The following is a 44,620-nucleotide window of genomic DNA, read 5'->3' as shown; positions in this document are numbered from 1 at the left end:
CTTTGAAGCGAACTATTGTCGTCTCCCCATTGTCCGTTTAGCGGATTTAGGTGTATGATTTGAGTTTGTTCGGTTCCGTCGGAGCCGCTTTGCCATGGAAACATAGCACCTTTGTAGCCGTGTTGTTTGGCGTACTTGCGAGCAGCGTCTAATCTTCTGTACCTGTACAACAGCATAGCTTTTGAGATTTCGGGCAACTTGAGTGTATAGAACGGCAAGATGAAAATTTCGTCCCAAAAAATATGACCTCTGTATGCTTCGCCGTGTAATCCTCTGGCTGTAATGCTAGCATCAAAGTTTACATTGTGTGGCGACATTGATGATAACAAGTGATAGATATGCAAACGTAGCAGTTTTTGAGTGAATCTGTTGTAAACGACTTTTACGTCAAGTTTTTGCCATAATTTTTCCCATTGGTTAACCGATTGTTGCAGAAGTTCATTGAATGATACAGTATCAATCAGATTGTTGACAAATTGCATAGGCTCTTTTTGGTCGTCGTGCTTTGACGTTGCAACAGCCATTATTTTTTGAATAGTAATCTGCGAGTTTTGCTCAACCTTAACAGTGTATTCTGCAATTATTTCGCCATCTTTCTTCAAAATTTTCGGTTGAATATTTATTGGCTTACCGTCGAGTAAAAAGTTGTGTTTAACGGTTTGTGCTATACTTATTCCCGATTGTGTGGTTTTGGTTTGAATAGAAATAGTGTTTTTTCCTTCGTTACTATCGACAAATTCAGCTTTAAGATGCTTTTGGTTCAAGGATTTATATCTTTCAACTCCGGCATTGATAATATTTCCGTCAAGTTTTGAAATAAATGTAATTGTGTTTTTGGAATTTGTAGGAGTAATAGTGTAGCTTATCGCAGCAAGGTGTGGATTGTCCATTGAAGCAAACTTCTTAGACGAAATATCCAAAACTGAATTTTCGGGAGTTTCGACGAGCATTTTTTTGTAAAGCACGCCTTCTTTAAACTTCAAAGTCCTATCGATTTCCAATATTTTTGAGTCGTGCAAGTTGAAAACCGGATTGTCATTTATTTTGAAAAAAACATTCAATCCGTCGGGAATTCTTACAAAATCTTCGTTATAAATATCTCTATCGGCTATGCGAGTTGGGAGTGTATTGTACAAACCAGCGATATACGTTGCCGGATAATTAAATTTATCTTCAGCTTGTTCAACCATACATCCTCTAATGCCCATGTAGCCGTTTCCGACTGTCAGCATGGCTTCTCTCGATTTTTCATTGCTCGTATTATAGTCGTGATACGATATTTGCCATTTGTCTTTTTCTGCTCCTGTTTCAAACCATTGGTTAATACGTTCATCGGAAATTTCTGCCATGTCGCCGGCAACCATATCGGCTCCGTGCTGCCAAAGCTGACTATGATTATTTTCTCTGGCAAGTCCTATAACCAAGCCGAAGCCACCGTTTCTGCCGGCTTCAACGCCTGACGATGCATCTTCTACAACAATTGTATCTTTAGGATTAACATTCAAATTTTCGGCTGCCTTTAAAAAGATATCGGGTTCAGGTTTTCCATTCAAGCCAATTTCAGCAGAAACAACACCATCGACTCTTGTTAGAACATAATGAGTGAGGTTTGCAGCTTTTAATACGGCTTTACAATTTTTACTCGACGATGCAACTCCAATAGGGATACCGCTTTGAGTTAATCTTTTCATAAAATCAACAGTGCTTTCATAGGTTTTAACACCTTCTTGTTCCAACACCTGATTGAACATTTCGTTCTTTTTGTTGCCTAAACCGCAAATGCTAATAATTTCCGGCGAGTCGTCAGGTGTTCCCATTTCCAAATCAATATTTCTAGATTTCAAAAACGACTTAACTCCTTCGTATCTGGGCTTTCCATCAACATATTTCAGATAATCCTGATTGGAAAACTCGACAAATTCGGTATTTGTATTTTTTGCGTGTTCTTTCAAAAAAGAGTCGAACATTTTTTTCCATGCAGAGTTGTGTACTTGCGCAGTTTGGGTGATAACACCGTCTAAATCGAATATTACAGCTTTAAATTTGTAGTTGTTCATATAAATTATTTATTAATAATTTGTGGTCGGTGGTCAGTGGTGGGTGGTGGGTGTTTTTCGGTTTAAGATAGCGGTCTTTGCACCATTCACCCGTCACTCATCACTCATCACTCATCACCGTTCACCAATTGCATTTTCTTTTCATATCAATTTCTAACACAATATCCACAAAAAACCGTACGGAGCTAATTTATCGCTTATTTTGTTTCCCAACAAGTCGGATTGTGAGTTGTGTTTTGCGGTAAAGTCGCTTATATCTTTGGTTTGTTCGCTTAAATTGTGAATTATTTGTATTGAAATATTTTCGTATTTACGTTTGTAAATCAGAAGGTTTTTATCTTTATTATTTTCGTCAAAATGTAAGGTTCCCCTGCCAAAAACATTGTATTTATTTCTGACGTTTATTATGTTTTTTAAAGGATAAAACACCTTTGAAGGCAGCGAGTTCTTGTTTTTTAAATCATTTTCAACATCATTCCAATTTATATAGTTCCTTACTAGAAATCTTGTGTCGTCTTTTCCTGTTTTTTCAATTGTTGAGTAATACAGGTCTTCGTCATTCACAGTAGCAAATTCATCTCCATAATAAATAATAGGAGAGCCCGTAAGTGTTAGCATAATTGAATATGCCAAGAGTATTTTATCGGCATTGTATTGCATAAGGTCGGCAAGTCTGGCAGAAATTCCTTCGCCGTTTCTGAAATCCCACAATTCCTTGTGGCAATAGTGCTCGTGAATAAACTTGCGTTCTTCTTCGGTAACATAAACCAATTCTAAGCTCAACTCGTCGTGGCATCTCAAAAAAGTAAACCACTGTGCTTCGGGACTTATAATAGGTGTAAATTTTTCGTCTAATGTATCTATAATCGGATTGCCGTCTTGTTGTGCTATAGCCTTAAACATACGTGGCATAAGCGGGAAGTGGTATGCAGCATGGCATTCATCTCCATCGCCAAAATATTCAACAACTTTGTTAGGCTGTTGGCAAGCTTCAGCTAGTAGTAGAGTTCCGGGCGAAACAAAATCTAATACAGCTCTGAAAAATTTTACTACTTTATGTGTTTGTGGCAGATTTTCGCAATCTGTGCCTTCTTCTTTCCATAAGTAGGGGATAGCATCGGCTCTAAAACCGTCGATGCCAATATTTTGCCAATAAAGCATGGCTCTGCACATGGAAAAGAGAACTTCGGGATTTTTGTAGTTTAGATCGGGCTGAAAATTAAAAAAACGATGAAAATAATATTGGTCGTCGCATTTTTGCCAATTTGAGTCTTCAATACCTTTAAAAATAATACGAGCATCAGCATAGCCTTTATCATCGTCAGCCCAAATATAATAATTCCTATAAGGATTGTTTTTACATTTCTTAGCTTCTAAAAACCATGGATGTTGGTCGGAAGTATGGTTGATTGCAAAATCGAAAATAATATTTATTCCTCTCTTGTGAGCCTGATTTACAAATTGTTTAAATTGTATGTTGGTCTCAGTATTTTTGTTTGCAAACAAGCTGTCTCTGACAGAGTAATGGTCGGAAATATCAAATCCGGCATCTCTCATAGGAGATTCTAAAATCGGCAAAAGCCATAAGCAGTTTACTCCTAAATCTTGCAGATAATCCAATTTGTTTTCCAAACCGGAAAAATCATTGTTAAACCTATCTACATACAACGAGTAAATTACTGCATCTTTATACCAATCTGCCTTATTACTTTTAACGCTTTTGTTGTTTTTATATATCTCTATAGATTTTAAAAAGTTGTGTAACAGTGTAATATCGCTATTGGGATAAATGTTTTTCCATAAAAACTCTAATCTTGATGTGTAATCCATGTCTCATTTGAATTTAAAAACATTATAAAAGTACTCTTTTTTTATAAACGTGATATTAATAATTCAAAAAACCGATATCTCAAAGTTAAGCAAATTTTTGCAGAGCAGTTATTGCGTTTAACAAACGAGCTTAAAAAAGAGATAAAAAAATGGGCTGTCTTTAGTTATCAGACAGCCCATAAGATTGGTTTTTAAATTACGGTCTTAGTTTTTAGTAGCTTTAACTGTGAATGTTTCAGTAGCTGCGTCAATAACAAGAACTAAAGTGTAATTTCCTTCTACATCAATTTTAATGTTACCACCGTTGTCTGAGAAGTCGCCAGCTGCTGGACCTTCCCATGTAAGGTCGTTGTAGCCTAAGCTCATAGCCGACCAGTCATTTCCTTGACGGAATTTGAATTCACCCGGAATAATTGGAATATTATATGTCCATGTGTAAACATTTCCATCAACTACAGGTAGGTGAGTTCCGAAGTTTTCGTCCCAAGCTGCTTGAGTTCCGTCTGCTTTGTTGTAGCAACTGCCAATAATACCTATTTCATAATTTGAGTAATCAACCATAGGAATATCACCGGTTTTTGTTAAAGTAGCAATGTACTTTTCTCCAAGTTTCCATTCCAAGGTTGCGGTATATACACCTGAAACTTCATTGTTAATGTTAGGACCACCAGGAATTAAAGCATCAACAGCACCACCAAAGTTGGTATTAACGCTAACTCCTTTTATGCCTTCACCAATTTCTAATTCCGTATCTAAGAATATTTTCCAACCATCTGAGTAACGATATTTAAACTCAGATTTTGAAAGGTTAAGATCGGTAGCTTCAAAAACTATGTTGTTAAGGTCAAATGCTTTCATAGGCATTGGAGTACTTCCATTCCATCCGTTAGGAGTTGCAGCACCAATAACGCCCCATTCAACTTTACACATAACAACTTTGTTCAATTCAGTGTCAATAACAACATGGTATAAACCATCGGTGTTTACGGTAAATTTGTTGTCGTTTTCAACAAGATTTCCTTTCCAAAGATCAACGTTTTTAGGTTCGTCGCCATGACGATCGGCATCGGGTACAATTACAAAGTCGGAAGCAGGTCCGTAGGTTTTTCTAACATCACCTTTTACTTCAACGATATTAAAGCCTGCGTCTCCAGCTTTAACGGCAACGTATATTTCTAATAGAGTTGCTCTGTCTTCTTGGTTTACTTCGTTGCGAGTTACTTTAAGCATTCCTTTGGCGTCAAAATCTTCAAGAGCTGTTGCTCCACCTTTGATATAAACACCGTCGAGTACTATGTTGTTGTCCTCATCTTCTTTGTCTTTTTTACAAGATGTAAAAGCAAACGATAAGCCCAATACGGCAATCACCAAATAACTAGCTAATTTTTTTAAATTTAAATGTCTCATTTTTTTAATTTTAGTTAATAATAATTTTTTAATATTTAATTTATAAAGTCTTAATACTTCGCACAAAAATAGTGCCAAATATAAGTTCTTTTCAAGATTTACAATAAGTTAGGATTTGAGTCGGTAGCCCACTTAGGAATTGGGAACGTTCTTCTTTCGGGAGTTGTAGCTGGTTTTTCCCACCAAGCATTTTCCCATTTTCCAAATCTGATTTGGTCTTGTCTTCTGTGTCCTTCAACCCAGAGCTCTCTGCCTCTTTCGTCAAGTAGTTGTTGCAATGTGGCACCATTCCATTCAGCAACGCCTGCGCGTCTGCGAATTGGGTTTATCCATTGGTCGCCAGACCTGCCAAGTCTGATTTCAGTTTCGGCTTTCATTAGATATATGTCAGAAAGTCTGAAAAGTGGGAAGTCGTTGCTTAGGTTTTCTTTGGCCCCTAACTTAATTTCATACTTGAGGACACGTGCACCTGTTGTCCTGATTTGTTTTGGAGTAAAGTTACCTTCTTGCATATTTATTGCCGGAACAAAAGGATCTATAACTAAAGGTTCGTTGGTAATACTCTCAATAATAATCCTTCCATCGTGAGTATATTGCTGTCCTGTCATAAAGTAGCCGCTTTTACGAGCATCATTGTCTTCGTAAGTCTGATAGAAATCATATACGGCACATAAGCCGTTCCATGGTCCAACAGGCATATCAAATGTTAAGTTGCTTTGATAGTGTAATGAACGCATGTGAAGACGGAAGCCGTGTGCAGTATTTTCATCAAATGGTATTGAGAAAATAATTTCCGAAGAATTTTGATTGTTTGTTTTAAAAGGTGCTAAAAAGTCAGCTTCTAACGAATAAGGTCCTGCCATAACGCTATCGCAATATAGTCCTGCTTTTTCCCATTGCGGTACGCCTGTGTACACTTCTGCGTTGAGGTACAATTTAGCCAACAAAGCATAAGCCATGTATCTGGTTGCCATATATTTGTTGTCAATATCTTTAAGATATTTCACATTATTGGCTACGGTTGTAGTTATGCTATCGAAAATAGCCTTACGACTTATTTTAGTTGGTAAGAAATCGCTGGGTAAATTGGCAGTTGTCAGATAAGGAGCGTCGCCGTAGTTGTCTAATAGCAGGTAATAGTAAAATGACCTTACAACTTCAACTTCAGCTTTTTTCCTATGTATTGCTTCGCTGTCTTCAAGTGTATTGAGCATATCAATAATTTGGTTACACGATGTAATACCTTCCCAGAAAGCGCTCCACATGGTATTAACTGCGTCGATGTCGTTTGTCCACTGGTGAGTGTGAAGATATAACCATTTTCCGCCGTCGAACCAGTCGGAACCCCTAACGGGACAACAAAATTCGTCGGAGGTCATTTCTTGAGCCAAGAACCACCAGCCGTTGTCGTCAATAAGTATTTGAAGTCGTTTGTAGGCATCAACACTTAAATTGGCAATTTGAGCATCATTTTCGGGGTACAAATGACCCGGAATTTTATCGTAATAGATTTCATCTAATTTGGTACAAGAGTAAAATGTAGTACCAACGATAGCTAATATTAATATTATTATTATTTTTTTCATCTTAAATAGTTTTTAAATGTTGATTAAAATTTAGCGTTCAAGCCTATTGAAACTGTTCTCGTTTTGGGATACACGTTGTATTGGTCAACACCGTATGATAAACCGTCTACAAAAGTTTCGGGGTCTATGCCTGAGTATCCTGTAATAGTAAACAGGTTGTTAGCCATAATACTAACGTTTAGACCTTTTAGCCAATGTATTTTATCAACGTTGAAGTTGTATCCGATAGCTAAGTAATCTAAACGTAAGAAAGAAGCGTCTTCTAGGTAGTAATCCGAGAAAATTACGCTTTGGTCGGTTCTGCCTTTTTCGTACCAGTCAATAGCGTCGGGTGTTCCGTTGATTGAAGGCATATTGCCGGGTACGTCGAAGAACATTTTTGTAGCGTTAAAGACTTTGTTTCCAATCATAGAGCGGAAAGCCAAGTCAACTGTCCAATTGTTAAACAATACAAACGAGTTAGACCATCCAATTTCTAAAACAGGAGTTGCCGAGCCAACAAATGATCTTTTTGCTTCGACCAAATTCGTTGTGTAACCACCTGAAAGCGAACGATAAACTGGCTTGCCATCTAATATAGATACAAATTCGGGTAGATAAAATTCGCCAAATCCGTGTCCGACAGCAATACCTGTAACGTAATATTGAGCTCCAATCATACCTCTACCGGTAAGCCATCCTTCGTGTCTAACACCCGATGAGTCGGTTGCAAATTCTCCCAAATCGGTGAATTTCGATTTGTTGTGAGATGCCGTTAAACTTGTTTTCCACGAGAAATTTTTATTGTCGATAACAAAAGCTTGAACAAATAGTTCGATACCTTTATTGGTTACTGCTCCTGAGTTGGCAAAAGTTGTAGAAGCCAAGTTTGGTGGTACTGGAACGCTATATCTACCAAGTAAGTCGGTAGTGTTTTTCGAGTACAATTCTATACTACCGCTAATTCTGCTATTGAAAATAGCGAAGTCAATACCCAAGTTGACTTCTGCTGTTCTTTCCCATTTCAAATTTGGGTTAGAGTTCCAAGCAGGTTGGTAAGAAATAACTTGTTCGCCTGTTTCGGGATTGATAGCTAAGCCGCTAGGAGTCCACGATAGTCTGCTTCTGTATTCTCCAATAGCTTGGTTTCCGGAAACACCGTAGCTAGCACGTAATTTAAGTTGGTCTAACCACGAAACATCTTTAAGGAAGTTTTCGTTTTGCATGTTCCAGCCCAATGCGAATGTTGGGAAAAGCCCCCATTTGTTGTTTTCGCCGAATTTGGTTGAACCGTCTCTACGTAGTGATGCCGAAGCATAATATGTTGAGTTAAAGTTATATTGTGCTCTGACAAACATACCGATTAAGCGCGACATTCCGCGATAGGAGCCTATATCGCCGTATTTAACATCGGCTAAAGATGATAAATTTTCGGCACCAATGAAAGGCGACTGCGAATTTGAACCTTGTGCCCAAAATCCGTTGTAGTTGTTTTCTTGCCACGAATGTCCGCCGATAAGGTCAAGATTGTGTTTATCTACGTTTTTAACGTAGGTTAAGGTTGTTTCAATTGTTTTTTGTTCGTTGTTGGAGTACCCGTGACGACCATAACCATTGTCGGCAGAAGCGTAAACGCCTTTGGGACGGAAATATTTTGAATGGCTGTCGTTACGTAAATACGATGCATTAACCGATAAAGTTAGGTCGGAGATGATTTCGTAATCGGCTCTGATATTACCCAAATAGCTTTTCAGGTCTCTAACGTTGGTAATCATGTCTATAACAGCAAGCGGATTTTCGTAGTTAAACTCTCTTTGAGTTTTGTTGTAAGTGCCGTCGGGGTTATAAACGGGGTCGGTTGGGTTGTGCGAAATAGCCTGATAAATAATATCGTCTTTATCGTATCCGTCGTAATTTTCGTAGTCGTTATTCTCGAACGATGTCATTATATTACCCGACAAATTAAGCCTATCGTTAAGTGCTTTATGATTAATGTTTAGTTTGGCTGTTGTTCTTTCTTTTTCGGTTCCTTTCATAACACCTTGCCAATTGGCGTGTGTAACCGATGCATAGTAAGAACTATTTTCGCTACCACCGCTAAAATTAAGGTTGTTGTTTGTTGTAATACCTATTCGGTATATTTCGTCCTGCCAATCGGTGTTAGCACCGCCGTCGGTGAATATGCTGTCAACAGTCCAGTTTGGGTGTTCAGCAAGGCTGTTTTGTAATTTTTGGTTTGCAAAATCTCTGATTTCGGAAGCTGAGAGTACGTCTAATTTTTTAGCGACTTTGTCGAATGACAATTGCGAACTAAAACCTGTAACTGTAGCGCCTTTTTTTGCCGAACCTTTTTTGGTTGTGATAATAATAACTCCGTTTGCTCCTTGCGAACCGTAGATAGCTGTAGAAGCAGCATCTTTCAGTACGTTATAAGTTTCAATATCGCCCGGGGCTATGGCTGTAGGGTCGGCATTGGGAACTCCGTCTATTACGTACAGTGGAGACGTGTTGGAGTCGAATCCGGCAGAGCCCCTAATTTTTACAGCAAATCCGGCATTGGGGTCGCCACCTTTTTTGGTAATTAAAACTCCGGCTGCCTTACCTTGCATTGCTTGAATAGGATCGGTAAGAAGACCTTTGTTTAGTTCTTCCGATGTGATGTGTGTAATAGCACCGGTCTTATCTGTCTTCTTTTGAGTTCCGTAGCCTATAACCAAGACCTCGTCAAGGTCGGTAACAGCAGTTATTAAAGCAACGTTGATAATGTTGTTTGTTACAACAATTTCTTGATTTTCGTAACCAATGAACGAAAATACTAAGGTTTCACCCTTGTTGACGCTTATGCTGTAATTTCCGTCAATGTCGGTTAATGTACCCAAAAAAGTATCTTTAACCTGAATGGCTACTCCCGGTATTGTTGAACCGTCTTTTGCGTCGGTTACAACTCCTTTAACATCTATTTGTTGGGAAAAGCTGTTAAAAACAAATCCTAACAGTAGAAATATCAGTAAGGATGTTTTAAAGAGTGTATATCTTTTCATAGATTAAATATTTAGTTAATTATTGTTTAATTATTTAATAATGGCAAATTTATATATAATTTTACAAAGTACAGTTAAATTAAGAAAATAAGTTGCCTTTTTGGGTAGAAGTGAAAAAAATTGCTTACAATCTGATTAATTTCGCCATTTTTTTGAAGTTCCCTATAGTTAATTCTACGATATACAATCCTTTTTTTGGAGCTTGCCATTTAATGTTGTTGTTGCCCGACATCACTCCGTTGAATATATCATGTACATTACTACCATCGACAGAAAAGGCTCTTAAACTGATTTTGCTGTTGTCTTTTACGTGTAATAATATGTTTGCATCGCCGTAGGTTGGGTTAGGATAGATGCTAAAATTTAAAAGCAAACTTTCAGGGCTTTTTTTTTGGTAAGGAAAATCGATTTTAATATCGGAGTATAGTTTATAATCACCGGCGTTGAGCCTTATGCTTTGATTTACATTGTCTATTATTATTGTATCGCCCGAAAACAGCTCGTACCAAGTGCCTGTGCGTTGAAATACGACGTTGGCTGTTTGCTGGGTAACGTCGAAGTTGCCGACAACTACAATGTTATTTGCCGTATCCGAAAGTTGTATAGTTTTTATTTTTCCCGAAAGATTTACATCGAAGTTTTTGGTTTGAAAAACAGGGTTGTTTTTCTTTAAATTTATTAGCAAGGAGTTTATTTCAAACAAATAGCGTCTGTCTTTATCGTCGAAATAATCCCATCGTACAGGTTTTGGGGTAAGTCTATCGTCTGATGTTCCTGACGGATAGTTTATAGAGAAATCGTATCCCAACTCACCGAATTGCCACAACATTTTAGGACCAGGAATAGTGTAGAAAAATGTAGATGCCAAAGCCGCACGTTTAAGAGCTGTAGCTGTATTTTTAATATCGTATCCTTGTTGCGAATTTCCCCATTTTTGGCAACGGTAAACCTGTCGTTCTTCGTCGTGGCTTTCCATGTAAGAAATAAGGTGTGGTTTTTGCCATCCCCTTTTTGTATAAACTCCCGATGATAAATCGCTGTTATTAACGTATCCCATCATGGCTTCGCCGTAGTTGTAGTTTATATTTCCCCACAATAACATTCCTTTGTCGGATAAAATTTTTTCTTCGGTATTGTCGGCAAAATGCTCTAAAATAACGTAGGCATTGGGATTGTGTGCTTTGATAGTATCGCAGTATTTTGAGAGAATATTCACACGCGATTGGTCGTATTGAGCCATAGCCGCAGAATTGCCGAGAGTGTTTTTTTGGGTAAATCCTTTGGATAAATCGAAGCGGAAGCCATCGAAATTAAACTCTTTTATGTAGTATTTCAAGGCATCGCTAACTAATTTGTTGGAGAAATCCGACTCGTGATTTATGTCGTAACCGACGTTAAAATCGTGTTTTGGTGTTTGGTTATAAACAGGATTGTTTCCTGCAGGTCTGTTGTTTTTTGCGTCCCAATACAATTGGACGTAAGGAGCTGTGCCAAACGAATGATTGAAAACTACATCTAAAATTACGGCTATGCCGTTATTGTGGCACGAATCTATAAGTTCTTTAAGTTTATTTTGATGTCCATAGTATTTATCAATTGCAAAATAGTAATTAGGGTTGTATCCCCAACTGTTGTTGCCTTCAAACTCAGTGACAGGCATAAGTTCTATTGCATTTACTCCTAATTTTTTTAGGTAAGGTGTTTTATCAATTACCGATTGGAAAGACCTTTGTTCGGAAAAATCTCTGATTAGCAATTCATAAATTATCAAATTTTGCACTTCGGGAGCTTCAAAACAGCAATTGCTCCAATTATACACATCGGGTTTGATTTTTAATGAAGATGCAATACCGTTGGTTTTGCCGTGTGGATACGGTTTTATGTTAGGGTAAATGCTATCGGGGATATACTTGTCGTTCCACGGGTCGGCAACTTTATTGCAGTACGGGTCGCCAATTCTGATGTTTTCATCAACCAAATATTGGTAATAATATTCCTTGTCGTACTGGAGATTGGAGACCTGTAGCCAATAATATTTCCCGTCAGGCGTTCTGTTCATTTTATAATCGATATCGGGCAACCAATTATTAAAATCTCCTATGATGTAAACACTACTTTTATAAGGAGCAAATAATGAAAATACAATGGTATTGGAATCAATAACATTAACTCCGTTTTTGATTCCAATAGGCATAGGAGCGATATTGGTCGGTGTGCTGACAACGTAGCAGAGTGTATCGAAAACAGTTTCGGTGGCTTTGACGCCCTTTGCAATTATTTTGTTCTGATTATTGTTTTGCGGAACAATATTGCATTCTATTTCATTGAGAGCACTAGCTTCAACAAGTTCGCCGTTATGATATATCAATATTGAATCGGTGTTGATGGAAGCAGCTTTAATATTGATAATTTCGCCGTCGGGCACAAAAACGAAGTTGCTGTTGGGCTTTATAATTTTGACATTGGTTGTATTCGGATAAACATCGTAAAAAATATCGCCATTATTTTCTGTTTTGCCTTCCAACCAAGCTCCCGAGACCATATTTGCACTTCTGAAAACAAAAGCCATTTGCAAAATTGTATCTGTCGTGGGTACAGAGTAGTACGAACGAATATCGGGTTGTATAGTTAATTTCCATAAGTTTTCGCCAATTTTTGTGAGTTTACAATCGGGAGTATTAGTGCCCCAACTTGCTTTAACGTATTTCCAATCGGAAGGGCTAGCACTTTTGTTTGTAATAACTCCGGTATGAGCGTATACGTCTCCATCGTAGTTTTCAAGTCCTTTATTTCCGAGTTTAGCATCAAAAATCACTTCAACACCTTGTTGCTGAGTTGGCAAAGGAGGTTGAACATAAATTTGGGAATTAAGTAAAAAATTACCAAATAAAAAAAATATGAAAACAAAAACTCTCTTTTTTATTGAAAACGTACGCATTTGATAAAAGTTTTAACAAAAACAAAGTTAATATTGTTTGCTAAATAAATAAAAATTTTCAGAAAAAAATTAATTTTGAAGCAAAATGATTCAATAATTAAATTGTAATATGAAACGTAAACCAAAATTGAGTTTTTGGCAAATTTGGAACATGAGTTTTGGCTTTTTAGGAATACAGTTCGGATTTGCCTTACAAAACGCTAATACAAGTCGTATTTTTGAGACCTTAGGAGCTCAAATAGACCAAATTCCTATTCTCTGGATAGCAGCGCCCATCACAGGATTGATAGTACAGCCAATAATAGGTCATTTAAGCGATAAAACTTGGAATCGCTTTGGCAGGAGACGACCCTACTTCATGATTGGAGCCATATTCACAACCATAGCGCTTATAATTATGCCCAATTCGCCTGCTTTGTGGGTAGCTGCAGGTATGTTATGGATAATGGATGCCAGTATAAACATTTCTATGGAGCCTTTCAGAGCTTTTGTGGGCGATATGTTGCCTTCGGAACAAAGGACTAAAGGCTTCGCTATGCAAAGCTTTTTTATAGGTGTTGGAGCCGTTGTTGCTTCGGCATTGCCGTACATTCTGACAAATTGGTTTGGGATTCCCAATACTGCACCCGAAGGAGTAGTGCCTATTTCGGTTAAGTATTCGTTTTACATTGGAGCCGTTGTTCTGTTCCTTTCGGTATCGTACACTGTTTTAAGAACTAAAGAGTACTCGCCCGAGGAGTTAAAAGAATTTGAATTAGCAGAAAAAGCCGATAAAGGTATTATTGATATTGACGAAAAAGACAACTATTACGAAGATGTGTTTTTGCCGCATAGGGTTTTCTTCAAAAACGCACTGCTATGGGGAGGTTTAGGGTTAATAATTACTTTTCTAATATCTTACTTTTCGCTTGCAGGCGAACTATTCATAATAGGTGGATTACTTATATTTTTCGGACTCGCGCTTTTGCTTTCAGGAAGTTTAATTAAAAGAGACAAAACCAACAATGGCTTAGTGGGCATAATGAACGACCTTTTGAATATGCCAAAAACAATGGGACAGTTAGCTATTGTTCAGTTTTTCACATGGTTAGCTTTTTATGCACTTTGGATATATACGACTCCGGCTGTAACACAACACATATACGGAACAACCGATAAAGCTTCGGCATTGTACAACGAAGGAGCCAATTGGGTGGGAATAATGTTTGCCGTGTATAATGGCGTTTCGGCTATCACGGCTTTTTTACTTCCGGTAATTGCAAAAGTAATCGGCAGAAAAGCTACACACACAATTGCTCTGATTATTGGAGGTTTGTCTTTCGTTTCAATGTATTTCATATCAACACCCGAAATGCTTATTTTATCAATGATAGGTATAGGTTTTGCATGGGGTAGTGTGCTATCAATGCCTTATGCAATACTTACAGGTTCGTTGCCGGCTCGAAAAATGGGAACCTACATGGGTATATTCAACTTTTTTATAGTCATACCGCAAATTTTAGCGGCAAGTATATTGGGTTTCATAACCAAAACGGTTTTCGACGAAAAAGTTATTCTGACCATAGTATTGGCTGGAGTTTCAATGGTTATTGCAGGACTTTGTGTCTTTATAGTTAATGATAAAGACGACGTTTACAAACTAAAAAGGAAATAAATCTTTTATTTGTGATTAACTAATTATTAAGTTCAACAAAGCGAACGTAAAATAATATATCTTTGCAGGCGCTAACTAATTAAGAAACAACTTTTAAAACATATATAAAAGATGAAAAGAGTAATGATTGTAACGGGCGGTGGAGATTGCCCGGGATTGAATGCAGTTATACGAGCAATTGTTAAACGTGCTTCAAAGGAAAAAGGCTGGGAGGTAGTAGGTAGTATAAAAGCATTTGACGGAGTTTTGGTCGAGCCGACAGAGATAGTTGTTTTAGACGAACGTAAGGTTGCCGGTATTCATTATCAAGGTGGAACAATATTGCAAACTACAAATAAAGGAGGTCCTTTTAATTGGCCCTACAAAAATAAAGAAGGCAAAATCGAATATGTTGACAGGTCTGAAGAGATGATTAGAAAGCTGAGTTACATGGGAATAGATGCTGTTATCAATATTGGAGGCGACGGTTCACAACGAATATCTCAAGCTTTATATGAAAGAGGACTTAACATAATTGGTGTTCCTAAAACTATTGATAACGACTTGTCGGCAACAGATTCTACTTTCGGTTTCCAAACGGCTATTGAAGTCGCTACCGATGCAGTAGATAAGTTGGTTACCACAGCTGCAAGCCACAACAGAGTTTTTATTCTTGAGGTTATGGGACGTAATGCTGGTTGGATAGCTTTAAATGCCGCAGTTGCCGGCGGAGCGGAAGTCTGTTTACTACCTGAAATTCCTTACGATTTAGTACATGTTTTAAGTAAACTTAACTCTCGTTTTGTAAAAGGCAAAGGCTTTGCTATTATTGTTGTTGCCGAAGGTGCTCACCCCAAGGGTGGAGATGTTGTGAAGCAAAGGATACAAGAGGCAGGTTATGAGAACGTTCATTTGGGAGGTATTGGATTTAAATTGCAAGAAGATTTGAAAGCTGCTGGTTTTGAACACGATATTCGTGTTACTGTTTTAGGACATCTTCAGCGTGGCGGAATACCTATTGCTTACGATAGAGTTTTAGCTTCGCAGTTTGGAGTAAAAGCTTTTGAAATGGTGCTAAATCAAGAATACGGGCGAATGGTCTCATATCGTCATCCATACATTACAAGTGTTCCGCTTATTGAAGCAATTAGAGAACCAAACCTAGTTACCCAAGACACAGCTCTTATGAAAACCGCAAGAGGCTTGAATATAGGTTTTGGCGATGATGAATCGGCATTGGAAGACTAAAAGTGTTGCGTGTTACGTGTTGCGCGGCAATTTTTAATTAATAATTATCTAAATAATTATCTAGATGTGCTCTTGCACTTCTGGGGATAATATAGCTTATACCAGCTTAACAAATTAGTTTCTGATATTCTTCAACAAATTGCTTTATAATATTTTCGCTTTCTCCTGAGTCAGCTACATTAATAGGGTTCTCAGCCGTAAGATTTACAAAATCCTTACTTATGTAGTCAATTATTAGCTTTTTTTCTTGCAAAAGAACAGATTTTCCAACTTCTGCAACAAGTTTGGATTCGTTTACAGAATATTTCCAACCTAAATTTTCTATAGCCTGCTTTGCTTTTTGAATAAATACTTCCCTTTCAACAGTGGGACTGAACGTGATAAATGCTTTCATATTAATTATTTATATTGATTAATTTAATGTCCAAAATTAAAAAAATATTTATTGAATGTTTTTTAACAATATAACATAAGTATAGAACAAAAAACTTACAAGCGCATAAGACTATATTTTTAGCAATAATTCTTCTAAATCTTTTTCAAGATTGTCATTATATCCATTTATTATTGATATTATTTTATTATCGCTTGCATTATACAACACAAAAATAGGATAGCCTTTGTCGCTTATATTTTTAAAAAAGCCTCTCTTTGAAGGAATAACAATAGGCATAGTTACATGCATTTTATCAGCAAATTTCTTTATTTTTTCTACATCATCATCAACTTCATTAATACTATAAAAAGCTATTCTATCTTTATATTTCTCATAAAGTTTTTCAACAATTGGAGCGGCTCGCATGCAAGGCATGCAACCGGCATACCAAACATCGACAAATACATAACCTTGTTTAGGTAACACAACTTTGTTCTTGTTTATATCCATAAAGGTAACATCTTTAAAATCAATAAACACATCTGAACTGATTTGAGTATTATCAGAAATAACAACAATTTCATCTTGTCTTTCTTCATAAATTATTTCGTATGGATAATAATAGTTTGTATTTATTGGTTCAAAGCTATAATTACTAAAGGTATAACCCTGAAATTGCATTCCAATGTTATTTATATATTTAATTTGAAGATAATACCGGTCAATAACATTATTTATTGTGTCAAGATATGTAACATAATCAATATCTTCAATCATTTCCGGAAATGATTGACTATTGTGTTTTAGTAGTACATTTCTGCCGTTACTTCCAATTTTTTTATAGGAATCTTGACCGTAATACTTTACAACTGTAGTATCAAAAAAAATACTTCCTATTGGAAAAAAATCAATTATTGCTCCATAACCTGCAACATCATTTCTCCCACCAATATATCTAATTTGTTTTTCTTTATGAACAATTTGCCATATTGAATCATTTTTAAGTATGTATTCTATATTATTACTAATATCATTTATCCTAAAGAAAGCCACCTTATTGCCATTTTTTACCAACTGAACTTTAGCACTTTTTGCGGTAGTGTCATTCTCTAATAAATTTAATTTCTTTACTGTAATATCGTATGAAAGAAATTCTTTTTCAATAATATTTTTCGAATACTCATAAATATAATTCTTATTTTGTCCTATTACTAATATTTGTGTCGCAAACAAATATGCTAGAATAATTATTTTTTTTCTCATCTGTATGTTTTTTATATTTTTGGTTTTTAACACAAAAAATATTTTGTATCAATTAAAGTCCAAAGTTAAAACAATATTTTTAATATAAAAAAAATTATTATTAAAAAATTGTCAACAATTTTAAATGCTTAGTAATTTGTATTTCAGGATTCCTTGACACGGCACATCTCCGTATCGGCACTTCAATGGCGTTGATTATCAATTATCAATTAACCCCGAAGGTTCGGGGCTCATTGCTCATTGCTCATTGATAATTGCTCCGCACTCATCACCCATTTTCAATAACATCAATGAGTTCGCCCAAAATCATCGCGGTAGCACCCCAAATAAAGTGTTCACCAATTTCAAAGCCCGGCACTTGCGATGTGCCCCTTATGGTTTCTATTTGTTTGCAAATGATTTTTTTGCTGTTAATTTCGTTCAGAAAATCGACTGTAATTACTTTTTGAACTTCTTTCGGGTCGGGTTTGAAGTCGGGTTTGCTTTTTGAAAAACTTACAAAAGGGTAGGTGATAAAATTGCTCGGAAGTACAAACAATGGAGTTAAAGCTCCTATGTATTCGTATTCGTTGCTGCTTACGTTAATTTCTTCAAGTGTTTCTCTTTTGGCGGTATCGTATCTGCTGAGGTCGCAGCTTTCGCATCTTCCGCCTGGCAATCCTATCTGTCCGGAATGAGCACCATTATACACATTTCGCAAAATTACAGGAAAATGAATACTGCCATTTTCAGGATAAAGCATTATCATAACTGCACTTGGTCTGGGATTTTCGAGGGCTTTTCCCGACAATAATTCTTTTTCCAAAGATTTTGGAGCCAATTTTATTTGAGCACTCATACCCGGCAAGGGCTGACTAAGTTTCTTTTTTAATTTTTGTATAATTTCCAAATTCATCAATCTTACACTTTATACATAATTTCTTGCATGCTATCGCAGGCGGTTTCAATTTCTTGAATAGAGATTGTCAAGGGCGGAGCGATACGAATTGCAGATTCGTTAAATAAGAAATTATCGACAATTATTCCGTGCTTTACGCAAGCATTGCAAGTTTTTATTGCCAACTCGGGGCTCCCCATTTGCAAAGCTATAAGAAGTCCGCTACGTCTGACTTCAGTTACAAGCGGATTATCGGCAAAAAATTCGTAGAAGAAATCACTTTTTTCTTTAACACCTTCTATAAGTTTTTCGTTTTCAATAACATCTATGGCAGCATTTGCGGCAGCACAACAAACAGGGTGTCCGCCAAAAGTTGTGATATGTCCCAAAACAGGTTCGTGGGTCAGCGAATCCATAATTTCTTGCGAGGAAATAAAAGCACCTAAGGGCATTCCACCGCCGAGAGCTTTGGCTGTTAACAGAATATCGGGGACTATACCACTGTGCTGAAAATAAAACCATTTGCCTGTTCGTCCCATTCCCGACTGTATTTCGTCGAATATGAGCAAAGCACCTTTTTGTGAGCATGTTTTACGAAGCTCATTCAGGTATTGGTTGTTGGCTTTTACAACGCCTGCTTCGCCTTGTACCGGCTCAATAATCACACATGCGGTTTCTTCATCAATATTTTTTAAATCGTCAATATTGTTAATCTCGATGAGTGTAATATTTGGGAGCAAGGGTGCAAATGCTTTTATGTGTTCGGCACTTGATGTTAAACTAAGTGCACCGTGAGTGCCGCCGTGGTAGGCGTTTTTCAGAGCTACTATTTTTCTTCTTCCGGTGTAGCGTTTGGCTAATTTTAAAGCACCTTCAACGGCTTCGCTTCCGGAATTAACGTAATATACCGAGTTTAGTTGCTCAGGTAATATAGCTACAAGTTTCTGCGTAAGAAGCACTTGTGCCGATTGTATCATTTCGCCGTAAACCGAAATGTGCATGTGCTTGTCTAATTGCTGTTTGACAGCGTTTATAACGTATCGGTTGTTGTGTCCTACGTTGCTTACCGAAGTGCCTGAAATTAAATCCAAGTATTTTTTGCCTTCGGGTGAATACAAATAGCAACCTTCGGCTCTCTCGATGGTCAGACCCATAGGGTTTTTGCTTGTTTGTGCAACGTGCTGATAAAATATTTCTCTTTGTGATAGCATCTTTTAAAAATTTCACCAAAGTTAATGGTTTTGCGAAAAAAAGAGGAATAAAATCTAATATTTCCTTGTTTGTGCTAATTTTGCAAGAAAAGCGACAAAATGAAAGGAAAAGTTGTAATAATAACGGGAGCATCGTCAGGGATTGGCAGAGCTTTAGCAATTGAGTTTTCAAAGAAAGGAAGTAAGGTGGCTTTGGCGGCTCGTAATACCGAAAAGTTAGATGCGGTTTTAGCCGAGGTTAAGCAATACAACGCCGATGCTATTTCGGTAGTAACCGATGTAAGTGTTGTCAGCGATTGCGAAAATTTGGTTAAAAAAACCGTTGAAGCATTTGGTAAAATAGATGTGTTGATTAACAATGCCGGCATTAGCATGCGTTCGATGTTTATTGATACCGACCTGTCGGTTATGCACAAAGTTATTGATACCAACTATTGGGGGACGGTTAATTGTACAAAATTTGCCTTGCCTTATTTAGTCGAGCAGAAAGGGAGTTTGGTTGGTGTAATTTCCATAGCCGGATATTTGGGCTTACCTGCACGCTCGGCTTACTCGTCTTCAAAGTACGCTATCAGAGGGTTTTTAGATACAATAAGAGTTGAATATTTAAAATCAGGATTGCATGTTTTGGTTGCTGCACCCGGGTTTACAGCTTCAAATATAAGAAAAGTAGCACTTTTGGGTGATGGAAGTCCGCAAGGCGAAACACCAAGAAACGAAGAAAAAATGATGACTTCCGAACAGGTAGCTAAAAAAATCTACAGGGCTGTTGTAAAACGCAAACGCACGTTGATACTGACTTTCGTTGAAGGAAAATTTGCAGTATTTTTGTCAAAATGGTTTCCGTCGTTGTTGGACAGGTTTAACTACAATCACATGGCGAAGGAGGAGGGTTCACCGTTGGGGTGAGCGGTGGTCGGTGATGAGTGATGAGTGATGAGTGATGAGTGATGAGTGGAGAGACAGGAGTATCGAGTTAGGAGTTTTGAGTTTTGAGTCGGGAATTCTGATACTCAGAACTCAGAACTCGGAACTCAATACTCCGAAACTAACCCGCACCCCGCAACATCTAAAACCCGAAGCCGATGCCCATCCTTATAACAGGATTATTATACAAAGAGTTTTGAGAATCGTTTAAGTTCCAAAGTATGGAAATGTGAACAAAAGTCTTTTCTCCGACTTGCTGGCGGTATCCGCCACCGACTAAGAAACTATCAAAATCTTGCTTTTGATTTTCGATAAGGTCGGATTTTGTATTGAAAAATAGTTTTTCGTATTCGGCGTGAAGAAAAATGTTGTAAATAACTACGTATCGTGCAAAAATGCTACCACCATATACGTTGGTTACAATTTTGTCAGAGTTGTAATAAGGTCTATATCTGTAATACTTGTATGTAGGGGTAATTCCTATACCAAAATTAGGTAATAGCTCAACACCAATTGAGGGAGAAACTTCGATGAGAGTAGTATTTCCGAACTGTAATCCAAATCCGCCACCATAAAAAATTCTCGGTTTAAAGGGAGTTCTTTGCTTATTGCTTTCTTGTCCGAAAGCCAAGCTATGGAGCAAGATGATTAGAATCAGCGTTATAAATATCTTTTTATTTTTCATCAGTTTTGTTTTAACAACTTAATCGTTACAATTAATACGCCTACAAAATTAAGTTAGATACTGCAAATTTACAATAAATTGAAAATATGTTCGGCTGCAATATCGGCTGCATCGCCGTTTCCGTACAAATTAGCACCAAAATTGATGTTTTTATTGTTCATGGTTTCGTAGGCATTTATAATGCTTTCGGTATCATGTCCGGCAAGCATATTGCACCCATGTTCTAGCAATTCTGTCCATTCGGTTTCGTTACGCAAAGTTACACAAGGTTTTTTAAAGAAAAACGCTTCTTTTTGAACTCCACCGCTGTCGGTTAAAATTAAGTTGCAGTTTTGCTGTAAGGTAATCATATCAAAGTAGCCAACGGGTTCAATTATTTTAAAATCGGGACGAATATCGTGTTTTTGTATTATGTTTTTGGTTCGCGGATGCAAAGGCACAACAACTTCAACAGATTTATTGATAGTATTCAGAGCATTGATAATTTGCTTTAAGTTATCGATATTGTCGGTGTTTTCTTGTCGGTGCACGGTAGCTAAAACAAATTCGTTCAAATTCAGAGAGTTAATAATATTCGATTTTGTTTTTGCAATAGGAGAGTAGAACAGACTTGCATCAAACATAACATCTCCGTTTTTAACAATAATGGTATCAAAATTTTCGAAACCTTCGTTATGCAGGTTTTTTACGGCTGTATCAGAAGGGCAAAGTAGCAACGAAGATATTCTGTCGGTTATAATTCGGTTGATTTCTTCAGGCATATTATTGTTAAACGAACGCAAGCCGGCTTCGACGTGGACAACCGGTATGTTTAGTTTTCGTGCTGCCAATGCACCTGCCAAAGTACTGTTGGTATCGCCGTATACCATGACAGCTTCGGGCTTTTCCGAAAAAAGAATTTCTTCTATTGCTTCCAACATTTTGCCTGTCATGGCTCCGTGTGATAAGCTATTTATATCGAGATTGTAGTCGGGTAACGGAATTTGCATTTCCGAAAAGAAAATATCAGACATATTCTTATCAAAGTGTTGTCCGGTGTGAACAATAACTTCTTTTACTGGAAATTTCTTAAAAGCTCTGCTTATGGTTGCCGCCTTTATAAATTGAGGTCTGGCTCCTATTACTGTTACTATTTTTTTCATACTTATTTATTTTAATGTTGTCCGGTAATTTGGTTAGCTATTGGCTGTTGGCTGTTGGCTGTTGGCTTTTAGCTTTTAGCTTTTAGCTGTGTTTAGCAAATGGCAAATGGCTAATAGCCAAAGGCTAAGGGCTAAGGGCTAAAGGCAATAAACATAAGCCACAGAATGACACTATTATACTCAGACATTAAATACTATTTAGGTTTAACATTAAACTGTTCCATTTTATTTTTGTACATATACATTTCGTCTCTAAGCCGTGCAGCTTCCATAAAATCAAGGTCTTTGGCGGCTTTTTGCATTAGAGTCTTAGATGTATTGTAAAGTTTTTCCAATTGCTGATAGCTAAGATATTCGCTTAAAGGGTCGGCGGCAGAATTGATAATCGAACCTTCGACGTAGATTTTATTGGCTTTGTCTGGGGTCGGCGTTCCGCTATCGGCACTCAATCCGACCAAATCGGTGCTAATATCTTTAATAATTTGTTTTGGAGTAATATTGTTAATGCGGTTGTATTCAAGCTGAATACTGCGTTTTCTGTTGGTTTCGTCTATGGTTTTTTGCATAGAATCGGTTATAGTATCGGCGTAGAAAATAACCTTGCTGTTTATGTTTCTGGCAGCTCTTCCTGCTGTTTGCGTAAGCGATTTTTCCGAACGCAAAAATCCTTCTTTGTCGGCATCCAAAATTGCAACCAACGAAACCTCCGGGAGGTCTAATCCTTCGCGCAGCAAGTTTACACCAACCAAAACGTCGATTTCGCCTGTCCGCAGACTGTTAAGAATCTCAACACGTTCAATCGTAAGCACTCCCGAGTGTAAATATTTGGTTTTGATATTCAGATTGCTCAAATATTTTGAAAGCTCTTCAGCCATGCGTTTGGTAAGCGTTGTAATGAGAGTCCTCTCGTTATTTTTAGTTCTAATCTGAATTTCATTAAGCAAATCGTCGATTTGGTTTAAACTGGGCTTAACTTCAATAATCGGGTCGATGAGACCTGTAGGTCTTACAATTTGCTCGACAATAACTCCGTTGGCTTTCGCAAGTTCGTAATCGGCAGGCGTGGCACTAACGTATATAACCTGATTTGTCAGAGCTTCAAATTCCGGAAATTTAAGAGGTCTGTTATCCAAAGCCGAAGGCAGTCTGAAACCATACTCAACCAAATTTTGCTTTCGCGAGCGGTCGCCGCCGTACATGGCTCTGATTTGCGGGACTGTAACGTGGCTTTCGTCAACGACCATTAAATAATCGTCGGGAAAATAATCGAGCAAGCAAAATGGACGAGTGCCGGGTTTTCTGCCGTCGAAATAACGACTGTAATTTTCAATTCCCGAACAATAACCGAGCTCTCGCATCATCTCCAAATCGTAAGTTACTCTGTCTTCCAGACGTTTGGCTTCAATGATTTTACCGGTTTCTTTGAAGAAGTCAATTTGCTTGCCTAAATCTATATGAATATTTTTTATGGCTGATTGTATTTTCTCTTTCGAAGTAACAAAAATATTTGTAGGAAATATTGTAAACTGTTCCAAATGCTCAATGAGGTTGCCACTTATAGGGTTGAATGTAGAAATTTCTTCAATTTCGTCGCTAAAAAAGATGACTTTGCAAGCAAAATCGGCTTCAACCGGAAAAATATCGACGGTATCACCTTTAACTCTGAATTTTCCCCTTTCGAGGTCAAATTCGGTTCTGGAATAAAGACTATCTACCAAGCGACGCAGAAATTTATCGCGACTAATTTTGTCGCCGACTTTAATATGGATAGTGTTGCTATTGATGTCTTCGGGATTTCCGATACCGTAAATGCAAGAAACCGAAGCAACAATAATTATATCGCGTCTGCCTGTGAGTAGCGAAGAAGTAGCATCAATTCGAAGTTTTTCAATTTCTTCGTTTATGGAAATATCCTTCTCAATGTAAGTATTGGTAGTAGGGATAAAAGCTTCGGGTTGGTAATAGTCGTAGTACGAAATAAAAAACTTGACTGCATTTTCCGGAAAAAACTGCTTGAACTCAGCGTACAACTGTGCCGCAAGAGTTTTATTGTGGCTGAGGACTAATGTCGGACGTTGAATTTGATTTATAACGTTGGCAATAGTAAAAGTTTTTCCCGACCCCGTAACACCTAATAAAACCTGATGCTTATCGTTTCTGAGCAAGCCTTCGTACAATTGCTTAATCGCCGAAGGTTGGTCGCCGGTAGGTTCAAATTTAGATGTCAGTTTAAACTTCATTTAAATACAATTTAAAACTTATTTAATTGAAAATTTAGACAGAATAGGGTAGTGGTCGGAAATTTTACTGCTGATTACTTCAAATTCGGCACAATTCAATTCATTTGAAAAGAAAATATAATCAATACGTAGAAGAGGAATTTTTTCGGCGTAAGTTTTTCCAAAACCCCAACCCGCTTCTTTAAAAGAGTCTTTCAAGTTTTTGCTTATAATTCTGTACGTATAGCTGACAGGCGTGTCGTTAAAATCGCCGACCAAAATTAATGGATTGTTACACTTATCAATAATTTCTTGAAGTTTTGAAACTTGCGGAATCCTGCGTTCGTACGCTGTTTCGAGTTTTTTTAATATAGATTTCGACGATTTTTTTATTTGCTCATTGCTTGTCGTACCCGCAATTATTTCGCTCATTAAGTTGTAATCTTCCTTGCCTAATTTAATGCTTTCTAAGTGAGTATTAATAAGGTTTAACGTATCATTACCAACTAATACATCGCATTTTATTGCATAGTTTACTTTACTGTTGTCGAAATTTATTTTTTCCTGATTTACGATTGGATATTTTGATAAAATCGCTAATCCGAAGGGCTGACGAGGGTTTATGCTTTTGATAGTTTCAACGTAAGTAAAAGGCAGATGGCAATTTTTCGACAAAATTTTAAGGGTATTGCTACCCGATTGCGAACCGTCGTAAAACTCTTGCAAGCAAAGGATTTCGACCTTGTTGTCGTTTACAAGTTTTGTAACGCCGTCTAAAGATTTTTTTATTTCGTTGTCGGGATGCGAAAAATAGTCGAATAGTTTCACATTGTATGACATCACCGAAACGTATTCGTTTTGGTCTAGAGTTAGTTTTTTACTTGTAAATCCGAAGGTTTTGGCAACATTGCCGTAGCTTATGGCAATAGCAATTAATGAAAATACAAAGCTGTACCTAAACCTTAAAAGCCAAACGATGACAAAAACTAAGTTTGCGATTATAAGTAGCGGATAAACAAGTCCGAGTGTGGAAATGTAAAAATATTTTTCGGGAGATAAGATTGGCGCTAAGTTGGCAAGCAAAAGCAGCAGAATAAAAAAGAAATTTACAGCCAGCAAAATTGTTTCGCCAACACCGAATTTCTTTTTTTTCTTAGTTTTCTTGGTTTTTTTAGTTTTCTTAGCCATTTTTTGATGAATTTGAGAACAAAAACTCCTTTTCTTCCTTTGATAAGGCATTATAACCTTTTTCAGAAATCTTATCTAATATTTTATCAATTTTTTCCTGATTTTCGTGTTTTTTTCTGTTGTAATCTTCATCGCTAACGTACGTTTCGGTGTAGATATTTTCAGATTTTTTCTTTTTCTTCTTTTTGGGAATAGAAAAATTTCTTTTACGCTTTTTTTGTCTGAAATAGTTGACAATATCGGCTTTGTTTCTAATCCACAAGCCGTAAATAAACCCACACAACGCACCACCCAAATGAGCAAAATGTCCGCCGGCATTGCCATCTTTAATCATTAAAACATCAAGAATAACCGTAAATATTGCTATGTGTTTGAGTTTGATGTTTCCAATTAACAGTAATCTGATGTTGTAATTTGGAGCTATTGTTGCGGTTGCTATGGTAATACCCAAAATTGCCGCCGATGCACCTATGGCATTGGCACTGTCAATTATTGGCTTGAACACGGGAAAAATGTTATAAGCAGCTATAAAGAAAAATGAGCCTATAAAACCGCCAGCAAAGTACAAAAGCAATAATTCTTTTTTGGATTTGAATTCTAAAAATATTTTACCAAACCAATACAGCCACAGCATATTGAAAAGCAAGTGCCAAAACGACGTGTGAACAAACATGTAAGTGAGGATTGTCCAAGGTCTTGCAGCTAATGCCGATAAGGAAGCCGGTACGGCAAAATATTTCAAAATTTGTTCAGTCCATGTGTAACTACTGCTTTCAGGGTCTTGAAACAAAAAATACAAAACAGAAATCAAGCTTAACAATACCCAGATAGCAACGTTTATTATAATTAATTGCGCCACTATAGGTTTGGATTTAAACTTCTTAATCAAATCCTTAATGCTTGTGTTATTTATGTTTGTATTTGAAAAATTATTCATCAATAGCTAAAGTTAGAAGATTTTTTATCTTTTCTTCGCCAAATCAGTATCAGAATTATGCCGAAAATCATACCGCCCAAGTGAGCGAAGTGTGCAATATTTCCGCCCCTTCCGTAAATTCCTGAAAGAAGTTCTATAACGCCGAAAATAATTACAAACCATTTTGCTTTCATAGGGACAAAAAAGTACAAATATATCATTGCATTTGGGAACATCATGCCAAATGCTAACAACAAACCATATACAGCACCCGAAGCTCCGACAACCACAGGCTGATTCAAGTAGTGTATTTTATATTCGCTCATAAAATTCAATACATTTTGCATTGCGGCGGTATCTGTCGGATTGTTTGCGAGTATTGAATAATTGACTTTAAACTGTTCGAAAAGAGATGTAATATTTCCGGTGTCGTCGAAAATGGCAAACCTGTGAGTGCTAACTATTTGCTGCAAATTTTCAATATTAGGTTGGTATATAAAATTGTCTATTAACTCGATTGTCGGCGTTATTTGAAAATAGAAAACAACGTAGTGAACAATAGCAGCACCAATGCCTGTAAAAAAATAATAAATCAAAAAGCGCTTAGGTCCCCAAGTTTGCTCCAAAATGCTTCCGAACATCCACAAGGCAAACATATTGAAGAAAATGTGAGAAAAACCTCCATGCATAAACATGTAAGTTATAAACTGGTAAAACTCAAACTTTTCGGCTTTAAAATAGTGCAGACCCAAAATGTCGATTAAGTCGATATTCATTGAGTATCCCAAAGATATTGTAGCCAAGTAGAAAATCCCGTTTATGATAAGTAGGTTTTTAACTACTGGAGGTAATATGCTAAATCCGCCTGGCGAGTACTGTCTGTTGTCCATAAGTTTATTTTAGTAAAGTTTCAATTTCTTCGTTTTTTAATACAGCATACGTTTTTGAACCATTGAGAGCAAGTTGCGGACTTGAAGTTGCAAAAAGTTTGTCCACAATGCTTTGCATAGCTTCGGGTGTTAGCGTGTCGCCGTATTTTATCGATGAAGAAATAGCAAGTTTGTGAGCTATTTGTTGAACCAAATCGGTTGAGGAGGCGCTGCTACCTTCTTTGTGCATGTTTATTATCGAATCAATTACATTTTCAACGGAAACGTTTTTTGTTATTTCGGGAACCGAAATAATTGCAAAACTATTATTACCCAAGTCGCTGATTTCCAATCCGAACTCGTTTAAAGAAGGAAGTAGTTCTTGCAAAACAATTCCTTCCGATGGCGACAGATGCAGAGTTTTAGGAAATATCAGTTTTTGTGAATTTGTGATGGATTTTGACTTTGAAATAATAATTTGGTTGTATAAAATTCGCTGATGTGCCTTTTGTTGGTCTATTATCATTATTCCGGAAGGCAAATACGTTACAATGTATTTCTTGTTTATTTGAATGAAATTTGCACTCTGTTTGTTGTGCATGTATTCATTAGAATCTTCATTTCCGCCTTTGTCGTCGATATTGTCCAAATTATCAAGTGTGCTGTCGGCAATACCGCTACCTGTAGCAGCCGAAAAAAGATTTTCCCATCCTTTTGCATTACCCCTTAGCGGGTCTTTTATTGGCTTGCTTCCAGAAGTTTTAAAGGGATTATAATCAGGATTGATGTTGACAGTAGGAGGTTTCGGGATGTAATCCTTTGGGAGGTCGGTGTTGAATGCGGTTTCGGCGTCAAAGTTTAGCTGAGGCGAAAGCGAGTACATCCCCAAAGCATGTTTCACAGCCGAGCGCAGCAAGGCGTATAACACCTGACTGTGCTGAAATTTCACTTCGGTTTTTGTCGGGTGAATATTGACATCAATTTCATCTTCTCTAACTTTCAGATAAATGAAATATTTAGGAACCGTTGCATCGGGAATTAAATCCTTGTATGCTTGTTCTACTGCGTGATGTAGGTAGGGTTGTCTGATAAACCTATTGTTTGCAAAAAAATACTGCGAACCTTTTGTCTTACGTGCTATATCGGCTTTGCCTATGTAGCCGCTAATATCAACATATTCGGTTTGTAGCGATATTGGCAACAGGTTTTCTTCAAATTGCTTTCCGCCAACTTGTATAACGCGCTGTTTTGTATTCCCCTTAAGGTAGTGAGCCACAACCTTTTCGTCTGAAATAAATTCAAACTCAATTTCGGGATATACCAAAACCACACGGTTAAGTTCTTCAAAAATATGTCCGTATTCCACCTTGTCCGATTTAAGGAAATTACGTCTGGCAGGAACATTGAAAAAGATGTTTTTAACGCTGAATGAAGTGCCGTTTTGAAACGAAATAGGCGTTTGAGAAATAAGTTTAGCACCTTGAATTTCTATTTTAGTACCGATTTCTTCGTCGGCTTTTTTGGTTTTAAGCTCAACATGAGCAATAGCTGCGATAGAAGCGAGAGCTTCGCCCCTAAATCCCAATGTTTTAAGTTTAAATAAATCGTTGGCGTTGCTGATTTTAGATGTTGCGTGTCTTTCAAAACAGATGCGTGCGTCCATATCGCTCATGCCGCAACCGTTATCGATGACTTGTATCAGCGTTTTACCAGCGTCTTTAATAATAAGTTTAATTTGGTCGGCTCCCGAATCTATGGAGTTTTCTAATAATTCTTTAACAACCGATGCAGGTCGTTGTATGACTTCGCCGGCTGCAATTTGATTGGCAACACTATCGGGTAGCAATTTTATTATATCGGACATGGCAAGTTATTTTTAGCGTACGAAAAAGAAATAAATTAAAAATGCAGCCAATAAAATCATTACTATAAGTCGCATTGGCTTTCTTCTTCGCTTACGACGCTCTTCATTCCTTGTTATTTCTCTTTTAAAACCTGTCTTAACAATTTGTCCTGGAACATAATCGTCTCCGGAAGCGTATCTCTTACGTATCTCATCAAACTTTTCTCTTTCAGGGTCGTAAAAACGAGGCTTATAGTTAAAGTTTCTCGGTTTAGATAGTTTAGGATTGAATATAGACATCTCTTTTTTTTGCAAAGGTATGAAATTCCATAAAAAAAAGTGTATTTGGTATTACTTAATATATATTGCTATTCAGTTAATATCCATATATTGGCTGTTAGCTATTAGCCATTGGCTCTTGGCTTGTTCGGGATGCGTGTTATTACATTGCTCATTGTTCATTGTTCATTGCACATTGCAAATTGCACCCATCACTCATCACTCCCGAATACTTGGGACAAGTCATCACCAGTCCCCAATCACTAACCACCAACCACCGCTAAAATATTTAGCTTGCGGCAGATTTATTTTTTTATTGTTCCAAAAACTATAACTTTGTAAAAAATAACAACGAGTATGTACGAAAACATTGTGGTAGTTGGCGATAAGATATTGATAAAGCCCCTGACCGAAAGCACTAAAACCAAGGCAGGCTTGTATTTGCCTTCGGGATATTCGGAAAAAGATGAGATAAAACAAGGTTACATTATAAAAACCGGTCCTGGCGTTCCCTATCCTTATTTTGAAGGTGATGAAGAGCCATGGAAATGCGAAGACAATACTACTAAGTACATGCCTTTGCAAGTTAAGGAAGGCGATTTAGCTTTCTTCTTAGCAAGATACGCCTACGAAATAAAATACAAGCAAGAAACTTTGTTTGTTGTATCGCAGCATCATATTTTACTAGTGGAGAGAGATTTGTAGTAATTAGCCGTTAGCCGTTAGCCGTTAGCCGTTGGCTAAACTTAGCCAAAAGCCAATAGCTAAAAGCTAAAGGCTAATTATTCAGTCCCATATCACTAATGATATCATCAAGTTTCTTCTCCAACTTTTCATCAACCGCATCAAAATCGGCTTTATCTTTTAATTTTTCTTTGACGCTGAAATAAAACTTTATTTTAGGTTCTGTTCCTGAGGGTCTTACACTGATTTTGCTTCCGTCTTCCAACAAAAATTGCAACACATCGCTTGAGGGTAAGTCTATAGTGGTAACGGCATTGGTTTCAACATCGGTGCGTTTGTGAGTTTTGTAATCTTTTATAGTAATAACCTTGCTACCGTTGATATATTTGGGAGGATTGTTACGGTAGTTATCCATCATGCCTTTAATTTCTTTTTTACCGCTAATACCTTTGCGAACAATGTTGACAAGTCTTTCTTTGTAGAAACCGTATTCCAAATAAATTTCAATTAAAATTTCAAACAGAGACATATTTCTACTATTAGCCCAAGCCACGCATTCGGCAAAAACGCTACACGAAATAAGAGCATCTTTATCTCTAACAAAATCGCCTACCATATATCCGAAACTTTCTTCGCCACCGCCTATAAACGTCTTTTTACCTTCATTTTCGCGTATTATTTTGGCAATCCATTTAAAACCGGTTAAAACATCGTAATACTCAACTCCGGCTTTAACGGCAATGTCGCTCATAAGTTCGGAGGTTACAACGGTTTTGACAATAAATTCGTTTCCGGTAAGTTTATTTTTGTCTTTCCATTGTTTTATCAGGTAATATGTAAGCAAGACGGCTGTTTGGTTACCGTTAAGCAAAACGTATTCGTTTTTATGGTTTTTAAGCCCAACTGCAAGTCTGTCAGAGTCGGGGTCGGTTGCTAAAATAATATCGGCGTTAACTTTTTCGGCTTTTTTCAAAGCCAAAGCCATAGCACTCCTTTCTTCCGGATTTGGCGATTCAACAGTTGGGAAGTTGCCGTCTTGTACGGCTTGTTCTTCCACTAAAATTACATTTTTAAAGCCAAACTCTTTTAAAGCACGCGGAACGGTGTGCAAGCCGGTTCCATGAATAGGAGTGTAAACTATTTTAATGTTTTCGTTTTGTTTGATTACGTCGGGTTGCAATACGTAAGTTTTAAGTTTGTCAAAATAAGCATTATCAACATCTTCACCAATAGGAACGATGAGATTGTCGTTGCCGTTGAATTTAACTTCTTTCAAACCGCCGATTTTGTTCACCCTATCAATAACGTTTGTATCGTGCGGAGGTGTAAGCTGAGCGCCATCGTCCCAATATACTTTGTATCCGTTGTATTCTTTCGGATTGTGCGAAGCTGTGATTACAATACCACTTTGGCAATTCAGATGCCTAACGGCAAATGAAAGCATAGGAGTTGGTCGCGGTTCTTGAAACAAGAATACTTTAATATTGTTGGCACTAAGCACGTTGGCAGCAACTTGCGCAAAGTATTTGCTGTTGTTTCTGACATCGTAAGCAATAGCCACTTTAATTTCAGTATCGCTAAACGACTCTATCAGGTAGTTGGCAAGTCCTTGCGTTGCCATTCCGACTGTATATTTATTCATGCGATAAGAGCCAACTCCCATTATACCACGCAAGCCACCGGTTCCAAATTCCAAATTTGCATAAAAAGCTTCGTTAAGCTCTGCAGGATTGTTCTCCATCATATTTTTTATTTCCGACTTGGTTTCGTCGTCGATAACGGGGTCGTTTAACCACGCCTGAGCGTTTTTCAAAGTGTTTTCATTTATTGTATTCATAGTTCAAAAATTTTTAACAAACAGATTACAAAAGTAAAAAATTATATCCATTTAACCATTTTCATATCGTGCGAATATGGAAGTAACGGATGGGTAGGAGTTATTCTGAATGAAAAGTCGAACACACCCGACATTACGGTTGGAAATTCAATGGTATAGGTTGCAAGATTATCGCCGTTTTTCTCCAAATCGAATTTTTTTATGCTGATTGGTTCGCCGATTTTATCGTCAACTTTTTGACCCAAAATAAGCTCAACTTTAATGTTTTGCGGGTCAATTGCGCTAGTATCTAACTTGATAACAGCTTTGAATTTTTCGCCTAATTCCAAAGGTCTTGCAGTAGAGTCGGGGTACAAAACTTCCAAAACTTTTACGTCGTTCCAATAGCGTGCAACTTTGTACTTGAACGAGGCAAGTATTCTTACGTTTTTACAATCGTCTTTTTTAAGCAAATTATGTCTTTCGTCAAGAACAGAGTAAAATTTAGCGTAATAGTCGTCCAATTGTCTTTTCATTGTAAAATGCGGAGCAATTCCTGAGATTGTGTTCTTGATGTATTGTATCCACTGATGTGGGATTCCGTCTTTATCTCTATTGTAGAATAACGGAGCTATCTCATCTTCAAGGTAGTTGTAAATGATTTCGGCATCAAGCTCATCTTGGAATTTCTGATTTTCAAAGGTTCTTTCTTCTGCCAAAGCCCAGCCTGCATTTTCTTTATAGCCTTCTGCCCACCAGCCGTCGAGTACACTTAAGTTTACAATTCCGTTCATAATAGTTTTTTCTCCACTTGTCCCGCTTGCTTCTAACGGACGAGTAGGAGTGTTTAGCCAAATATCAACGCCCTGCACAAGTTTTCTTGATGTAGCCATAGAGTAGTTTTCTAAGAAAATGATTTTTCCTACAAATTGCGGCATGTGCGATATTTGAATAATGCGTTTTATAAGGTCGGAGCCGGCTTTATCATGTGGGTGAGCCTTTCCGGCAAATACAAATTGTATAGGTCTGTCTTTGTGATTTACAATTTTTTCCAAGCGTTCTAAATCGGTGAACAAAAGATGAGCGCGCTTATACGTTGCAAATCGGCGGGCAAAGCCTATTGTCAGTACGTTGTGGTCAAGTTTTTCAACAATATCAATAATTCGTCGCGGACTTGTTTGCGATTTTCCAATATTATCTTGCAGATGCTTTTTAATAAAATCGACAAGAACCTTACGTAAATCTTGCCTTATGTCCCATATTACTTTATCATCGACATTGTGAATATTTTCCCAATATGTAGGATTGGATTGATCTTTCAGGAATTCTTCGCCGAAGGTGTCTCTATATAGCTTATCCCACTTGCTGTTAACCCAAGTAGGGTAGTGTATTCCGTTGGTAACATAGCCAATATGGCTTTCGCTCAAATAGTAGCCGGGATAAAGCGGCTGAAACATTTTTTGCGAAACAGTGCCGTGTATTCTGCTAACTCCGTTCATTTCTTGTGAAAGTTTTGTAGCCAGCACACTCATCGAAAATTTTTCGCCTTCGTTATCTTCGTTCCATCTACCCAAGTTCATAAAGTCGTTCCATGTAATGGTGAGTCTTTCGGGGTAGTGTGCCAAGTAGGTTCTTACCATATCTTCGGCAAACTCGTCGTGACCGGCAGGTACAGGCGTGTGGGTAGTAAACAATGTTGATGATTTTACCAATTCTAAAGCTTGGAAAAACGACATTTGTTGCGTGTTTATGTACCTGTTAAGTCTTTCAACACCCATAAACGCTGCGTGTCCTTCGTTGCAGTGATATATTTGCGGTTGTAGTTTTAGCTTATTAATAAGTCTAATACCACCAACGCCGAGTAGTAACTCCTGTTTGAAACGATTTTCCCAATCGCCGCCGTACAGTTGGTGGGTTACACTTCTGTCGGCTTCGTTATTCTCTTCTATGTCGGTATCTAAAAGGTATAGAGGAATTCGTCCAACGTTCACGCACCAAGCTTTTGCAGTGAGGTTTCGTCCGGGAAGAGCTATAGATACCGTAAGCCAATCACCGTTTTCATCTCTAACGGGAATAAGCGGCAAAGTGCTGAACTTTTGAGGATGATACATGGCAATCTGGTCGCCTGATGGCGAGAATGATTGATGGAAATATCCGTAACGATACAGCAATCCTACGCCTATCATGTTTACATTAGAGTCGGAGGCTTCTTTAAGATAGTCACCAGCCAAAACGCCCAAACCACCGGAGTATATTTGCAGACTTTCGTGCAATCCGTATTCCATACTGAAATAAGCAATTTGAGGCTCTTTTTGCTCAGATTTCTTATCCATGTAAGCTTTAAAATCGGAGTAAACTTTTTGAAGTCTTGCCATAAAAGTTTCATTTTCGGTTAGAGCTTCAAGCTCCGACAGGCGTAAACTTTCCAATAATGCAACAGGATTGTTGTTTAGTTTCGCCCACTTTTCTTTATCTATACTCTCAAAAAGTTCAATAGCTTCGTTATTCCAACACCAATAAAGGTTGTTAGAAAGTTCAAACAAGCCGTTTAGTGCTTCGGGGACTTTTAATTTTACCAATACTTTTTTCCATTCGGCTGTAATGTGCTTTTGGCTTTGGGTAATTGTTGCGATATCTGCTTGTTTTTTAAGCAGATAGTCGGAACGTCTGGTGTTTACTTTTTCAATTGCCAATTTGTAAGCTTCGTTGTAATTTGAAAAAAGATTATTCCACAGAGCTTTGCGAGCAATAGCAATAGCATTAAGCCCTAGTTGGGTTTGTTGTTTTTCGGATAAATTTGAAACTCCCGATAATATATTTGAAATATCTTCAACAACGCTGTCGTAATTGCCGTCGGTGCGCTCCACTACAAACACACCATCGTGATTTTGCAGGTCTTTGCACCACATACCGAACCCTGCCAAAGTTGTAGTTACGGTTGGCACTCCAAATGCAATACTTTCTAATGGAGTGTAGCCCCAAGGCTCGTAGTATGACGGGAATATGGAAAGGTCAACACCTTTAAGCAAATCCCAATAGGTGAGGTTAAATATACCGTCGTTGCCGTTGAGGTACGAAGGCACAAAGAACACCTTTACTTTGTTGTTTTTGCAGTTGTTTAAACCAACTTCTTTAAGTTTGTTTAGAATAGGGTCATAGTTAGGTTCTACTAAGTTATGAGTCAAAAACTTATTGCTGAGTTCTTTGTTGTCATTGTTTTTTAGGGCATCTATAAGTTCGCTTGAAGCTCCCAAGTTGTTTGACGGAACCATTATAAAAGCAAGAACTTTTTTATCTGATTTTTCCGATGCATTGTATTTAGCAAGCGAGTCGATAAAAACGTCGATGCCTTTGTTTTTATACTCGTATCTGCCTGAAGTGGCAACAATAAATGTATCGTCGGAGTATGTTTCATTTGTGAGAGCAGCTGCGACTTCCAAAAATTTCTGTCTGGATATTTTTCTTTTTTTGCCTGCAAGGTATTCTTCGTCTGATAAGACAAGTTTTTCGTCGAAGCCGTTGGTAGTAATTACATCATTTTTCTTATTCAAAAAATGTTCGCATTCCTTGGCTGTAATTTGACTAACTGTTGTAAATACATCGCAAGTTGCAGCAGATTTTTCTTCGAGAGAATGTTTGGCTGTAAGATTAAATTTCTTAGCAATTTCTGAAGGCACGTAAGCATTCAGTTGGTCGTACAAAGGCAAGTTGTTACCGGCAATGCTTCTGCCAAGAACCGTTGCGTGAGTGGTGAAAACCAATCCTATTTGCGGAGCTTTTTGTTTCAGATATAATATGCCGCTGCCTGTCATCCATTCGTGGAAGTGAGCTAAAATGCTGTCTTGAGCAGTAACATTATAATCGTAAAAACTTTCAATTACTTTGCCGGCGGCGTAGCCAAAAAGTACAGGTTCAATGTAATCCCAGCCACCGGAAATGCTATCTAAGTAGTATTTTTCCCAAAAATCGGCTAAAATTTTGTCTTTTTCATTTATGTATTTAGAAAAATCGACTAAAATCGCTATAGGTTTGCTTTCAATATTCCAATATCCTATTTTGAAATTGATGCCGTCAATTTCGGCAACTTCTCTCCATGCTCTTAGTAGCGATTTGTCTTCGATAAACAAAGGATTATCGACAGTTTCTTTCCAAACATCGGGTCCGATGAGTATGTAGTTGTTTTGTAGTTCTTTTTTTAAAATCGAAGCCTTTGTGGATAGTACTGTGTATATGCCTCCAACCATGTTGGATACTTCCCAGCTGACTTCAAACAAGTAATTAGGTTTTGTATTCATTAGTAAATTATTTTCTATTTTTAAATTTCAAGCGTCGCCAAAAATAGTATAAATAAATTAAATAAGAGTTAATATTAAAGTTAAGATATTTAAAATCCATTATTTAAAACTCGCTTATAGACTCAATAACAGCTATTTAAGTGTGAATGGCTTAGTTTTTGTGAAAATCAAAACGGTATATAATAACTGAGTTAGCAAAAACTACTTAATAAGTTTTAAGTAATTAATTTCCGTTTCAGTCAAGTGTCTGTATTTTCCACGCGGAAGGTCTTTTTTGGTTAGTCCTGCAAAGCTGACTCTGTCTAATTTTACAACCTGATAGCCAAGATGTTCAAATATTCTTCTAATTATTCTATTTTTCCCCGAGTGAATTACAATGCTAACATCTCTTTTGGAAGTGCTGTTTTCAGAATAAGCAATATCATCAACTTTTATAAATCCGTCTTCGAGTTTTAAACCTTTTTTTATTGCCATCAAATCGTTGTAGTCTAGATTTTTATCAAGAGTTGCGGAATATATTTTTCTGATATTATGTTTAGGGTGAGTAAGTTTTTTTGCCAAGTCGCCATCGTTTGTAAAAAGCAATAATCCTGTAGTATTTCTGTCTAATCGACCTACAGGGTAGACTCTTTCTTTGCAGGCTTTATCGACAAGCAACATAACAGTTTTGCGTTCTTGCGGATCGTCAGTTGTAGTTATGTAACCTTTAGGCTTGTTAAGCAAAACATATCTGAAAGTCTCTCTTTTCAGAGTCTCGCCGCAGTATTGGACGGTATCGGATGGAAGTATTTTTGTTCCCAATTCGGTAACAATAACACCGTTAACTTTAACTTCGCCTGCCAAAATAAGTTGGTCAGCTTCACGTCTTGATGCAACACCCGAATTGGCGATGTATTTGTTCAGCCTGATAGTTTCAGGTTTATTATTAGCGGTAGTAGCCGTTTTAGATTTTGCGGAATTAGCTATTTTCTTACTACGTTGATTTGTGCGCAAACCATCTTCTTTCACGGCTTTATCGCTACGGCGTGCGTAAGTTCTCTTTTCTGTGTCTTTACTTCTGCTTTTCGAAGTTTCTTTGATACTTCTGTTGCTCTTTTTGCTACCGGCACGAGTATTGTCAGCCGTCCTTTTATTATCTTTATTCCTTTGCAATGCCATTTCTATTTTTTTGCAAAATTAAAAAAATGTTGATATTCAGATAATTTCAGTAACTAAAAACACTGCAAAAAAAATGTCCCCTTTTTATTAAAAAAACTACAATTATTTGTACATTTGCAAAAGAACCCTTTAAAACAAACGACATGGAAACACAAGGACAAAAAATTATTACAATTGGCAGGTATTCGTATTCACGCTCACTATTATTGCAAGCATTGTTAAATGATTCAAATATCGAGTCTTTTTTGGTTCCCAAAGACGTGTTTTTCCCGCCAAAATATACTGATATCAGAGTTAAAGAAAGTGATGTTGCAGAAGCTATGAAAATTATAGCAAGTTCGCAGCAAGACTACGGCGACGCAAAAGCAAAAGCTTTGAAAGATTTGTTTATCATGCGTAGGATTCTTGTTCCTGTCGATTTTTCTGAAACATCATTAGAAGCAGCCAAATTTGCTTGCAGTATAGCCAATAGGTTTAAATCGGAGGTTATGCTTGTTCACGTTACCTATAATTTTGTTATAGATACTGTTCCATATTCCGATTTTTACGATTATCAGAGACGACTTGCGGAGAGTCTTATCGAGATTAAAGATGTTGCCAACGACAATTTGGAAAAATTGCAACAAAAACTGAGAAATTATTGCGAAGAAAATAATTACAATAGGGTTGAGATAAACTCTGTATTGCTTGCAGGCAACGCATCTGCCGAAATAATAGATTATGCTGATACCTACAAACCGTTTCTGATAGTTATGGGCATAAGAGGACTTTCGGCAAAAAATAAATACACTTATGGTAAAGTCGCCGACGAGGTTGTTAACAAATCTAACCTGCCGGTTTTGGTATTACCATCCAATCAAGTTGGTAAAATAGAAGAGATTAAAGAGGTGATGTACGCTATGGATTACGACGAACACGATATTTCGTCTATCAATAAAATTATACAAATGGTTTCGCCTTTGAATATTAAAATTCACTGCGTACACTTTAGTTTTGTAAGAACAAGACCGTGGGATAAAGTAAAATTGGAAGAAATAGAAAATCACCTTAGAGCGGAATATAAGGATGTTGATATAACTTTTCAAAACATTGTTACAGGCAATGTTTCAATAGGAATAGAAACCTTTATCAGAAATAACAATATAGGAGCTATTGCTGTTACAACTTACAGAAGGGGGTTTTTAGAGAACTTTTTTAGTCCTAATTTTTCAGAAAAGCTATTCAAAACCACCGGCAAGCCAATACTATTTTTTCCTGTCAGAAGATAATTTCAATTAGATTATAGTTATTATCTTATTTTTGCAAAAAAATAACAAAACAATAAAACTATAGTATTATGCATTGTGTAAGAAATATTACAGATAAAATTTTTTGGATTGGTGTAAACGATAGGCGTTTGGAACTTTTTGAAAACATGTTTCCATTGCCCAAAGGCGTTTCATATAATTCATATTTAATATTAGACGAAAAAACCGCTGTGGTCGATACGGTTGATGCGACACAAAGAAAACAGTTTGTTGATAATATCAAATATTTACTAAATGGTCGTCAACTTGACTATCTGATTATAAATCACATGGAACCCGATCATTGTGGAAGTATAGAAAGTGTTGTTGAACTATATCCCAATGTTAAATTGATAGGAAATAGAACAACTTTTACTTTTTTTGAGCAATTTTATACTTCAGATAATAAAGCAAACTATCAAATATTAGGAAAAGATGAAGTTTTGGATTTAGGAGAAAATAAGTTACACTTCGTTCCGGCTCCTATGGTTCATTGGCCCGAAGTTACAGTTGCTTATGAATCGACAAATAAAATTCTGTTTTCTGCTGATGCCTTCGGTACGTTTGGCTCTATAAACGGAAACCTCTTTATGGACGAGATTGACTTCGACCATGAACTACTTGACGAAGCTCGCAGGTATTATACAAATATTGTGGGTAAGTTTGGTCCGCAGGTTCAGTCTTTGCTCAAAAAAGCTTCCGAATTAGAAATTAAAACCATTTGTCCGCTTCACGGTCCTGTTATCAGAACAAGTGATGACATTGCAAAAATGATTCATCTTTACAACAAATGGAGCACCTACACTCCCGAAGAAAAAGGCATTGTTATCGCTTTTGGCTCTATGTACGGCAACACTGAAAATATAGCCGACTGTATTGCTCATAAGCTCGCAATCAACGGAGTTAAAAATATAAAAATGTACGATGTTTCAAAAACTCACGCATCGTATATTATTGCCGATATGTTTAAGTATTCGCATATGCTTATAGCTGCTCCTACCTACAACTTAGGACTTTATCATGGAATGGAATGTTTGCTAAGAGAACTTGCAGCCCTTAACTTTAAAGACCGCAAAGTAGCTATTGTCGGTAATCATACATGGGCTTCGGGAGCTTTAAAAACCATGAAAAATATTATCGAAAACAATTTTAAAAACATGGAAATAATAGGCGAAACTCTCGATATTAAATCTTCGTTGAAAGCTAACCAGGAAGCCGTTATCGACGAATTGGCACAAGTAATTTCTAAGTCTATTAAAGCATAAAATTATAGTGCATAAATAGAGAAAAGTCAAGTTACTATGAATATAGCAGCTTTGGTTTCCGGTGGTGTTGATAGTTCGGTTATGCTGTACTTGCTCAAAGAGCAGGGCATTAATCCTACTATGTTTTACATACAAATTGGTATGAAAGAAGATGAGCATTTCTTAGATTGTTCGTCGGAGGAAGACATAGAAATTGCTACGGCTCTGGCAAAGAAATACGGACTTAAGTTGGAAGTTGTTCCGCTTCACAACGAGTATTGGGATAATGTTATTGAATACACAATCAATTCCGTGAAAAAAGGTCTTACCCCGAATCCTGACGTTATGTGCAATCGTCTGATTAAATTCGGAGAATTTGAGAAACATTGGGGCAAAGATTTCGACTTAATTGCCACAGGGCACTACGCAGGCACCGAAAACAGAATGCAAAAAAAGTATCTGACTACAGCCAAAGACAAGTTGAAAGACCAAACTGACTTTTTGGCTCAAATTACTTACAATCAGTTATTAAAATTAACTTTCCCACTTGCCGATTATATGAAATCGGAGGTTAGAGATATTGCTCAGGAACAAAACATGCCGAGTGCTATGCGTAAAGATAGTCAGGGCATTTGTTTTTTAGGGAAAGTCAACTACAACGATTTTATAAAAAAGTATTTAGGAACCAAGACAGGAAACATTATTGAACTAAGTACGGGAAAGATTTTGGGAACCCATAACGGATTTTGGTTTCATACAATAGGGCAGCGAAAAGGACTTAATTTGGGCGGCGGTCCCTGGTTCGTTATAAAAAAAGATGTTGAGCAAAACATAATCTATGTTGACAACGGCTACGACCCGCCTTCGCAATATACCGATACTGTTTTGCTAGAAAATATGCATTTTATAACCGAAAATCCTTTTGGCGAAGAAAATAGTATCGATATTACCTTTAAAATCAGGCATACACCCGACTTTACAAAAGGCGTTTTGCTAAAAACAAACGATAAATACGTTATAAAGTCGGAAGAGCCGCTTTCTGGTGTTGCCGCAGGACAATTCGGAGTTATTTACGATAAAGAATCTCATATTTGTATGGGCAGTGGAATTATTGATAACAATTAAAAATACATACACATGAAAAAAACAAATTTTCTTTTATCATTAGTCGCAGTACTCTTATTAATGAGTTCATGTGGCAATAAAACAGTTTACACCGAACAAATAGATTTTTCCAACAATATTTGGAACCGATTCGATAAAAAAAATATTAAAATACCTTTCACTTCCGATGATGTAATTGTTGATATTAGCATTGCTGTAAAATATAATAATGACTTGCAGTACAACAATGTTGCTATGTATGCTATATTAACTTTACCTTCAGGTGAAGAGAGATTTCGTGAGATACATGTTCCAATAAATAGAATTTTAGATAAAAAAATTGAAGCAGATAGTGTTTACAAAGCACAGGCTTTTTTATGGAAAGGCGTTAATATTTCTGAAGAAGGCACAGGTAACTTGGAAATAGAAAACATGATACCATACTTCGAAACAAAAGGAATTAAACAGTTGACTGTTGAAGTGTTGAAGTCGGGTTCCGATGATTAGTTCGTGTTGCGTGGAATAGCTTTCAGCCTTTGGCTGTTAGCTGTTAGCCGTTGGCTAAGCGTAAACAATAGCCACCGTTCACTCATCAGCCGTCACTAATCACTAATAAAGTCCTTAACTAACTCTCTGTAATTCGAGAAGAAATTAGCCCTTGAAATAAATCCCAAATACTTGTTATCTTTTATTACGGGCAAATTATAATGCGGAGTATCGGAGAATTTTTGAGCCACGCTTTCCATACTTTCATCGTATTCAACAACTGTATCGGGATAAAAAGACAAGGTATCTGTAGTTACAATATCGTACTTATCCCTATCGAACAGCATATGTTTTATATCGTTTATAAAAATTATTCCTAAAAAGTTGTTTTCTTCGTCAACCACGGGGAAAATACTACGCGTAGATTGTGCAACTAATTTTACAAACTCTCCTAATGTGATGTTAGGCGGAGTTGTAGTAAAATCTTTTTCAATTAATTTGTCAATCGAAAGTATGTTAAGTGCAGCTTTATCTTTATCGTGTGTAATAAGTTCGCCCGAAGAAATCAAAGTTTTGTGAAAATACGAGTGAGGCTCAAATATTATTGTAGTCAAATAAGAAGCTACGGCTGTAATAATAAGTGGGACTAACAATTGGTAGCCACCTGTAATTTCAGCAATAAGGAAAATTGCTGTAAGTGGAGCTAACATTACGCCTGCCATCAATCCTGCCATTCCTGCTAATATAAAGCAGGCTCTCGGTAGTGCTGTAGATGTAAAATGATTTAAAAATTCGGTTAAAATGTAACCTAAAATTCCGCCGGTAAATAGGGTAGGAGCAAATATGCCACCAACGCCTCCTCCGGAATTTGTTGTGGTCATTGCTACAACTTTTAGCAACATTACTAACACCAAAAAGATAATAACAACAACGTACTGCGACGATAAAGCTCCAAATATGCTACCTTTCAATATCTGCTCGGCTGTACCTCCATTTATCAGTAAGTTTAAAAAACTATATCCTTCGCCGAAGAGTGGAGGAAACAAAAATATTAATAAACTCGTTAGCAAACCTCCAGCAACCATCTGCCTCCATTTGTTTTCGCGGGTTAGTTTTTTTTCAATACGTGTGCTTGTTCTCGAAAAGTAAACAGAAATAAATCCTGCTAAAATTCCTAGTATAATATAGTAAGGTATATGTTTTAAAACAAAAAGGTTAGAAGTCAAATCAATGGTAAACAAAACATCTTTTCCCATAAAGAAAGCAGCTAAAATATAGCCTGTAGCCGATGATATTAGCAGTGGTATCAGACGGCGTGCAGTTAAATCAAGCATAAGTACTTCTAAACAAAACACAACGCCGGCTATTGGAGCCTTAAAAATACCTGCAGTTGCGCCAGCGGCACCGCAACCTATAAGCAATGTTATTGATTTATAATCAAAGCCGAAATATCTGCCCAAATTCGAACCTATTGCCGCACCCGTCAATACAATAGGTCCCTCAAGACCAATACTGCCACCAAACGCCGATGTAATACTGCTACCAACCAACGACGAGTACGTATTGTGCATCTTTATCTTTCCCTTATTCCTGGATATTGCGTATAAAACTCTGCCTATTCCCTGGCTTATAGAGTCTTTTATTACATATTTTACAAATAGCCATGCCAGCATTATTCCTATAAACGGAAGTATCAAATACAAAAAACTTAAGTTATAGTTGTATATAATCCTCGTTACATTAGAATAAAAAAAGTGAATTAAGTTTTTTAATACAACACCTGCCAATCCGCCCATTATTCCGGTAATAAGACTAAGTATAAGTAGCAACTGCTTCGACGAAATATGTTTCATTCGCCACTTGTGCAGGTTATCTATTATAGGTTTAGTGTCCATTTTGGGAAGAATTAATAACTAGGTGTGGTTATTATGGTGTTTGAGTGTAAAGCTATGTGCGTTGTACTGGATTCGAACCAGTGACCCCTACCCTGTCAAGGTAATGCTCTAAACCAACTGAGCTAACAACGCATTATTTTTTTGCAAAGATATGTTATTTTATTAATAATAGCTTTTTATTTCTTTATTTTAAATATTGTGTATTTTTGATGACAAATAACAAAGAGTTATTTGTCGGCGCGTACGATAAATGATTGAAGATAAGTATAAATCATATAAAATAAAATCAAGATGAAAATAAAATTATTCTTTAAACTAAGTTTTTTGCTTTTGTTAGTTGTAGCAGTACAAACAGCTTTTAGTCAAGATAATAAGAAAATAATAGAATTCGACGACATTTTCAAAAACCGCACTTTTTATTCTCCTGGAATTAGAGGTTTCAATTCTATGAACGATGGAATACATTACACTGCCTTTGATTATAAGACACAGCAAATTGTGAAGAAAAGGTTCGATAACGACGAACTTGTTGATGTTTTGTTTGATATAGGAAAGTTTAAAGAACAAATTGCGTATGTTGGTACTTATAGTTTCAATAAAAATGAGGATAAACTATTGTTGGCTTCCGACATTGAAATGATATACAGACGCTCATACAAAGCCAATTTCTACATCTACGATATAAAGAAAAACACTCTTGAAAAATTATCGGAAAATGGTAAGCAACAATTAGCGACTTTTTCGCCCGACGGCAACAAGGTGGCTTTTGTTAGAGATAACAATCTTTTTTATAAAAATATTGATACAGGCAAAGAGTTTCAAATAACGAACGACGGAGAGAGAAACGCTATAATCAACGGTGCACCCGATTGGGTTTACGAAGAAGAATTTGAGTTTAGCCGTGCCTTCGATTGGTCGCCGAACAGCGAAAACATAGCTTGGATTAGATTCGACGAAAGCGATGTACCCGAATTTAGCATGTACATGTATCAGGGTCAAAATCCGTCTCTCGACGAATATAAACTTTATCCGGGCATGCAAACCTTTAAGTATCCTAAAGCAGGAGACCCAAATTCTTTAGTTTCGGTAAAAGTGTACAATATAAAATCGGGCAAAGTTACTAACGTAGATGTAGGAA

General features: G+C 37.0%; 30 protein-coding genes, 1 tRNA gene and 1 pseudogene. 9 read left to right on the top strand and 23 right to left on the bottom strand.

Features of this window, described 5'->3' with window-relative positions; translation table 11 throughout:
* The 6 genes from PHP31_03845 to PHP31_03820 all read right to left on the bottom strand — a co-directional run.
* Positions 1-2,057: beta-phosphoglucomutase family hydrolase (locus tag PHP31_03845; protein ID MDD3738406.1), on the bottom strand; the 2,057-nt coding region annotated here is incomplete at its 3' end.
* Between the two features lie 153 nt (positions 2,058-2,210).
* Positions 2,211-3,887 (bottom strand): alpha-amylase family glycosyl hydrolase, encoded by a 1,677-nt coding sequence (locus PHP31_03840; protein MDD3738405.1) that lies wholly within the window; start codon positions 3,885-3,887, stop codon positions 2,211-2,213.
* 204 nt (positions 3,888-4,091) lie between these two features.
* Positions 4,092-5,294 carry a hypothetical protein gene (locus PHP31_03835; protein MDD3738404.1) on the bottom strand — a complete coding sequence of 401 codons (1,203 nt, stop codon included), beginning with the start codon at positions 5,292-5,294 and terminating at the stop codon, positions 4,092-4,094.
* A 98-nt stretch (positions 5,295-5,392) separates the two neighbouring features.
* Positions 5,393-6,880, bottom strand: a complete 1,488-nt coding sequence (locus PHP31_03830; GenBank protein MDD3738403.1) for a RagB/SusD family nutrient uptake outer membrane protein — start codon at positions 6,878-6,880, stop codon at positions 5,393-5,395.
* Positions 6,881-6,903: 23 nt separating this feature from the next.
* On the bottom strand, positions 6,904-9,900 hold the full coding sequence (locus PHP31_03825) for a SusC/RagA family TonB-linked outer membrane protein (protein ID MDD3738402.1): 2,997 nt from the start codon (positions 9,898-9,900) through the stop codon (positions 6,904-6,906).
* A 124-nt stretch (positions 9,901-10,024) separates the two neighbouring features.
* Entirely contained in the window at positions 10,025-12,838 is a 2,814-nt protein-coding gene (locus PHP31_03820; protein MDD3738401.1) for an alpha-amylase family glycosyl hydrolase, read from the bottom strand.
* 109 nt (positions 12,839-12,947) lie between these two features.
* Here PHP31_03820 and PHP31_03815 point away from each other — a divergent pair, with 109 nt between their 5' ends.
* Positions 12,948-14,492: an MFS transporter gene (locus PHP31_03815; GenBank protein MDD3738400.1), complete on the top strand. Its 1,545-nt coding sequence runs from the start codon at positions 12,948-12,950 to the stop codon at positions 14,490-14,492.
* A gap of 111 nt (positions 14,493-14,603) precedes the next feature.
* Positions 14,604-15,719, top strand: a complete 1,116-nt coding sequence (locus tag PHP31_03810) for an ATP-dependent 6-phosphofructokinase (protein ID MDD3738399.1) — start codon at positions 14,604-14,606, stop codon at positions 15,717-15,719.
* A gap of 106 nt (positions 15,720-15,825) precedes the next feature.
* Here PHP31_03810 and PHP31_03805 read toward each other — a convergent pair whose 3' ends face one another.
* The 4 genes from PHP31_03805 to PHP31_03790 all read right to left on the bottom strand — a co-directional run bounded on the left by PHP31_03805 (position 15,826) and on the right by PHP31_03790 (position 19,446).
* Positions 15,826-16,113: a hypothetical protein gene (locus PHP31_03805; protein ID MDD3738398.1), complete on the bottom strand. Its 288-nt coding sequence runs from the start codon at positions 16,111-16,113 to the stop codon at positions 15,826-15,828.
* Positions 16,114-16,224: 111 nt separating this feature from the next.
* On the bottom strand, positions 16,225-17,358 hold the full coding sequence (locus PHP31_03800; protein ID MDD3738397.1) for a TlpA disulfide reductase family protein: 1,134 nt from the start codon (positions 17,356-17,358) through the stop codon (positions 16,225-16,227).
* 268 nt (positions 17,359-17,626) lie between these two features.
* Positions 17,627-18,253: a CoA pyrophosphatase gene (locus PHP31_03795; protein MDD3738396.1), complete on the bottom strand. Its 627-nt coding sequence runs from the start codon at positions 18,251-18,253 to the stop codon at positions 17,627-17,629.
* 5 nt (positions 18,254-18,258) lie between these two features.
* On the bottom strand, positions 18,259-19,446 hold the full coding sequence (locus PHP31_03790) for an aspartate aminotransferase family protein (protein ID MDD3738395.1): 1,188 nt from the start codon (positions 19,444-19,446) through the stop codon (positions 18,259-18,261).
* Between the two features lie 99 nt (positions 19,447-19,545).
* Between PHP31_03790 and PHP31_03785 the strand changes: the two genes are divergently transcribed.
* Entirely contained in the window at positions 19,546-20,355 is an 810-nt protein-coding gene (locus PHP31_03785) for an SDR family oxidoreductase (protein ID MDD3738394.1), read from the top strand.
* A 160-nt stretch (positions 20,356-20,515) separates the two neighbouring features.
* Here PHP31_03785 and PHP31_03780 read toward each other — a convergent pair whose 3' ends face one another.
* The 8 genes from PHP31_03780 to PHP31_03745 all read right to left on the bottom strand — a co-directional run bounded on the left by PHP31_03780 (position 20,516) and on the right by PHP31_03745 (position 29,535).
* Positions 20,516-21,058, bottom strand: coding sequence for a hypothetical protein (locus PHP31_03780; protein MDD3738393.1), 543 nt, complete (start codon positions 21,056-21,058; stop codon positions 20,516-20,518).
* 68 nt (positions 21,059-21,126) lie between these two features.
* Positions 21,127-22,200: a UDP-N-acetylglucosamine 2-epimerase (non-hydrolyzing) gene (wecB, locus tag PHP31_03775; protein ID MDD3738392.1), complete on the bottom strand. Its 1,074-nt coding sequence runs from the start codon at positions 22,198-22,200 to the stop codon at positions 21,127-21,129.
* 194 nt (positions 22,201-22,394) lie between these two features.
* On the bottom strand, positions 22,395-24,440 hold the full coding sequence (uvrB, locus tag PHP31_03770) for an excinuclease ABC subunit UvrB (protein MDD3738391.1): 2,046 nt from the start codon (positions 24,438-24,440) through the stop codon (positions 22,395-22,397).
* Between the two features lie 18 nt (positions 24,441-24,458).
* Positions 24,459-25,607 carry an endonuclease/exonuclease/phosphatase family protein gene (locus PHP31_03765; GenBank protein ID MDD3738390.1) on the bottom strand — a complete coding sequence of 383 codons (1,149 nt, stop codon included), beginning with the start codon at positions 25,605-25,607 and terminating at the stop codon, positions 24,459-24,461.
* Positions 25,600-26,544: a rhomboid family intramembrane serine protease gene (locus tag PHP31_03760; protein ID MDD3738389.1), complete on the bottom strand. Its 945-nt coding sequence runs from the start codon at positions 26,542-26,544 to the stop codon at positions 25,600-25,602. Before PHP31_03760 ends, PHP31_03765 begins: the two co-directional genes overlap by 8 nt.
* Entirely contained in the window at positions 26,544-27,413 is an 870-nt protein-coding gene (locus PHP31_03755) for a rhomboid family intramembrane serine protease (protein MDD3738388.1), read from the bottom strand. Before PHP31_03755 ends, PHP31_03760 begins: the two co-directional genes overlap by 1 nt.
* A 4-nt stretch (positions 27,414-27,417) precedes the next feature.
* On the bottom strand, positions 27,418-29,256 hold the full coding sequence (gene mutL, locus PHP31_03750; protein MDD3738387.1) for a DNA mismatch repair endonuclease MutL: 1,839 nt from the start codon (positions 29,254-29,256) through the stop codon (positions 27,418-27,420).
* A 12-nt stretch (positions 29,257-29,268) separates the two neighbouring features.
* Positions 29,269-29,535 carry a hypothetical protein gene (locus PHP31_03745; GenBank protein ID MDD3738386.1) on the bottom strand — a complete coding sequence of 89 codons (267 nt, stop codon included), beginning with the start codon at positions 29,533-29,535 and terminating at the stop codon, positions 29,269-29,271.
* 336 nt (positions 29,536-29,871) lie between these two features.
* On the opposite strand from PHP31_03745, the gene PHP31_03740 reads away from it, so the two are divergent.
* Positions 29,872-30,219, top strand: coding sequence for a co-chaperone GroES family protein (locus tag PHP31_03740; GenBank protein MDD3738385.1), 348 nt, complete (start codon positions 29,872-29,874; stop codon positions 30,217-30,219).
* A 73-nt stretch (positions 30,220-30,292) separates the two neighbouring features.
* On the opposite strand, the gene PHP31_03735 is transcribed toward PHP31_03740, so the two are convergent.
* The 3 genes and pseudogenes from PHP31_03735 to PHP31_03725 all read right to left on the bottom strand — a co-directional run bounded on the left by PHP31_03735 (position 30,293) and on the right by PHP31_03725 (position 37,224).
* A complete protein-coding gene (locus tag PHP31_03735) occupies positions 30,293-32,035 on the bottom strand; it encodes a phospho-sugar mutase (protein ID MDD3738384.1) in 1,743 nt (580 codons plus the stop codon).
* 41 nt (positions 32,036-32,076) lie between these two features.
* Entirely contained in the window at positions 32,077-36,309 is a 4,233-nt protein-coding gene (gene glgP, locus PHP31_03730; protein ID MDD3738383.1) for an alpha-glucan family phosphorylase, read from the bottom strand.
* A gap of 201 nt (positions 36,310-36,510) precedes the next feature.
* Positions 36,511-37,224, bottom strand: a pseudogene (locus PHP31_03725) (pseudouridine synthase).
* A 386-nt stretch (positions 37,225-37,610) separates the two neighbouring features.
* Between PHP31_03725 and PHP31_03720 the strand changes: the two are divergent.
* The 4 genes from PHP31_03720 (at position 37,611) to PHP31_03705 (ending at position 41,608) form a co-directional block, all read left to right on the top strand.
* The gene (locus PHP31_03720) at positions 37,611-38,735 is read left to right on the top strand and encodes a universal stress protein (protein ID MDD3738382.1); all 1,125 of its coding nucleotides are present in this window, start codon (positions 37,611-37,613) and stop codon (positions 38,733-38,735) included.
* Positions 38,736-38,803: 68 nt separating this feature from the next.
* Entirely contained in the window at positions 38,804-40,018 is a 1,215-nt protein-coding gene (locus tag PHP31_03715) for an FprA family A-type flavoprotein (GenBank protein MDD3738381.1), read from the top strand.
* A 36-nt stretch (positions 40,019-40,054) separates the two neighbouring features.
* Positions 40,055-41,122, top strand: a complete 1,068-nt coding sequence (gene mnmA, locus PHP31_03710; protein MDD3738380.1) for a tRNA 2-thiouridine(34) synthase MnmA — start codon at positions 40,055-40,057, stop codon at positions 41,120-41,122.
* A gap of 12 nt (positions 41,123-41,134) precedes the next feature.
* Positions 41,135-41,608, top strand: a complete 474-nt coding sequence (locus PHP31_03705) for a hypothetical protein (GenBank protein MDD3738379.1) — start codon at positions 41,135-41,137, stop codon at positions 41,606-41,608.
* A gap of 95 nt (positions 41,609-41,703) precedes the next feature.
* Here PHP31_03705 and PHP31_03700 read toward each other — a convergent pair whose 3' ends face one another.
* Both PHP31_03700 and PHP31_03695 read right to left on the bottom strand, forming a co-directional pair.
* The gene (locus PHP31_03700) at positions 41,704-43,482 is read right to left on the bottom strand and encodes a chloride channel protein (GenBank protein MDD3738378.1); all 1,779 of its coding nucleotides are present in this window, start codon (positions 43,480-43,482) and stop codon (positions 41,704-41,706) included.
* Positions 43,483-43,539: 57 nt separating this feature from the next.
* A tRNA-Val gene (locus PHP31_03695) sits at positions 43,540-43,614 on the bottom strand.
* A gap of 159 nt (positions 43,615-43,773) precedes the next feature.
* On the opposite strand from PHP31_03695, the gene PHP31_03690 reads away from it, so the two are divergent.
* Positions 43,774-44,620, top strand: an 847-nt coding sequence (locus PHP31_03690; protein MDD3738377.1) for a DPP IV N-terminal domain-containing protein, incomplete at its 3' end; no start/stop codon positions are given.

Source organism: Lentimicrobiaceae bacterium, from assembly GCA_028697555.1.
Taxonomy (GTDB): Bacteria; Bacteroidota; Bacteroidia; order Bacteroidales; family UBA4417; genus UBA4417.
This window is presented reverse-complemented; position numbering and strand designations above follow the sequence as displayed.

Bases quoted from the DNA above. Each gene is read 5' to 3' on its own strand.
- PHP31_03840 (MDD3738405.1), bottom strand. From the start codon at position 3,887: ATGGATTACACATCAAGATTAGAGTTTTTATGGAAAAACATTTATCCC.
- PHP31_03835 (MDD3738404.1), bottom strand. From the start codon at position 5,294: ATGAGACATTTAAATTTAAAAAAATTAGCTAGTTATTTGGTGATTGCC.
- PHP31_03830 (MDD3738403.1), bottom strand. From the start codon at position 6,880: ATGAAAAAAATAATAATAATATTAATATTAGCTATCGTTGGTACTACA.
- PHP31_03825 (MDD3738402.1), bottom strand. From the start codon at position 9,900: ATGAAAAGATATACACTCTTTAAAACATCCTTACTGATATTTCTACTG.
- PHP31_03820 (MDD3738401.1), bottom strand. From the start codon at position 12,838: ATGCGTACGTTTTCAATAAAAAAGAGAGTTTTTGTTTTCATATTTTTT.
- PHP31_03815 (MDD3738400.1), top strand. From the start codon at position 12,948: ATGAAACGTAAACCAAAATTGAGTTTTTGGCAAATTTGGAACATGAGT.
- PHP31_03810 (MDD3738399.1), top strand. From the start codon at position 14,604: ATGAAAAGAGTAATGATTGTAACGGGCGGTGGAGATTGCCCGGGATTG.
- PHP31_03805 (MDD3738398.1), bottom strand. From the start codon at position 16,113: ATGAAAGCATTTATCACGTTCAGTCCCACTGTTGAAAGGGAAGTATTT.
- PHP31_03800 (MDD3738397.1), bottom strand. From the start codon at position 17,358: ATGAGAAAAAAAATAATTATTCTAGCATATTTGTTTGCGACACAAATA.
- PHP31_03795 (MDD3738396.1), bottom strand. From the start codon at position 18,253: ATGAATTTGGAAATTATACAAAAATTAAAAAAGAAACTTAGTCAGCCC.
- PHP31_03790 (MDD3738395.1), bottom strand. From the start codon at position 19,446: ATGCTATCACAAAGAGAAATATTTTATCAGCACGTTGCACAAACAAGC.
- PHP31_03785 (MDD3738394.1), top strand. From the start codon at position 19,546: ATGAAAGGAAAAGTTGTAATAATAACGGGAGCATCGTCAGGGATTGGC.
- PHP31_03780 (MDD3738393.1), bottom strand. From the start codon at position 21,058: ATGAAAAATAAAAAGATATTTATAACGCTGATTCTAATCATCTTGCTC.
- wecB (MDD3738392.1), bottom strand. From the start codon at position 22,200: ATGAAAAAAATAGTAACAGTAATAGGAGCCAGACCTCAATTTATAAAG.
- uvrB (MDD3738391.1), bottom strand. From the start codon at position 24,440: ATGAAGTTTAAACTGACATCTAAATTTGAACCTACCGGCGACCAACCT.
- PHP31_03765 (MDD3738390.1), bottom strand. From the start codon at position 25,607: ATGGCTAAGAAAACTAAAAAAACCAAGAAAACTAAGAAAAAAAAGAAA.
- PHP31_03760 (MDD3738389.1), bottom strand. From the start codon at position 26,544: ATGAATAATTTTTCAAATACAAACATAAATAACACAAGCATTAAGGAT.
- PHP31_03755 (MDD3738388.1), bottom strand. From the start codon at position 27,413: ATGGACAACAGACAGTACTCGCCAGGCGGATTTAGCATATTACCTCCA.
- mutL (MDD3738387.1), bottom strand. From the start codon at position 29,256: ATGTCCGATATAATAAAATTGCTACCCGATAGTGTTGCCAATCAAATT.
- PHP31_03745 (MDD3738386.1), bottom strand. From the start codon at position 29,535: ATGTCTATATTCAATCCTAAACTATCTAAACCGAGAAACTTTAACTAT.
- PHP31_03740 (MDD3738385.1), top strand. From the start codon at position 29,872: ATGTACGAAAACATTGTGGTAGTTGGCGATAAGATATTGATAAAGCCC.
- PHP31_03735 (MDD3738384.1), bottom strand. From the start codon at position 32,035: ATGAATACAATAAATGAAAACACTTTGAAAAACGCTCAGGCGTGGTTA.
- glgP (MDD3738383.1), bottom strand. From the start codon at position 36,309: ATGAATACAAAACCTAATTACTTGTTTGAAGTCAGCTGGGAAGTATCC.
- PHP31_03720 (MDD3738382.1), top strand. From the start codon at position 37,611: ATGGAAACACAAGGACAAAAAATTATTACAATTGGCAGGTATTCGTAT.
- PHP31_03715 (MDD3738381.1), top strand. From the start codon at position 38,804: ATGCATTGTGTAAGAAATATTACAGATAAAATTTTTTGGATTGGTGTA.
- mnmA (MDD3738380.1), top strand. From the start codon at position 40,055: ATGAATATAGCAGCTTTGGTTTCCGGTGGTGTTGATAGTTCGGTTATG.
- PHP31_03705 (MDD3738379.1), top strand. From the start codon at position 41,135: ATGAAAAAAACAAATTTTCTTTTATCATTAGTCGCAGTACTCTTATTA.
- PHP31_03700 (MDD3738378.1), bottom strand. From the start codon at position 43,482: ATGGACACTAAACCTATAATAGATAACCTGCACAAGTGGCGAATGAAA.